This window comes from Mangrovicoccus sp. HB161399, from assembly GCF_013184745.1.
Lineage (GTDB): Bacteria > Pseudomonadota > Alphaproteobacteria > Rhodobacterales > Rhodobacteraceae > Mangrovicoccus.
Genome location: NZ_JAATVU010000008.1, coordinates 57,672 through 114,124 on the forward strand (window position 1 = coordinate 57,672; position 56,453 = coordinate 114,124).

Genomic DNA, 56,453 nt, shown 5'->3' on the forward strand with positions numbered 1-56,453 from the left:
TGCTCGACTGGGCGCTTGCGACCCTCTGCAGCGAGCTGGCGCAGGGCCCCCGCCCCTACGAGGCGATGGAGGCGCTGGCCCGCTCCGCGCCCGCCCATGCCGGCGGGCTGGTCTTCGTGCCCTATCTCTCCGCCTCGGGCGTGATCGCGCCGCGGATCGAACCAGGAGCCAGGGCCGGCTTCATGGGGCTGGCGCCGCAGCATGGCCGCCCGGAGATGCTGCGCGCGGTCTACGAGGGGATCGCCCATGCCATCGCCCATTGCTTCGGGGACATCGCCCTGCCGCTGAGCGAGATCCGGCTGTCGGGGGGCGGTGCGCGCTCGGCCTTCTGGTCGCAGATGATCGCAGACGCCACCGGCACGCCGGTTCTGGTGCCTGAGGGCAGCCAGTTCGGCGCCAAGGGCGCGGCGCTGTGCCTGGCCACGGCGATCGGCGATTTCGCGTCCGTGCGCGAGGCATCTGCCGCGACCTCGCGGGTGCTGCGCACCCATCTGCCAGATCCCGCGGCCGCAGCACTGTTCCGCGAGGCCGCCGGCACCTACCGGATCGCGGCCGATGCGGCGCTCGGCCCGCTGGCCGGGATGCAGCCGCCCGGGGCTCACCCGGCATAGAGCGCCGCCGCAACCGCCGCCATCCGCGCGATCACCGGAGCGAGGATCGCCGCGCCCTTCTCCGCGGTGGCGGCGCGCGCGTCGCCCATCACCGGCGAGGCGGAGAACTCCGTCCAGCGATAGGGCAGTTCGCCGAAATCCGCCGGGAAATCCGGATAGTTGCGGATCGCCAGTTCCATCCGCACGGCCCCCGGCGCGAGATGCAGCATGTAGGAGGTCTCGATCTCGCAGGCATGCATGTAGGCACGGTGCGCCTCGGGCGTCTCGCGCAGCCGCGCCACCTCTGCCGCCGCGCCGGGATAGAAGAGATGCGCCATCGCGAAGCCCTCTTCCTTGAGCGCGCGCTGCGCCTCGCGGACGAAGGGCGCGTTGCCGAGATGCGCATTGACCACGGCCAGCCCCGGAAGCCCCTTCGCCGCGCAGCCGCGGCCGATCTCGCAGAGCAGCCGCACCAGCGTCTCCCCGCCGATGCCCAGCGAGGCGGGCGCATGCTCCAGCGACCAGACCTGGCCATAGGGCAGCAGCGGCAGCCGGTAGAGCGGCACCTCCGCGGCACCCTCCAGCAGATCGCAGAGCCGCTCCGCAAGGATGTTGTCGGTGCCCGCCGGCAGGTGATCGCCATGCGCCTCCAGCGCGCCGAGCGGCAGAACCGCCACCGGGCGCCGCGCCAGCAGCGCGGCCGTCTCCGCATCGTTCAGGGCGGCGGCGCGCATCACTCGCTCCAGGAGAAGGCGCGCGCCGGGTTGGCGACGAAGAACTTCTCGACCAGCGCGGCGCCGTCGAACCCGGCCTCGCCCGCCTCCTCGGCGAAGCGCGGCACCCAGGAGCGCAGGATGTAGCCCAGGCCCAGCCCGCCCTTGCCGTAATGGGCGAACATGGTCCGCCGGGCGATGTCGCCGCCGACGACGATCTGGTCCTCGTGCCCGGCCTCCACCAGCTTCAGGATGCAGTCGATCAGCACGCTCTCGGGATGGTACTTCACCCGCGAGATCCCGTCGAAGCACATGAAGACCCCGGTCTCCGCCGCCTTGCGGTGCACCCAGGGATCGGGGTTGCGGTCCATGTGTGCGATGGTCAGCCGGGACGGATCAACGCCCTCGGCCCTGACGATGTCGAGCTGCTCCAGGATCAGCGTCCCCAGCTCGGTATGCGAATGCAGCGGACAGCCGGTCTGCTTGTGCGCGTCGAGCGCCGCCAGCATGCATTTCCGCTCCGCCTCCGAGATCGTGTTGTAGCCGGTGCCGAACTTGGCAACCCCGCCCTTCAGATCGGTGCCGTCCATGCCCTCGGTCAGCTCGGCCACCACATGCGCAGCCACTTCCGCGCGGCCGCGCGCGTCGATCCACTGCTGGATGGTGCAGTCCGCGCCGGGCATCTGGCCGGGGAACATCACCCCCTTGTTGAACCCGGCCGTGGCGATGATGCGGATCCCGCCCCGGACCGAGATCTCGTGCAGCTTCGCCGCGTCGCGGCCGTAATCGATCGCGGTGGCGTCATAGACCGCCTCGCCGCCCGCCGCGGCGAATTCGGCGACATCGGCCAGCGTGCTGTCCACGCTGTCGATCATGAAATCCTCGATGCCCTCTTCCTGCCAGCGCTGCGGGATGCAGTAGAGGTGATCGTGCGAATACGTGCGCCCCAGCTCTGCGGGGGCGATATCCCCGGTCAGCGTGCGGATGAAGGCCATGACTCGGCTCCCTGGCTGGCAAACGAACACAAACCGGGCGAACGCTCGCACAAAAAGAAAAACTTCTTGATCAGTTTCGAACAATTATTGACACCGGTCAACCGCCTTCCCACGGATGGGGAAACACCATCGCGGAGACATGACATGGGCACGGGCGAGGCCATCGGGGCGGATGTGGTGATCGTGGGCGGCGGATCGGCGGGCTGCGTGCTGGCCTCCCGGATCAGCGAGGACAGCCGCTGCCGGGTGCTGCTGATCGAGGCGGGCGGCGACGCGCGGCGCGAGGACCATCCGGCGCTGGCCGCCGCCTATCCGGGCAAGGCCTATTCCAACCCCGCCTATACCTGGCGCGGGCTGCGCGCGACCTATCCCTGGTCCGGCTCCAACCGCCCCGAGGCCCGCGCCGCAAATTACGAGCAGGCCCGCGTTCTGGGCGGCGGCTCGGCGATCAACGGCGTCGGCGCCAACCGCGGCGCGCCCTCGGATTACGACGAATGGGCAGCGATGGGGCTGGAGGGCTGGAGCTTCGGCGACTGCCTGCCCTATTTCCGCAAGCTAGAGCGCGATCTCGACATCGGCGGCGAGCTGCACGGCAAGGACGGTCCCTTTCCGATCCGCCGCCGCGGGCGCGAGATCTGGACGCCCTTCATCGACACCATGCTGGAGATGACCGCCGACCGCGGCATCCCCTTCCTGCCCGACCAGAACGGCGCCTGGCAGGACGGCGCCTTCGAGATGGCGGTGAACATGGACGAGAACAAGGAGCGCGTGACCACCGCCTGGGCCTGGCTCGGCGACAGCGTCCGCGCCAGGCCGAACCTGTCCATCCGCACCGGCGCAACCGTCGCCGGGCTGACCTTCGACGGCTGCCGCGTCACCGGGCTGACGCTCGGCACCGGCGAGACCGTGGCGGCGGGCCGGGTGATCCTCTCGGCCGGGGCGCTGGCGAGCCCGGCCATCCTGATGCGCGCGGGCATCGGACCTGCGGCGCATCTGGCCGATTGCGGGATTGCGCCGCTGGTGGATCTGCCGGGCGTCGGCCAGAACCTGATGGAACACCCCTCGGCCGGGCTCGTCGCCCATCTGAGGCCGCATGCAAGGCAGAAGCGGCTCGACTACCACATCCCGATCGGCGTGCGCTTCTCATCGGGCATCCCGGGCGCGCCGGAGGGCGACATGCACATGAACTACGTCACCCGCGCCGCCTGGCACGCGGTCGGGCATCAGCTGGCCTCGATCTTCTTCTGGGTGAACAAGAGCTATTCCCGCGGCCAGCTGATGCTGGACCCCGCCGATCCGGGCGGCTTCCCGCGGATCGATTTCCGCATGCTCTCGGACCGGCGCGACCTGACGCGGCTGGCAGATGCATTCGAGCGCGCGGTGCTGCTGGCCTCGGATCCCAAGCTGGCCCGCGTGGTGACCGGCATCTATGCCGGCGGCATGTCCGAGCAGGGCCGCAAGTATGCCGCCCCCACCGCGCGCAACGGGCTGGCGACCCGCGCCGCGGCGCTCGGCCTCGACCTGCTGGGACCGCTGCGCGACAGGGCCTTTCCCTACCTGCTGGCGAACCATGCCGATCCGGCCGAGCTGGCCGCGGACCGCGCGGCGCTCGAGGCCTATATCGGCGAAACCGTCGGCGGCGTCTGGCATCCCTCGGGCACCTGCCGGATGGGACCGGCGGGCGACGCGATGGCGGTGACCGACGGGATGGGCAAGGTGCGCGGCACCGAGGGGCTCTATGTCTGCGACGCCTCGCTGATGCCGACCATCCCCTGCGCCAACACCAATGTGCCGACGATCATGATGGCCGAGAAGATCGCCGATGCCCACAGGGCCCTTGCCTGAGGCCGCCCGGATGGAACCGTCCGCACCCCTCGACATGGACATTCTCGGCCGGGACATTGCCGGGCTCGCCGCGATGATGGCCGACGGCCGGCTGACCGCGGTGGAGCTGGCCGCGCTCTGCCTCAACCGCATCGCCGCTTTCGACCGCGCGGGTCCCGGGCTGAACGCGGTGCCGGTGCTGAACCCGCAGGCGCTGGAGGACGCGGCGAAACTGGATGCCGAGCGCCGCGCCGACCGGGTCCGCGGACCGCTCCACGGCATTCCCGTGGTGGTCAAGGACAGCTTCAAGGTCAAGGGTCTGACCGTCGCCGCGGGCTCGCCCGCATTCGCCGGGCTGATCGCCTCGGACGATGCCGCCTCGGTCGCGCGGCTGCGCGAGGCGGGCGCGGTGATCCTCGGCAAGACCAACATGCCGCCCATGGCGATCGGCGGCGGGCAGCGCGGGCTCTACGGGCGCACGCTGAGCCCCTGGAACCCGGACTGGCTGGCGGCCGCCTGGCATTCGGGCTCCTCGATCGGCTCTGGCGTGGCGGTGGCCGCGGGCTTCGCCCCGCTCGCGCTGGCCGAGGAAACCGTGTCCTCGGGGCGCTCGCCCGCCTCGAACAACGGGCTGGCCGCCTACACGCCGTCGCGCGGAGTGGTGCCGATCCGCGGGAACTGGCCGCTCTTCGCGCTGCGCGACGTGGTCGTGCCCTATGCCCGCGGCACCGCCGACCTGGCGCTGGCCATCCGCGAGCTGATCCGCCCCGACCCGGAGACGGAAGGCGACCTGTGGCGGGCACAGTCCCATGTCGCCCTGCCCGGGCCGGCGGCCGCCTGGCCCGTTGATCCGGCGGCGCCCTGCAGCGGCCGCCCGCTGGAGGGCAAGCGCATCGGCATCCCGCGCATGTATGCCGGCCGCGATGCCGGGCTGCGCCGCCCGACCCCGCTGCGCCCCTCCATCGCCCGGCTCTGGGAGGAGACCGAGGCGCGGCTGCGCGCGCTCGGCGCCGAGCTTGCCGATGTCGATTTCCCGGCGGTCTCCGAGTACGAGGGCGACCGAGACGGCGCGGGCACGGCCGTGTCGAACGGCTACCTTCCCGCCGATTGGGACGCGGCCGAGATCGGCGGTCTGGTCGCCAGCGGGTGGACCGAATTCCTGCGGCTGAACGGCGATCCGGACGGCGCGCGCCTGGCCGGGACACCGCCCGCGATGATCCATCCGGACCCGCCCGAAGCCGTGGACACCCGCCGCCGCAGCGCCGCCCATGAGGGACGCGACGCCTTCGACTATGCCGCAATCTGCGCCTTCGCCGCGGCCAGTCCCGGCCGTCCGCTGGAGGAGTTTCCGCAGCTTGCCGGGATCATGCAGGGGCTGGAACGGGCCCGGCGCGAGCTTTTCGAGGACTGGATGGCGCGGGAGGGGCTCGACCTCGTCGCCTTCCCGGCGAATTGCGATGTCTCGCGGGCGGATGCGGAGGCCGATCCGGCCTCGTCGGACCAGGCCTGGACCAACGGCACCGTCTTCTCGAACATGAACCACGTCATGCGGCATCTCGGGATCCCGTCGGTCTCGGTGCCGATGGGGGTGATGGAAGATACCGGGCTGCCGGCCAACCTGACCGTATGCGGCCCCGGCTGGTCGGACCATGCGCTGCTGGCCGCCGCGGCGGCCGTCGAGGCGGCCGCCCCGCCGCTGCCGCGCCCGCCGATGGCGCCGCCCCTGACCTGGATCCGTCCGGCCGCCCCGCCCGCCGCTGCGGCTGGGCCCGTCATCCTCCGCCTCGACGCCCATGCGCTGCTGCGATCCGATGGCAGCGTGCTGGTCGAGGGCCGCGCGACGGCCCGGCAGGGAGACGCAGCGCTCCGCCCGGTGCTGCGCCTCGACGGGCACGAGATTGCCGTCGAGGCGGACGGGACGTTCCGGACGGTGCTGTCCCGCGGCGACCGCTCCGGCCGATTCCGCGCGCTCCTTCTGGTCCTCGCCCGCGGCGCCGGCGGCGCGGCCGCGGCGGAGCTGGCCGACCTGCGCTTCGGGGATGCCGCGGGTCCGGGCGGTGCCTGAGCCCCGGCAGGCCGGGAACGCGTCCCGCCTGGCAGGCCCCGCCTCCACTGCCTCCGCGCAGGAGGAGTCCGCGGCGCATGCGGGCCGCCGGACCGCCTGGGACCCGGCAAGGCCGGGCGGGGGCAGATCCCCCCTCCCGGACCCTCCCCCGCCGCCAGGATCAAAGGACAGGAACATTTGAGCTGCCGGTCGCAGGGACCTGCAAGCGGCAAGCTCCGACGGGCAAGGCATCGTCATGTCAGGGCCCTCGCAAATGATATCCGGCAAGACGAAGCTGATCGTGCCTCCGGGCCACCCGGCGGAAAACGTCCGAGACCGGTGATCTGCGCCCGCTCTTTCGGGACATCAGGAATTGTTGGACCGGACTGCCGGACTGCGCGACTTTGGTCCAGACCGCGATCAGCCGCGCGCCGGGCGCCATCCCGGATAGGTTCGCCATGCTGAAGATCGCCGATGCCGTCTCCACCGTGGCCAGGTCGCAGGATCCTGCGATGCGCGGCTTCCCCGCCGACCGTCGGCCGGTTCGACGGCAAGGCCTGCGCGAGCGGGTCCATGAGCAAGGGTCCCGCCCTCCGGTGCGCGCACGTGTCAGCGGCAGCGGCAGGGCTGGATTGGCCGGCGCCTTCCTGGCCAAGGCACGCATGGCGTGGATCGTGCCCGGCAACCCGTCCCGACCGGCCATGGACGCACTCGCGGACCCGCTGCCATGGGCCATCACAACCTGCCGGAGGGCTGCGGCCGCGGCCTTCCTGCAGGCATCGGCTAGGCAGTGGCCCCACCGACGCCCCGCGCAAAGGAGGGCGACCCGCTGCCACCCGGCATCGGCCGGATTGGCCAGGGGGCCTTCGGCGGCAAGGTTGCGATGAGGCCAGAGAAGACGCCGCTGCTCGGAGCGACAGCTGCAACGGCCTGCCTCTGCCGGTCCTGCTGCGACATGCTGCCGGAGGAGGTCCGGCCCGTCCGGAATTCTCCCATTTCCGCTGCGCACCGCGCAGAGAGGTTCGCGCCGTCATCCGCACCCGCCATTAGGGCGCGCGCCGGATATCCATGACATTCCCAAGATTGGCTGCCGTTTGCATGCTGTCCGCCAGGCGGGCTTTCCCTGTTGCCCGGCACCGCCGCGCGGATGCCTCAAGCCTTCGCAGGGCACAGGCCCGAGCAGGCGTCGCGTGTGCAGTCCAATACCGGCTACGGGACCGGAAATGACCCTATGCCCGATGCGATCGGGAAGGGGCAGGCGCTGGAAAGCCAGTGCCGTCCTGCCGCCCGATGCCGCTGCCAGTTCCGCATGGCCGACCTCGCGGTCAACCTGCCCTGCTGCGGCGCCAAACATTGCCCGGGACCGGCCGGGGAGCCACGCGCTTCTCGATCTCGGCCGCACCGGCCGGGCGGCGGTCAAGCGCGCGGGCGATCGCATGCGCTCCGCCGAGGCCCATCCCTTCGCCGAAGCCCGGCTCTCCGCAGAGGCACGGACCGGCGCCTTCTGCCCCCGCGCCCGCATCCTAGGGTCAGGACTCATAGCCCGGACAGGGCCGCGGCGCGCATCCGGACGGGCCCGGCATCGGCGGGCGGAGCTGCGCCTTCCCCGGCGGCGCGGGCCGAACGTGCTACGGCGCGGAGAGTGGCGTTCACGCTGGCCCCGCCGCCCGGCGGGCCACCAAACCGTAACATCTCCGTCAGACGGACTTTACGTTCCGGTTCCATGACGGGCGCGCACATATCCCGATCTTGCACGCCCTGGGGGGACGTCATGCAGCCGAGACCTCAGAGACCCTGTCCTTCGGGACGGAAGCCGCCTTCACGCTCCGGCTCTTCCACGTCTCCGACCCGGAGGCCAACGCCAATTCCGTCGGCACGATCCCGAGCTTCTCCGCCGTCCCGAACTAACTGATGGCCGGGGATGCCGACGGCGACGGGGCGGACGGCGACGGCGAGACGCTGTTCCTCAGCTCCGGCGATGCCTGGATCCCGGGCCTGTTCTACGATGCCTCCGAGACGGTCTACGGACAGGGCGGCGCGGCGGAACTGCTGATCCAGAACCTGCTGGGCGTGCAGGCCATCGCCTTCGGCAACCACGAATTCGACAAGGGCAACACGGCCATCGCGAACATCCTGCGGGGCCTGGCCGACGACGGCACGGCCGCCTTCGATGCCGCCGCCTTACCGTATCTTTCGGGCAATATCGAGCTTTCCGCCGACCCCTCGCTCTCGGGCCTCGTCGCCGCGGACGGGCAGGCCGTCGTGGATATTGCGGGCCAGATCGCGGGCAGCACCGTGGTCTCGACCGAAAACGGCACCCGGATCGGCGTCGTCGCGGCGACCACGCCGACGCTGCCGGTGATCTCCAGCCCCCCGGACGATACTGTCGTCACTCCGGCGGATTTCGACGGCTCGCCGACCGCAGAAGCCTCGACGCGCTGCTGGCCGCGAACCCGGATCCCGGCAAGGTCGTCCTGCTGGCACAGATGCAGGACATCCGCATCCAAGAGGCGCTGGCGGCGCGCCTGTCCGGCGTCGACATCATTGTCGCGGGCGGCTCGCGCACGCGGCTTTTCGACGGGGATGACACCGGCGACCAGGGCGGCGCGGCCCAGGGCGAATATCCCTGTTTCGCCACCGATGCGGACGGGCTGCCGGTCGCGGTGGCGAACGCCGACTGCCAGTACAAGCATGCCGGCCGCCTCGTCATCGATTTCGACGCGAACGGCAACATCATCCCCGGCAGCTACGACGCGGCAATCTCGGGCGCCTATGCCGCCGATGACGCCAATGTCGCCGCGCTCGGCGCCACCGGCATGGAAGACCCGGAGATCGTCGCCATCGCGCAAGCCATCCGCGACGTGATCGTCCAGGGCGAAAGCGAACGGTTCGCCGCCGCGACCGTGTTCCTGGACGGCAACCGCACCGGCGGCGGCACCGACGGCGTGCGCACGCAGGAAACCAACCTGGGCAACCTCACGGCGGACGTGAACCTGGCCTATGCGCAGGGCTACGACGACACCGTGCCGGTCTCGATCAGGAATGGGGGCGGCATCGGCGCCTTGATCGGCCGGACGGTCGTGCTGGGCGGCTCCGCTGGCGGAGTCTCGCGCCTGCCGAACGAGGAAGTCCCCGGCCCCAAGCCCGGGGGCGCCATCAGCGCGAACGACATCGGCAACGTGCCGGCCTTCGACAACGGACTGACGCTGGTCAGCCTGACCACCGCGGAACTCGCCGCAGTGATCGAGCATGCCGGGTCGAACGACCCCTTCACGCAGGAGGCTGGTGCCGGCAGCTTCGGCCAGTTCGGCGGGCGGCGCTTCAGCTTCGATCGCGATGCCGCGCCGGGCAGCCGCGTGCAGAACGCGGTGATCGTCGGAGACGGCGGCGAGGTGCTGCATGAGATCGTCCGCGACGGCGAAATCGTCGACAATGGCGACATGAGCTTCCGCGCGGTGACGCTGGACTATCTCGCAGGCGGCGGCGACGGCTATCCATTCGGCAACCTGTCGAACCCCGACATGGTCAATCGCTACGACCTCGATCCCGCGGCCGCCCATGACGCGGTGGACAGCTTCGGCGCGGGCCGCGAACAGGACGCCCTGGCCGACCACCTCCTTGCCGGATGAGGCACGGACGAGGACAGCTATACTTTCGACGCGGCCGACACCGTGCCGGAGCTCGAGACCCGCATCCAGAACCTCGGCTACCGCGCGATCGACACGTCCTTCCACGACACCTCGGGCAAGAACGGCCAGACGAACCTCTTGACCAACGATGACGGCTACGCGGCCGAGGGCATCAACGTCATGTACGAGGCGCTGACCGGGGCGGGCCACACGGTCTATCTGGTGGCGCTGAAGGGGCAGAATTCCGGCGGCGGCTCGACGCTGGGCGGCACCGATGCGCTGCTGTCGGAAATCGGCATCCTGGAATGCGGGGACGGCAAGTGGCGGGTCGACGGCACGCCGACCACCGCCGTCATGGCTGCGCTCGTCGGAATCTTCGCGGGCGAGCAGATCGACCTGGTGATCTCGGGCACCAACGAGGGCGAGAATGTCGGCGCCTTCGCCAACATCTCCGGCACGCTGGGCGCCGCGGTCGAGGCGATTTCGCGCGGGATCCCCACCATTGCCTTCTCGGCCGGAAGCAGCGTCGACGGCAGCTACGGCGGCGCGTACGAGCGCGCGGGCAGCCATGCCACCGGGCTGATCGCCGACCTGATGGAAGCACGGGAGGGCGAGACCCTGCTGCCCGCGGGCACCGGCCTGACGGTCAACGTGCCCTCTGCCGATCCGGCAGGCGCGGCCTATGCCGAGGTCACCGCGGAAGCGCCCTTTGTGCTGGGCGTGCAGGAATACGTGCCCGGCAACCCGGCGACCTAAGGGCTGGCCGCCACGGCAGGCACCGCAACTGGGGACGCCACCTCCGAAGTGTCCATTTTCCTGCAGAACTACCTCACGGTTTCGGCGCTCGACGGCAACTGGACCGCGGACGAAGACACGCGCGACGCGCTGGAGACCGCCTGCCACGCGTCGAACCAGCTTCAGGAATTGCGCGGCATGGCGAACGTCCCGCCGCTGAAGATCGTCCCGACCAATGACGACGGCGTCAGATCGGCCGGGACCGCAGCGCTCTACGAGGCGCTGGTCGCTGCCAGGCACGAGGTCGCCGTCGTCGCGCCGATGATCAGCCAGGAGGGCGCGGGCACCGGGCTGACCCTGTCGAGCTTCATGATCACCGGATACTCGGAAGGCTGGTTCGCCGATGCGACACCGTCTTCGGTGATCGGCACTGCGCTCGGCGCGCTGATGACAGGCGGGGACGCGCCGGATCTGGTGGTCTCGGGCATCAATGACGGGCTGCTCACGGGGTCCGACCTGCGCCATTCCGGCACGGCCGGGGCGATCCAGTCGGTGCTGACGGGCTCGGCACCGGCATCATCTCGGTCGCGGCCGAAAGCAGCGACGGCGCCGGCTTCGCCTCGGAGTTCGCGCTCGACCTGATCAACGACCTCGCGCTGGCCCATGGCGGGGACGGCCTCCTGCCCGACGGGATCGGCCTGTCGGTCAACATCCCCGACGGCGCCTCCTTCGCATCGGACGTGGTCTTAACCGAGAACGACCAGGCTTCGGAGTCGCGGCTGGTCGTGGACGAGCTCTGCGACGGCGGCTACGGATTCACCCGCGAGGCCGGGCTGTCGTCGTCGGATGCGGCGTTCGAGGGCGAGGCGCCGGCGGGCGGCGCGGTCGCCATCACCGGTCTCGACGCGAATTACGGTGCGGATGGCAGGACCAAGGACGAGATCGGCGGCCTCCTGGGCATGGAGCCGGGCGAGTTCGACGAGGGCACGGCCCGCGTGGCGACCTGCAACGTCTCGACGAACCGCTCGGCCGAAGGCGGGCTGATCGAGGACCTGGCCACCGGCAACGACCCGCAGGCGCAGAATGTCGCCCAGATCATCCAGACCGAGCGTCCCGTGATCGTCCTGCTCAACGAGTTCGACCACGATGCCGAAGGCCAGGGCGTCGACCTGCTCCTGCAGAACTACCTGAATGGCGGCCAGAACGGCGCGGCGCCGATCGGCTACCCCTATGTCTATGCCGCGCCTTCCAATGTCGGCATCGACAGCGGCTTCGACCTCAACCATGACGGCAGCTTCGGCACGGCGGATGACGCCTATGGCTACGACGCCTTCGAGGGGTAGTACTGCTTCGACATCCTCAGCCGGCACCCGATCATCGAGGAAGGCATCCGCAGCTTCCGGGACTTCCTTTGGTCCGGCATGCCCGGCAGCATGCTGACCGAGCGCTTCGCGGACGGACAGACGCTGTGGGATCCGGTCGATCCGGAAGGGTCCTACCATTCGTAGGAAGAGGCCGCCGTCCTGCGCCTCAGTTCCAAGACCCACGTCGACGTTCCGGTGGAGATCGACGGCCAGATCGTCCACATTCTCGCCGCCCATCCGACCCCGCCGGCCTTCGACGGCGACGAGGACCGAAACGGCAAGCGCAACCATGACGAAATCCGCTTCTGGGCGGATTGCATCGAGGGCACGGACTACATCTGCGACGACGCGGGCAGCTATGGCGGGTTCGGCGCAGAGGCGCGCCATGTCATCCTCGGCGACTGCAATGCCGATCCGCTGGACGGCGACAGCCGCGGCGGCGCGATCGGCCAGCTTCTGGAAAGCCCGCTGCTGACCGCCTCGGCCACCGATGCGGAGATCACCCCGGACGGCGAGGACAGCCCCGGCAACCTGGGCGGCGCCAATGCCGACCACGAGGGCAACCCGGGTTTCGACACCGCCGATTTTGGCTGCAACCCGTCCGATCCGTCGGCGGGTGCGGAGCCGGGCAACCTGCGGGCCGACTAAGTCCTGCCGTCGGCAAACGGCATCGACCATGTCGGCGGCAAGGTGGCCTGGCCTTCCGACGGGGCGGACTATGCGGCCGTCACCAGCTATCCGACCTCGGACCACCGCATGGTCAGGGCCGACCTGAAGCTGGTCCCGGGCGAAGGCGCGGCGGTGGAGCACACGCCGATCCTCGCGGAAGCGGAAGACGGAAAGAAGTACTTCGCCGACAGCGGGACCGGCGAGATCGCCGCGGGCTTCGGCCGGGCGGATTTCTCGATCCTCGCCATTTCCGGCCTGGACGGCGACGGGGCGAAGGACCTGCTGGCGCGGAACGGTGCCGATGGCTGGCTGAACGCGTTCTCCGTCGGCGGAAACTGGACCATCCTCGGCCACAGGGCGAACGGGTTCGTCTCCACGCTCGACAGCAACGGCGACGGGGTGCCGAAGCAGCTGATGCGGACGGCGAACGGCAACTGCTTCCTCGCCGACGGCACGACCGGCGCGAAAATCGGCGGACTCCTGCGCGCGGGCCACCGCATGTTCGCCACCGCCGACATGAACGGCGGCGGGATGGATGACATCCTGGCGATCCGCCCGGACGGCACGCTGGTCCGGCTCGACCTTGCCGGCGGCAAGGGCCACGGTTTCGGCGCGGCACGGGCGCCGCGGCGCTCGGGCTCGCGGATGCCGATGGCGGCGGCAAGACGGACCTGATCGTGGAAACCGGCATCGGCCGCACCGTCGCGCTGGATGCCGGGGGCATGAAGGTGGCCGATTGCGGCGGACAGGGCATGAAGGTGGCCGCAGGCAATCTGGTCTTGGGCGGCGGCGGCGAGCTGGTCTTCGAAACGGAAACCGGCATCGCCACCCATGACGGCGCGACCGGCGCGCTGCTGGCCGCGGCCGGGGCGCGTTCGCCGGGCTCTGCCGCGGCGACGAGGGGGTCGTCGACGAGCTGGTCTTCGCCCCCGGAACGGGCCATGCCAAGGCCAACATCCAGACCGGCGAGACGGTCGATCTGGGGCTCGGGGACATCGCCCTGATCCTGGAAAACCCGCTGGGCTTCGGCGGCGTGTCCCAGTTCGACGGGATCGCCTGACCTGTCCCCGCCCGCGCCCGGCCGGGCGCGGGTCCCCGGAAACGCAAGGCCCGCTGCGGCGGGGCGGGACGGCAGCCGGTTCAGCGGCGCGGATACCAGGGCTGCTGCGGCGTTCCGATGCCGGTGGGCTGGTCCTGGTCCACCTTCCGCCAGACCGTGGCGTCGAGCGGCGCCAGCGTCGCGTCGCGGCCCAGATCGAAGCTCTGCTCCCGCACGATCATCCGGTAGGCGGCGTTGAGCGCGCGGGCGCGTTCCGCATCCGGGCGGATCAGCGGCGCGACATCCTCCCGGAGCGCATCGGCCCGCCCGTCCGGCAAATCGCCATCCTCCAGCCAGCTGCGGATCAGCGCCTCGTTGGCGCGGAATTCGTCGCCCGCGCCGTTGGTGCGCAGGTAATGCGCGTAGTCGCCCTCGCCATCGGCGCGCACCAGATCCGGCAGCCCGCCGAGCCCCTTCTGGTCCCAATGGTACCAGCCGCCCCGGAAGGCATCGGCCGGAAGCTTGCGCGGGAAGGCGAAGGTGGAGTCGTCCGTCGCCCCGATCGAGCCGTGGCAGCCCATGCAGAAGGCGGTCTCCTCGAAGCTCTGCGGCCTCAGGCGGCCCTGCGCGTCCTCGATGAAGCCCTGCAGCCGCCAGCCGGTGCCGTTCGGGATGCCGGTCTCGGCATTGCCCAGGAACTGCTTGGTGCGGTCGGGGAAGTCGGCGTCCTCCTTCTTCTCGGCCAGCGCGGATTCCTCCAGATCGGCATATGTCTGCCAGCGGGTCTTGCGCATGTAGCGCAGCTCCTTCATCCGCGGCGCCAGCGTCACGCCGCCGGGCTGCGGATCGAGATAGCGCACCGAATGCAGGAACTCGGTGCCGAGCGGATAGAGCCCGGCCGCCAGCGGCGCGTCCTCTGCCCCTGCCCGCCCCGCCCAGTGCATCGTCACGCCGTTCCTCGGATCGAAGGCGTAGGCGACATGGTCCGCCGTGCCCAGCACGCCGTCGCGGTCGAGATCGGCGCCCATCGCCGCCTCGTCCGCGGGCGCGATGGCCACGCCCGCACGGCGGATCAGCGCCTCGGCGATGGCGAGGTTGACCTTGTAGACCTCCCTGTCAGGCGTGCCGTCTGCGCGCTGGCGATAGGCTTCGGGCAGGCGGATCAGCACGTCGTCGCCCGAGCCGTTCACCGGCCAGAACGTGCCCGGCAGCGGCTGGTAGGCGAAGGCGCGCCAGCCGGTCGGCCGGCCGTCCGGCATGCGGTCGAACCCGTCCGCGTCGAAATCGAAGCCCGCATCCGGGACATAGCCCGACCATCTGCCGTCGCCGTCCACGTCCCATGCGGCGGGAAGCTCTGCCAGCTTTCCGGCCAGCGCCGGGCGGCCGTCCGGGCCGCGGTAGTTGTCCTGCCGCACCCATGCATCGATCTCGGCCGGGTCGGTTGCCGCCACCGCGGCGCGGCGGTCCACGAAGAGGTTGGTCCAGGGATTGGCCAGCGCCGGGCCGGGCATCGCATAGCTTTGCTGCAGGTCGGCATCGACCACGTAATTCGGGCGGCGCGGATAGGTGTGGCAGGTCTGGCAGGGGTTATGCGCCCCGTCCGCATCGTCGATCGTCCTGGTGTAGCATTGCGGCGGGATATAGGCGGTCTGGTTCCGCGGGATCGCCGCCCTCAGGTCCGCGGCAAGCGCGGGAGCGAGCGACGCGCCGAGGGCCAGGAGCGACAGGACAGTCGGACGGAACATGGCATCTCCGGAAGGCAGGGGAAAAGGACACGGAGGCCCGGGACGGGCCCGGACCTCCGCAGCATCGCGTCGCCGATCCGCTTGCGTGGGATCAGTTGCCCGCCTGGGCCAGCGGCGGGAACGGGCCGATATAGCCGACATAGGCGCGGGCATCCGCGGCATCGGCCAGCTTGTCCTCGTCGGACTCGCCGTAGGGATGCTGAACGACGGCCATCAGGTAGCCGTGGCCGTTGATGTCCGGATACCAGTAGGGCGAGGTCGTCTCGGACCCGTAGGGGGTCGAGAAGATGCGGGTCAGCTCGCCGGTGCCGACATTCATCGCCCAGATGGCGTCGTTCTGGTGGCCCGAACCGGTATCCTCGCCGATCACCAGCGTGCCGTAGCCCGGCAGGTAGGTGATGTTGTCGGGATTGGCGATGCCGTCGATATCGCAGGTGTTCACCTCGGCCGCGGCACCGCACATGTTGTGTGTGGGATCGCAGGACGGGTCGGCGGCGGCAGCTGTCTGTTCGTCGGTCAGCGGCTTGCCCGCGACCAGGCCCTTCATCGTGGTCGCGGCGAAGCTGTCGTCGAGACCCAGCTCGTAGACCGCGCCGCAGCTGTTCTTGGACAGCTGGATGTCGTTTCGGCCGCCCCGATCGTACTTGTTGTCCTTCGCGCCGCTCTCCATGCCGTTGGAGACTTCGGACATCGACAGGTAGAGCACGTGCTTGTCGGGGTTGTAGGTCGAGCCCTCCATCTTGCGGAACTCGGTGGTCGCGCCCATCATCGAGGCGAAGCGGCGGGTTTCGAGGCGCGAGGCCACGGCTTCCATGCCCGGCTTGACCTTCAGGCACTCGGCGGCGCCTTCGGCGTTGGAGCTCAGGAAGCCCTCGGGGCAGGTGCCGCCGGCATTGAACTCGGCAGTCTCGAAGATGTCGGAGAACTTGGTGCCCTTCTCGATCGCCGCCTGGATGGAGGCGTCGTCGGCATGGCCCAGATCGACCCAGTCCAGATCGGCGGCGCCGGCGCCTTCGGCCGAGGTCTGCACCCATTTGGCGGCATAGAGCGTTCCGGCCGAGAGGTCGCCCGCGGTGTCGGCGACGAAGCGGAAGAGGCCGACATTGGTGCCGTCATCGGAAATGTAGGCGGTCTTGCCGTCGGGCATGACATTGGCCAGCTCGACCGCGACGCGGCCCATCGAGAAATGCTTCGACGCGGTGGCATCGCCCTCGTCCGAGATCGCGATCTCGGTCGGGTAGCCGTAGCGGTAGGGATTGTAGGCGGCGCGGAACTCGTCGAGCGTCATGGCCGACGGATCGAGCCCCTCGTAGCGCGCCATCGGGAAATCGTAGTCGTCGATGTCGTCAAGCGAGGCCGCGGCCTCGAGCGCGCGGGCGTCGGCCGGGTACTCCTCGCCGCCCAGATGCGTCTCCCAAGGGGTCACAGACCCGGCGCAGGGCACCCAGAGGCCGCCGAAGGCCGAAAAGTCGACCGGCTTGGTCGAGACCGCCGTGAGGTGGCCGTCGGCATCCTGCGCGAGCTCGCTGACATACATCGCGCCGGGCCGGGATTCGAAATGGGTGACCGAGTAGAGCTTGCCGCCCTTCGGGATCAGCGAGGTAAAGTCGGCGTCGGCCGAGATGTGCTCGGAGCCGTCAGCTGAGGTCACGACCTTGCCGTCCCGGCCGGTGAGCGCGGCGAAGGTGCCGGTGCCGATCCTGTCGCCCGAGCGGGCCAGCACGTGATAGGCGATCGGGTAGTCGGTGCCGTCGATGGTGACCGACTCGGCGGCGATGACCTGGCGCTTGGCGGCATCGTCGGAAGCGTAGGGAATTCCCTTGAACTGGATGTCGCCGGCATGGGCGGCAAAGGGGATCAGGGCGAGCGCGGTCATGCGCAGGAGCTGGCTACGAAGGGTCATGGCTGGTTCCTCAGGTTGAGACCGGAACTTCGCTACGCCCGCGACAAGACGCTTTTGTGACGCTCAGCATTTCGTGAACTGCATTTTCCGTCCGCTCCCCCCGCGCCGCCCCCTCCCCGGCCGCCCGCGGCCTGGTCCGGCGCAGCCCTGGCGCGGGAGGAAGACGGGCCGTTCATTTTGTGTGCAGAAGTTCTGCAAACCTTTTGACGACAGCTCTTTCAGACCACTTCAAATTCGAATGATTCATTTCAGGAGGCTGCTTCGATCAGAACCCTTCCCCGCTTGTCGACCGTCCCGGTCGCTGTCCTTTCCCTGGCTGCCTGCGAAGACAGGCCCCGGCCGGGTCTTCCGGAAGCAAGACGGAAGAGGATCTGGCGCTCGGGCTCCAGACCCGCTCGCTCCGGGCCCAGAACAACCGCATCGTCGCCGGCAATGCCGTCCAGGACGCCGCGGCCGGGGCTTTCATCGCGGGCGGGCTTACCGTGCTGCTCTGCGGCAGCCCCGGGGACGCGCTGCGCAAAGCCGCGATCGGCAATGCCGCCGCGAATTCCGCTTCCGTCCGGGCCAGGCAGAACGAGCGGAATGCCCAGACAAAGGAGACCGGCGGCAAGCTGCGCGGCCTGCAGGCCAACCTGAACTCTTCGACTGCCAAGCAGAATGCCGAGCTGAAGCAGATCCGCGGCCAGCAGGCCTCCTCCGCCATGTCCGAGCGGGACTGCCAGGCCCGGGCCGCCGCGTTCGGCTCGAACCGCAGCGCGGTGAACAGCAACTTGGAACGGATGGACAGCAAGCTGTCCGGATCGAAGCCCGGCCTGCAGAAGGTCCCGCAGGACTCGGGCGTCAGCACCGCGGCCGCTCAGGATTCGCCCGTCTCGATGCAGACCCGCATCGCCGGCATGCAGTCCAAGACCGTGACTGTCCGCGGCAGCAGCTAGACCGGAACCCGCCATGATCCGCAGCCCCTCCATCCGGGCAGGCGCCGCGATGTGCGCGCTCGGCCATGACCGGGGATCCCGCCGCGCTCGTCGACCGCGGCCGCTGCAGCATGGTGGCGGGCGACTGCTGGTCTTCGCCTCGGACGGGCTCGACACCCTGCCGCCCCCCGAGCTGCAGCAGGGGCAGCGGCTGAAACCCGCGGCCGCGGTGGAACATGTGCTCGAGGCGGTCGAGGCCAGGGGCGATCCGCGCCTAGACAACGTCACCGTCATCCTCTTCCGGCCCGACCCGGCCGCCCCGGGGCAGGCCAGCAGCTGGACGCGCGCCGGCCGCCGCGGGTTCCCCGGACCGCTGCTGGGCTGGACGCCCTCGGCGCGGCAGCCGGCCGGGCTGGGGCTGCTGGCGCTGGTGGCGTACTTCGGCGCGATGCTGGCCCTGCGCCCGGCCGCGCCGCCGCCTCCCGCGGAGGCCCCTGCCGGGCAGGCCCCGGTCGCCGAAAGCGTCCGCGGCGACATCCGCAGCGAACCGGTGCCCGAAGCCCCCCGCACCGGGACCTGCGCCGGCACCGCCATCCGGCCAGCCGGATGCCGCCGTCCCGCCTTCTCGTGCCCCCGATCCATCCGGCGCGCCCGGCGGCGCGGCGCAGTAGCCCGGTGCGCGCGATGCAGGGACAGCCCTTGCCGGGAGCCGAACTTGGCAGGCTGAGGGTCGAGAAGAACCTCGGCGCAGGCGGATTCGGCAGGAGCGACCTGGCGGAGCGCCGCGCCGACGGCGGGCTGAGCTGCCTCGGCGGCCAGAAGAAGATGTTTGCCCGGGCACTGGAGGAATTCGGCAAGAAGGCCAACCTGCTCCAGAGGCTGCCCACCCATCCCAACCAGCTGCACGTGCCGGAGCTGTTCCGCCGCAACGACACCTCCTGCAACGTCACGGAATTCATCGGCCGCGAGGCGCTGCCTGCCTGGATCGGCCAGCACCGCCGCGACGGGCGCGCCCCGCCCGATCCCATGGCCAGCGAGATCGCCGCCGACGTGGCCGCGGGGCTGGCCGTGGTCAATGGCAGGGGCCTTGTTGTGCAAATGCGGCTGGGGATTCACGACGCGAATCCAGCATGATAGTTGGCGGCCACGAGCAGACCGGCGAAGACCACGCACAAGACCACCGACGGCGCCTATGACACCCGCGCCTGCCAATGACGCCATCGCTGCCCGAGGTGCGGCGGCGGTCATTCCGCCGAGGCGGACTGCGAGGTCCTGGAAGCCGGACACGGCCGGAGCCGGGGCACGCAACGAGATCCTGCGGGCATCGAAGCACCTGGGTCGGGCGCTCTGGCGGAACTGGTGCGGGTACCACCGGCGCAGCAGGGTCGAAACGAAAATGAACTGCGCGAAGCTGCGCGGCCAGCAGCTGATGTCCCGGGATTTCGGCCGCAAGGGGGCGGAGGTCCAGATCCGTGCGGCGGTCATGAACCGCGTCACGGCCCTTGGCATCCCGGTCACCGTGGCCCTGGGACAAGTGTGTCCGGGGAAAGGGGAACTGCGGTCACCAGCTCATTTGCGCAGCAGCGCCCTTATGACATGCTGTTCGTCGTGCTGGTCACCGATGCCGGACCGCGCGGCGCCGACGGTCCGCCGGGCGGCACCGGGCCGGAACCGGCCGGAATCGCGGCGATCGCAATGGAACGGGCCGAAGCGGCCTGCGCTGTGCTGCACCTGAAGACGGCGGCCGGGGCGGCCGGCCATGCCGGGGCCTAACCGGGAGCTGGCGCGGCGCCCGAACGAGGGGTCGCTCTGCTTCCCGGTGGGGACGGCACGCCCGGCGCCCATGCCGCTGCCGCCGGGGCGCTGTCGGACGCGATCATCGCCCAGGTCTCCGGTTTCGACAGTGCCGCGCCCGCCGGGGCGGGGCGCAAGATGCAGCTGGCCTATCTCGGCCGGCTGCGCGGCGCGGACGCCCCGGATGCTGTCGAGTGCCATGTGGCCGACCGGGACTTCGCCCGCCCCGACCTGAAGCCGGTATCGATCCGGCTGCTGGTCGACAAGGCGCGGCCGAGCGGCCTGGAGACCGCGCTGGCCCGGATCGCCGAACGGGCCCGATCCCCCCGGACAGCATATTCCCGCAGCAGGCCGCGGCCTCCGACGCAATGAGCCGGACCCCCGACGCGGCGGCCGCCCTGCTGGGGGAAGCGCTGGCCGTTGCGGTGCTGCTGGCGGAATGCCCGGAGGACCTGCCCTGCCGCTCGCGCATCATCGCGGTCACCCGGAGCGGCTGGATCAGCATGTCCTTCTCCGAGCAGCAGCTGATCGCCAACGCGCAGCACGACAAGCTGGAGCGCTGCCGCCGCCGCAACTCCGCCACCGACCAGCGGGCCGACATCGACGGATCGGGCAACGGCAATGCGATGGTCTGTCCGATGCGGCTCGGCGACCTGCCCTGACGGCGGCTAGGCGGATCCCGGCCCGGCCGCCAGCGCGGCCAGCCCGGCAAGGAAGACCTTCAGATGGCGGCGCAGCGCGGCCTCGCGCCCGGGCTCCGGCCCCGAGGTGATCAGCGCCGGATGCAGGAAGGCCGCCATCGAGTCTTCCAGCATCTCCGCCTCGTCGCGCCCGCCGAGGCCGGCCTCGGCCAGAAGCTCCGCCAGCGCGGCAGTCATCAGCTCCAGATGCGCCCGGACCACCGGCCGGTCGCCGGTCGTGGCTGCCATGAAGCCGTAGAACACCTCCGGATCGGATTTCGCCCGCGCGCTCTTGAGGCGGTAGCGCTCCAGGAACCAGGCTTCGATCCGCGCCTCCGCCGGTCCCGGTCCCGCGCCGGCCGCCGCCATGCGCAGGCGCGCCTCGGCCAGCCAGTTTCCCGTGACGGCGTCCAGGAGCGCCGCCTTGTTGCTGAAATGCGCGTAGAGCGCGGCATGGCTGACCCCCATGTCCCGCGCGACATCCGCCAGCCGCAGCTTGGCGAAGCCATGCGTCCGGATGCGCTCGACTGCGATGTCGAGCGCGCGCTGGCGGGCCGCTTCCGGCGTCAGTCCTGTCCTCGGCACCTCGCTCCTCCTTGACGCTCCGGTCGCGACGGGTTACAGAATCGTGAAAATGTAATCAAGTGCCCGCAGGCTCCGGTTCCGACAGATTGGACCGGCTGCGGGCTTTCCAATGCCGACATCCCCGCAAGGCCCCGCACCGGCGCATGACGCCCGGCGCCGCAGGCGGCATCGCGGGGGCGCCGTCCAACCAAGAGACCGTACCATGCTGACCCTGATCAAGGATCCCCGGGCCATCGCGCTGCTGCTGGCCGCTTCGCTGACGATCCTGTCCAACAGCCTGATCAGCCCCGCCCTGCCGGGCATCGAGGCGCGCTTCGCCGGCGAGGAGGATGCCGCGCTGCTGACCCGGCTGCTGGTGACCGCGCCGTCGCTGATGGTGGCGATCCTTGCGCCCTTCGCGGGCGCCATGGCCGACCGCTTCGGCCGCCGCCCGCAGCTGCTGATCGGCGTGGCGCTCTTCGCCATCGCCGGCACCGCCGGGCTCTACCTGCCCTCTCTGCACTACGTCCTGGCAAGCCGGCTGTTGCTCGGCGTCTCGGTCGCGATGATCATGACGGCCCAGACCGCGCTGATCGGCGACTATTTCTCCGGCCAGGCGCGCGGCGCCTTCATGGGGCTGCAGATCGCCGCGACCAATTTCGGCGGGCTGATCTTCCTCGTGCTGGCCGGATGGCTGGCGGCGCTGTCTCCGCTCGGGCCGTTCGTGATCTACGGGATCGCGCTGGTCTACCTGCCCGTCATGCTGCTGGCGCTGAAGCGTCCCGGCGAGGCCGCGGCCGGACCGCACCATGCCGTCGCCGACGGCGAGGCGGGCTGGATCGCCACGCTTGCGCTGGTCGTGCTGCTGGCGGGCATGTGCTTCGTCTGCTTCTACCTGCTGCCGACCCAGGCACCCTATTTCCTCGCCACGCTGGGCCATCCCGAGCCGCAGGCGGCAGGTGTGCTGATGGGCTCGATGACCCTTGCGGGCGGCATCGTCTCGCTGTTCTTCGCCCGGATCCGCATGCGGCTGGGCCGTGCGGGAACGCCGGCGCTGGGATTCCTGTTCTTCGCCAGCGGGTTCCTGCTCTTCTCGCAGGCTTCCGGGCTGGGCCTGGCGCTGGTCGGCAGCGCCTTCATCGGCGCGGGCGGCGGCATGCTGATGCCGACCTTCCTGGGCCTCGCGGTCGAGGTGGCGCCGGCTCACCGGCGCGGCCTGGCCGCGGGTGCCATCACCACCAGCGTCTTCACCGGCCAGTTCCTGTCGCCCTTCGCCTCGACGCCGCTGATCACCTCCCTGGGCTATCCGGCGACATTCGCCCTGACCGGCGGGCTGCTGATCCTGTTGGCCCTGGTCGCACTGGCCGGGCTCCGCCCGCGCCGGGGCGCGGCGGCAGAGCCGATCCAACTGGCAGCCTGACCGTCCGGGCCGGCCCAAGCGCAAGTCCGGTCCCTGCATCCATCCGGCACACGCGGTTCCGGACGGGTGCAGGGACCGCGAATTCGTCCCGGACGGCACCTTGGCACGGTCCGCCAGTGAGGTCGCCGCGCGAAAGAACGCGGCGGCAGCGCCGGCCCGGGCATCCCGCCGATCCGCGAGCTCATTTCGACGCGGTGCCTGCCTGTGCCAGCCGCCATCTCCGACCCTGCCCGATGCCTGGGCGGGACTGGCCGCGGCCGGGAATTCGCATTGGCACAGTCCCGGCCGCGGAGCACCGGTCCAGCATGGACATGCGCGCCGCAGGACACCGGCAGAGACCGATCCGCCCTGCCCCCCGTGCAGCCGCACCGCTGACAGCTCCGGCCTACCCAAGAACATCCTGGCCGCCGCCAATGGCTTCGTGCCCCAGCGCGCCGGAGGGCGTTGTTCCATTCCATATGGACCGGCTGGCCGCGACCCTAGCCCGGGCATTGACCTGCACGAGACGTTTGACGCGGTCCTTCTTCTGCGTGCCCAGCTCCGCAAGCCAATCAAGACACGGGCTGAGGACGGACGGGCGCTGGGGGGACGGCCTCCCAGCGCCTTTTCCGCGCCGCCGCTCCATGGCGGCAAGCGACACCGCCCGGCGCCTGCCCGCGCAGCCTCGACCGCAGCCCCCGGCGCAGGTCGTCACCAGCTTCGGCGGCAACCATGGAGTCGTCCGGATTTTCCGCCGCTTCCCCGTCCGGGCGGACCGTATCGGCGGCGGAACCCCGCAATGGCCCGCCTCCCGCCGCAGTTAAGCCTGAGGATCCGGCGCTCCGCGAATGGAAGTTCCTGACGCGCTGCCGCAAGGAGCGGAACGCCATGGACCGCGGCGGTCCCTTGCCCTGTCCGTGGTGCATAACCCCGTCAGCTGCTCGATGACCTTGCCACCGCCCGTAGCTCCCTGCGCATCTCCGGCGGCCGCGACATGCTGGTGATCGGCCGCGCCCCCTTCGCCAGCCTGCCCGGCAGGGTCGGAACGCGGCTGGCTCCGCTTGGCCACGTCCAGCGGACAAACCAGACTGGCACGTTCCGGACTCTGCCCAGACCGGCCCTGCGCGGCGGCTAGCTGATCGCCGCGCCCGGAACCAGCCAGCCGCTGGCCGACCTGAAATGGTCCCCCACGGTCTCCAACTCCTCTCCAGCGGAGCGGCTGGCGGCCTCCCCGGCGCCCGGGTCCGGCATCGAGCCGCTCGGCGCGCCAGGAATCCAGCCGGGAGCGCCGAGACGGTCCAGGGCGCAAGAACCTGGAGGCGTCGCGCGCGGCCGCCCGGCAGCTCATTCTCGTCGTCCCCGGCGGCCCATGCGGTCCCGCCCCGGACAGGGGCGGACAAGCCGCAGCCTAATCAACGGCACCCGCTTCCTGCGCGGCCAGCACCGGACCGGCCGCGCAGGACACGGATCAGACCGGCAGCACCAGCGCGTTCGGCACCAGCAGCGTGTCATAGACCGCGATCCGCGACGACAGGAGCAGCCCGCCGCCCGGCTGCGGCACGAAGCGGTCGATCATCCGGCCTGCCTGATGCAGCCGTCCCTCGGGCAGCTCGGCCAGCGTCTCGATCAGGATGTAGTTGACCGTGGCGCAGATCGTGCCATCGGCCTCGATGCCGGTCACGCGGGTATTGGTCAGATAGTGGCGCAGGTAGCGCGGCCCGAACATCGAGGTCTTGGCAATCGCCAGCGCCCGGTCCTTCAGCATGCCGCGACCCTCGCAATAGACCAGCCCGACCGGCCGTCCATGGTCGAAATTCTCGCGGCTGGTGATGTTGTAGAAGGCGTCCTCGGTGAAGAAATCCGGCCAGTCCATCAGGTCGCCGTCGTCAAGCACCGCGCAGTAATCGGCGTTGAACTCCTCCACCGCCACGCAGGCCTCGCGCCGTGCCGCGCGGCTGTCGCCGTCGAAGACGGGCGCGTCCTTGGTCATCGTGCTCACAGCCCCATCTCCTGCCGCCAGTGCCTGTACATCGCCCGGATCGCCGCCTCGGAGATCAGGGTGTTCGAGGTGCCCGCAGGCACTTTCGGATCGAGCGCCACCAGATGCTCGCCGCCCGTCGAGTTCAGCATGCCGTCCTGCACGAACTTGATCGCCTCGTTATCCTCGAGCCCGAGGAAGCCCGCGGGCCCCATCAGGTTGCCCTGGCGCAACCGGTGGCGGGTCATCTCCTCGTCATCGTCCTCATAGCCGAACATCGTCCAGACCATGGTGAACTCGTTCGGGCCGTTCGGCACGATCTGGCGCACGCCCAGCGTGTTCATCTCGCGCTGCACGATCAGCCCCGGCCAGACCACCTGCATCGTCACCGACCAGGGGCTGTCGAATTCCTCGTAGAATTCCATCAGCCGCGGGTCTTCCAGCACCATGCCGTCGCGATAGGCGCGCATCTCTGCCTTGTTCTCGGCCGAGACCGTGGCGCCGTCGCTCTTCGCCGAGGCCATGGTGGAATGCCGTCCGCGCGGATCGACGATCATCGCCGACTTGTTGCCCGCGACCAGCAGCCCGAAGGTGACGAGGAAGGTATGCAGCAGCGTCGCGTGATAGGGATCCTTGAGGTTCTCGGGATAGAGCTTCCAGTTGCCCATCAGCGTATGGCGGTAATGGCCGAGCACCCTGAGCTTGCGCCCCGAGAACACCGTGTCGAAATCGGTCAGCATCTCCTCGCCCATGTAGTCCTCGAAGCTCTCCACCTCTTCCGAGAAGGAAGCGAAGACCGCGCCGTTGCGCTGGGTCACCGTCAGCTTGCGCACGCCATGGTTCTCGGGATTGAAATCCGGACCCATGCCGCCCTCGCCATTGACGCCGCGGCGGAACGGAACCCCGGCGAGGTTGCCTTTCAGGTCATAGCTCCACTGGTGATAGGGGCAGACGAATTCCTCGGCATTGCCGCGCAGTTCGCGGCAGAACTCGGCGGCGCGGTGCGAGCAGCGGTTCTCGAAGACGTTGATGCCGCCATCGTGGTCGCGCACCATCACCACCGGGGTCGGGCCGACATTGGTGCGGATATAATCGCCCGCCTCCGGCACTTCGGCGGCGAGACCCACATAGTTCCAGGTCGGACCGTGGAAGATCCGCTCGATCTCGCGGTCGTAGATTTCCCGGCTGGTATAGACCCAGTCCGGCACGCGGTCGAGACCGGAGGCCGGCCAGGTGAACCGCTTCTCGATGGGCAGCATTTTCATGTCGTCGTCCTCGATCAGGGAAAGCTCGATATCGGGATCGCCGAGCCGCGCCGGGTCGACCGGCTGTCCGGAGGCGATCAGGCGGCGGCCGAGGCGCAGAAGCTCGGGATCGCCGAACTCGATGACGGCAGCCACCCGGCCGGCGGCATCGAGGCAGAAGAAGGCGGGCGCCTCGCCGTCGCGGCGCACCGTGGCCAGATCCGGCCCAGGGGTTCCGGCAATCTGCAGCGTGCCGCCGAAGAGGTCGGACCAGAACCAGGGCGTCTCGGCTGCCTCCAGCGGCAGGCCCAGCATCGAGCGCGCGGCGCGCAGGGCGGAGAGACGGGCATTCTGCCAGCTCTCGGTGCGCGCCTCGGCGCCGGTGATCTCGTCGCAGGAGGCCGCCACGTCGCCGACCGCATAGATCGCCGGATCGGCGGTGCGGTTCTGCGCATTCACGCGGATGCCGCCCGCCCGGCCGAGCGGCAGGCCGGCCTCGCGGGCCAGCGCGTCATTCGGGCTGGCGCCGATCCCGGCAAGGATCAGATCGGCCGCAACAAGCGTGCCATCGCCCAGCGTGACGCCTTCGGACGAGACCGCAGCGACACCGGTGCCCTGATGCAGGGCGACATCGTTCTGCGCCGCCACCCAGGCGAGGAACTCGCCGGCCTCCGCGGGCAGGAGCCGCGTCAGCAGCCGGTCCTGCGCCTCGATCACCGTGACCCTTTTGCCGAGCGCGCGGGCGGCGGAGGCGATCTCCAGCCCGATGAAGCCGCCGCCGATCACCGCCACCTGCCGGGCCGCCCGGAGCGCCGGGCCGAGCCGTTCGGCATCGTCGGCATCGCGCAGATAATGGACCGGCGTGTCTTCCGTGCCGGGCAGCTTCAGCCGCCGCGCGCCCGCCCCGGTGGCCAGCACCAGCAGATCGTAGTCCAGCTCGCTGCCATCGCCGAGCGTGACGCGCTGCGCCTCCCGGTCGATGGCGGTGACGGCGGTGCCGAGCCTCAGCGCAATGCCCAGACGCTCCGCCTCGCCCGGCTCGAAGACATGCGCCTCGGCCAGCGTGGTGCGCCCGAGCAGCAGGTCCTTCGACAGCGGCGGCCGTTCATAGGGCGGATGGCGCTCCGCCCCGATCAGCACGATCTCGCCGCCGAAGCCCTCGGCGCGGGCCGCCCGCGCGGTCTCGGCCCCGGCCTGCCCGGCACCCGCAATCACCAGACGGCGGCTGTCGCTGCGCTGAGCGATCACCGCGGCGGCGGCAGGAGCCTCGGCGGCCATGGCCCGAGCTTCGGTGTCGACCCAGACGATGCCGTCCTCGACCTTCGCCGGATAGGTGGCGAGGTCCTTGGTGACCGGCGCGCCCTGCGCCTTGCCGGTGCGGATGTCGAAGAGGCCCTGATGCAGCGGGCACTCGACGCAGCCGCCCTCGACATGGCCCTCGCTCAGGAGCGCAAAGGCATGGGTGCAGATATTGGCGGTGGCAAAGACCTCGCCCTCGAGCGCATAGAGCGCGATCCGCAGCCCGTCGATCTCGACCCCGGCCACGCCCTTCGCCAGAAGCTCGGCCTCGGTTATGGAGGAATGCCAGCTCATGGCCGCCTCACGCCGCTTCGGCCAGGAGCGGCAGCCCGAGGAGCCGCGCCGCATTGTCATGGCAGACCATCGCGCGGGTCGCGGCATCCATCGGCGCGCTCTCGATGAACTCCGCCGCGGTGGCTGTGTCCTCATAGGGATAGTCGATCGAGAACATCACGCCCTCGGGCCCCATCTCGCCGAGCGCGCCGATCAGCGCGGCATGCGAGCAGACCCCGGTCGTGGTGATCAGGATGTTGCGGGTGAAGTACTGCGACGGCTTCAGCTTCAGCTCCACCCCCATCGGATAGGCCCCGAACCGCGAGTCGAAGCGCCAGCGCAGATAGGGCAGCGCCTCGCCCATATGGCCGAGCACCAGCTTGACCCCCGGAAAGCGGTCGAAGACCCCGGAGAAGAGCAGGCGCAGCGCATGGCTGCCGGTATCGACACCCCAGCCCCAAGTCGCGCCCTGCAGCACCGGCATGTCGGCAAAGACCGGCGGCGCAGCGCGGGCATTCGAGGGATGCAGGTAGAAGGGCACGCCGAGCGCCTCCACCTCGGCCCAGAACGCGTCATATTCCGGCGCATCGAAATAGCGGCCATGGACCGGGCTGTTGGCCAGGCAGCCGAGAAAGCCCAGTTCCGTCACGGCGCGGCGCAGCTCGGCGGCGGCCAGCTCGGGGTCGTGCATCGGCAGCGCCGCAAGCCCCGAGAGCCGCGAGGACAGCGGCGCGATCTTCTCCGCGAGGAAGTCGTTCGCGCCCTTTGCGGCCTCGGCGGCCAGTTCCGGCAGCTCGCCCTGCGGCCCCGGCCCGGTCAGCGACAGCACCGAACGGGTGATGCCGTAGCGGTCCATCAGCTCGATCCGCTCGCCGCCGAAATCATCGAGGCGCCGGGTCAGCTCGCGGGCATGTGCCTCGGGGATGAGCTTGAGGAAGGCGGCCGAGTGCTTCTCGAAGCCGGGCGCCATGAAATGTTCCTCGAAGGTGATCTTGGGTATCATTGAACCCTCCTGTCGTCTGCCGGCCGTGCTGGCCGGATTGTCTTGTGTCTTGGTCAGGCGCCCTGCCCGCTCAGAGCAGCAGCGAGGGCGCCAGCGTTGCGATCCCGGGGACGTAGGTGACGAGCATCAGCACCACGAGGTTGACCAGGATGAAGGGCCAGATCCCCGCGATGATCTCGGTCACCGGCGTCTGCAGCGTCGAGGAGGCCACGAAGAGGTCGAGCCCGAAGGGCGGCGTCACCATGCCGAGCGTCACGTTGACCGCGACGATCATGCCGAAATGCACCGGGTCGATGCCGAGGCTCGTGGCCACCGGAAAGAGCGCGGGCACCAGGATCAGCTGGATCGAGTTCGGATCGACGAACATGCCCGCGATGATGAAGGCGATATTGGCGGCCATCAGGAACAGCACCGGCCCGGCATGGAGGCTGTCGAGCCCGGCGATCAGCAGGTTCGGGATCTGCGCCAGCGTGATGAAATAGGACAGCACCGTGCCGAGCGCGAGCAAGAGGAAGATGACCGCGTTCTGCACCGCGGATTTCTCGGCGATGGCGATCAGCCCCTTCAGGTCGAGGCTGCGATAGACGCACATCTCGATGGCGATGGCATAGACGACGCTGACAACGGCGGCTTCGGTCGCGGTGAAGAGCCCGCTATAGATGCCGCCCATGATCACCACCGGCAGCCCCAGCGCCCAGCCCGCGCGGCGGAAGGCAAGGCCGATCTCGGCCAGGCTGGCGCGCGGATCGCCCATGACGCCGGTGCGGCGCGCCTCGACGGCGGTCAGGATGGCGAAGGCCAGCCCCATGACGATGCCGACGGACAGCCCGGCGGCGAAAAGCGCGGTGATCGAGGTGCCGGTGATCCAGCCATAGACGATCAGCGTGATCGAGGGCGGGATCAGGAGCGCGGTCTCCGCCGAGGACACGATCAGCCCCAGCGAAAAGCGGTCGCGGAACTTCGCACGGCGGAGCTCCGGATAGAGGATATGGCCCATGGCGGCGACCGTGGCCGGGGCCGAGCCCGAGACCGCGCCGAAGCCCATGGCGCCGCCGATCGTGGTATAGCCGATGCCGCCGCGGGCATGGCCGACCAGCGCGCGCACCAGCCCGGTCAGCCGCCCGGCGATCTGGCCATGGCCCATGAGTTCCGCGGCGAAAAGGAAGAACGGGATCGCCAGCAGGAGCGACTGGTTGATGCCGCCGGTCAGCTTCTGGGCGATGACCATGTCGGGCATGCGCTCGAAGAAGCCGGCCTTGATGGCGAGCGTGGGGATGCCGAGCACCATCAGCATCTCGAAGCCCGAGACCAGCAGCAGGACGGCCAGCAGGCCGATGGCAAGCGCGAGGATCATTCGCCCGCCTCCCCGGCCGCGGCAAAGCGGTCGATGCTGCCCATGAGGCTCGCGCCATAGCGCAGCGCCAGCAGAAGGAAGCCCGCGCAGGGCGCCACGTAGATCCAGCCGATGGCCAGGCCCAGCGTCGCGCTTTTCTGCCCGGTGCCGAAGACGAACTGCGCCATGCCATGCGCCAGCCAGGCCATCCAGAGCGAGAAGCAGAGCCCGGCGAGGTCGATGATCCGCGTCAGCGGCAGATGCAGCCGCGCCGCGATCTGGTCGCGCCAGCTATCCACCGCGACCTGCTTGCCGCGCTCCAGCGCGAGGCCCGCGGCAAGGAAGACAAGGTAGATGTTCATTAGCCGGACCACTTCGTCGATCCAGCCGAAGGACGAGGCCAGCGACCCGCCGAAGAGGCGGATCGCGACGTTGAAGGCGAAGAGCACCGTCATGCCGAGAAGCAGCGCCACGAGGCAGCCGCGCTCGATCAGGCGGATGATGCGGAGAAAGGCGGACATGACGGTCTCTCGCGGGCTCCGGCTCAGTTCATGACCGAGGCATAGGCGGCCTGATAGGCGTCGAAGAGCGCCTGGCCCTCATCGCCCGAGCGCGCCAGGAAGGCATCCCGCGCCGCCGGGAACATGATCTCGCGCAGCGCGGCGATCTCTTCGGCGGAAGGTTCGGTCACGGTCACCCCGGCGTCGCGAATCGCCGCCAGCGAGCGCTCGCCGGCCGCGGCCTTGTGGGCGATCATCTCGGGGATGATCTCGTGCAGCGAGGAGGTGATCGCCTCGCGCCATTCCGGCTTCAGCCCTTCCCAGACGGCCGGGTTGAACAGCACGACATTCTCGATGGCGCCGTGGCTGGTCAGCGTCAGGTTCTTCTGAACCTCGTAGAACTTCATGTTGAAGATGGTGTCGAGCGGGTTTTCCTCGCCATCGACGACGCCAGTCTGCAGCGCGGTGTAGAGCTCGCCAAAGGGGATCGGCACGGCGGTGACGTCGATGGATTTCAGCGAGTCGACCAGCACGGCGGAGTCCATCACGCGGAAGGTCTGGCCGGAGAAATCGCCGATCTCGGCGATCGGCTTGTTCGAGGTGAACTGCTTGGTACCGTTGGGATAGAGCGACACGCAGGTGACGCCGCGGCTGTTGAAGCTGTCGCAGAACGCGTCGCCGAAGCCGCCGTCGCGGATCGCCTGCGCCTTGTCCGGATCGGCCGGGTAGAGGAACGGGATGTCCATGATCGAGGCCAGCGGGTTGAAACCGCCCATGAAGGCGACCGGCCCGGCCGTGGCATCGAGCGCGCCGAACTGCACGGCCTCGGTCATCTCGCGCTGGCCGCCGAGCTGGCTCTGCGGGAAGATCTGGATCTCGACGGCGCCGCCGGTCTTCTCCGAGACCATCTCGGCGACCTTTTCCAGCATGACATGGGTGGTGGAGGCCGCGGCCTCGACATGGCCGAGGCGCAGCGAGACCTCCTGGGCGGCGCCGAGCTGCGGCAGCAGGGCGAGAAGCAGGGCAGCGCCCAGCGGGCGGAACATGGCGGACATGGGAAAACCTTCCTGTCGGCTGTAGCTTGCGGGAACTCGTGACGCAGGCCGCCCGCCCCGGGACGGGCGGCCCGGCGGGATCACTCGAAGGCGGAGGCGGGCAGGAACTTCTCGTCCGCCCAGGCGCCGTCCTCGGCCTTCTTGATCATGTAGGCCCCGGCGGGCGTGCCGCTTTCGTCCAGCGTCAGCGGGCCCGAGGCGCCCTCGTAGTCGATGTCCTTGCCCTCGGCGAGCGCCGCCTTGGCCCCGGCGAAGGTGGTGACCTTCTCGCCGCCCTCGGTGACATCGCGCAGCACGGCATTGATCGCCTCGCCGGTGCAGGCCTCGGCCGCCTCGAGCGAGATCGCCGAAAGCATCGCCATGTCGTAGGAATTCGCCGCGAAGGGACCGGGGGCCGCGCCGGTTTTCTCCTGGGCCAACTCGGCGAAGGCCTTGAACTCGGGCAGCGAGCTGTCGGCCTCGGCCAGTTCGACATAGGCGCGGCCGTTGAGGATGCGCGGATCGACGGCATCGAAGATCTCGGGCACGGCGAGGTCGGCGGTCAGCAGCCATTCGCCTTCGTAGCCGCCGGCCGCGGCTTCCTTCAGCACGGTGACGCCGGACTCCTGCCCGCCGGCAAGGTAGATGGCGTCCGGATTGTGCGACAGGACCGAGATCAGCTCGGCCTGGTAGGACGGCTGGCCGGGATTGTAGATGATCATGTCGGTCAGCTCGATCCCCGCTGCGGTCACCGCCTCGCGAGCAACCTGGGCCGGGGAAATGGTAGATTCCTCGTTCTGGATCAGGAAGGCCACCGACTTGTAGCCCTTCTCGGACAGCCACATGCCCGAGGCCGCGCCGTCGCCGAGATCCGAGGATACGGTGCGGTAGACGTAGTCGCCGCCGATCTCGTTGAGGGTGATCGTGCCGGCATAGGGCGACATCATCACTGTCTTCTTGCGCTTGGCGAGGTCGACCAGCGCCACCATTTCGCCGGATGCAGGGCCGAGGATCGCCACCGCGCCCTCGCTGTCGATCATCTTGTTGGCCTCGCGGATCGCCTGTTCGGCCGAGCCGCCGGTATCGGCCACGACGGTGCGCAGCGGGCCGCATTTGGTGCCCCCGGCCGCGTTGACCTCGTCGACGCCCAGCTGCACGGCATCGGCGACGATCTTGCCGAATTCTCCGAGCTCGCCGGTCAGCGGCACGAGCACGCCCAGCGTCACCCCGTCGGCTTGCGCGAAGGCAGGCTGGACGGCGGTCAGGGCAGTGGTCAGGGCGGCAAGCGCCGCCCCGGATCTTGCAAATGTCATCGTCTGTCTTCCTGTTGGCTTGCGTTTCTTTTGTCTTGGCGCGCCGCCCCCGTCCGCGGATGGCGCAGGGGCGGAGATCAGTGCTCCTGCAGGAGCATCTCCTCCAGCCGGCCGGGCTCCAGCAGGTCGCGGCTCGGCAGGGTCTCGCGGTTGCGCCCGGCATCGAGCATCCAGGTGGTCCGCGAAATCTTCAGGATCTTCTCGGGGTTCTGCTCGACGACCCAGACCACGCTCATGCCCTTCTGCGAGAGCTCGGTGATCCAGGCGATGATCTGGTCGACGAAGATCGGCGCCAGCCCGGCGGTCGGCTCGTCGAGGATCAGAAGCCGCGGCGAGGCCAGCAGCGCATTGGCGATGGCCAGCGTCTGGCGCTCGCCGCCTGAGAGCGTGGAGGCCAGCTGGTACGAGCGCTCCTTGAGGATCGGAAAGCGCCGGTAGGTCTCGGCGATCAGCGCATCGGTGCCCTCGAAGGCCAGCGCCGAGGCCAGGAGGTTGTCGCGCACCGACATCTTGGCGAAGGTGTTCTGCTCCTGCGCGACATAGCCGATCCCGGCCCGCACCGTGTCCAGCGGCCCCAGCGCCGCGACCGACCGGCCATCGAGCAGGACATCGCCGCCCGAGACCGGCAGATGGCCGGCGATGGTCTTCATCAGCGTCGATTTCCCGGCGCCGTTCGGCCCCAGCACGCAGGTGATCTCGCCCGGTTCCGCGACCAGATCGACCCCGTGCAGGATCGTGACCTTGCCGTAGCCCGATTGCAGCCCCTTGACCTCAAGCTTCATGGTCCGCCCCCAGATAGGCCGCGATCACGGCAGGATCGCGGCGGATGTCGTCGGGCGTGCCCTCGGCCAGCAGCGCCCCGTTCTGCAGGACCACCACGCTGTCGGCCAGCGACATCAGGAAGCCCAGGTTGTGCTCCACCACGACCAGCGTGGTGCCCGCGGCATGCAGCCCGGCGAGGATCTCCGACAGCTTGCCCTGCAGCGCCGGATCCACCCCGGCGGTCGGCTCGTCGAGCAGCAGGATCCGCGGCTCGCGCACCAGCTGGCGGGCGACTTCCAGCATCCGCAGCTCGCCCCCCGACAGGTTCGAGACGCTGTCATGGCGCCGCTGGATCAGCCCGACCCGCTCCAGCGCCGCCTCGGCGCGGCCGATCAGCTGCTTCTCGGCGGATTTCCAGCGGCCCAGCAGCGCCGCCAGCGGGCTTTCCTCGGGATGCGCGAGGCCCACCATGACGTTGTCGATCACGCTGAGGCTGCCGAAGGCCCGCGGCGTCTGGAAGGTGCGTCCCAGCCCCAGCGCCGCAATCCCGGCCGTTGGCAGCGCGGAAATGTCTGTGCCGTCCAGCGTCACGCGGCCCATCGTCGGGGGCATCACGCCCGAGATCAGGTTGAAGGTGGTGGACTTGCCCGCGCCGTTCGGCCCGATCAGCCCGAGAAAGCCGCCGCGACGCACGCCGAAGCTCAGCCCGCCGGGGCCGCCCACCGCGCGGAACCCGGCGAATTCCTTCACCACGCCGTCGAGTTTCAGGATCGTGTCGGTCATGAGCCTGCCTTCCGCGACAGCCGGTCCCAGGGCTGCCAGCGCAGCACGAGGATGAAGAGAATGCCGGTGATCACCTCCTCGGCCGAGGCCGCGATCTGGGCGCCGCGCACGGTCTCGAAGGGGATCGCCCGCACGAGTTCCTGGAAGAAGACCAGCGCCAAGGTTCCGAGGATCGCGCCCGGGATGGTGCGCTCGCCGCCGAGCGCCAGGGCGATCCAGACGAAGAAGGTGACCTCGGCGGTGAAGAGCGCGGGCGCGACCAGCGTGGTGATCATCGCGTAGAGCGCCCCGGCGAAGCCGATCGGGATGGCCGAGATGACGAAGATCTGCAGCCGCACCCGGGCGGTGTCCTTGCCGACGGATTCCGCGGCGATCTCGTCGTCGCGGGTGGCATCGACCAGGCGGCCATAGGGCGAGGCCAGCAGCCGGTGGAACAGCCAGGCGGTCAGCAGCATCAGCGCGCAGGCCGCCAGCGTGTAGCCCAGCGTGTCGTCCAGTCCGATGGAGGCCGGGTCGGGGCGTTCGACATTGGCCATGCCGACGCTGCCATTGCCGATGCGGCGCTCGTTCAGCAGGATCGAGTGGAACACCTCGGCGAAGGCGAAGGTGGTCAGCGCCAGGTACTCGCCGCGCAGCCGCAGCGTCGGCCAGCCGGTGACGAGCGCGAAGAGCATCGCGGCGAGGCCCGCCGCCAGGAAGCCGACCCACCAGGGCAGATCGAAGCCGAAAGCATACTGGTCGAGCCCCGAAGGCGGCTCCTGGGTGAAGATCGCATAGGCATAGGCGCCAGCCGCGAAATAGGCGACGGTGCCGAAATTGATCATGCCGCCGCGGGCATATTGCAGGTTCAGCGACACGGTCAGGACCGAGAACATCGCGCCGAACATCAGCGTTGAGAGGATCAGGGACTGGATCATTTTCCGGAGGCGCTCCCTGCGATGCCCTGCGGGCGGAAGAGGAGGACGAGGATGACCACGGCGAAGGCGACGAGGGGCCGGTAGCCTGCCGGGATCCAGAAGACGGAGACGTCCATGGCGACGCCGACGATCAGCCCCGAGACGATCACCGCGTAGAGCGAGCCCAGCCCGGCCAGGATCGCCACGGCGAGGATCTGCAGGATCTGGTGGAAGGCAATGTCGGTGGAGAGCGTGGCGATCACGCCCAGCATCACCCCCGCCACCCCGGCCAGGCCCGAGGAGATCAGCCAGGTCGCGCGGCTGGTCTTCTTCACGTCGATCCCGCGCGAGGCTGCGAGTTCGGGATTGGCGGACATGGCGCGGATCGCCAGGCCGGTCTTCGTGCGGTTGAGAAAGAGCGCCAGCGAGGCGCTGCACAGGATGGCGAGCACGACGACGATCAGCTGGTAGTCGGTGATCCGCAGGCCCCAGAAGCGGATGCTCGTGGCCAGCGGGATGTCGAGCGTGCGGATGCCGGTCCCGATCAGCGCATCGATGGTGCCGCCGATCGCATAGGCGACGCCGACCGAGGTGATCAGCATGACCGAGGGGCCGAGCCTGCGGATCGGGTCGTAGACGATCCGGCCGATCGCCAGCCCGGCGAAGGCGGTCACCACGATGCCGACCGCGGCGGAGGGCAGGATGTGCCAGCCGAGCAGCTTGTTGCAGCCCCAGGTCGCGAAGGCGGAAACGCCCAGCAGCTCGGCATGGGCAATGTTCAGGAACCCCTCCACCCGGCGGGTGAAGGAGAAGCCGATCGTCGCGAGGATCAGGAAGCAGCCGGTCACCAGCCCGGTCAGGACGAATTGCAGGAACAGGGTCATGTCCGCGGCTCCGGGCTCGCAGCAAGTCCCTGCCGGCAAAGAGATTCCGGTCGGCCGCAGAAACTGCGGCCGTCGATGCCTGGGTAGGTCATTGTCACTCCGTGTCTTATTTTATGGAGTATGCTTCCCTTTTTTTCGCGACTCAAAGGGATATCTGCGATTCAGCTTCCGCGACTTCCGATTCCCGGGCCGCTGCCGAAAAAATATGCAGTAGGCTCCCTAATTTTGGCGGCCCTGCTGCGGACCGCCCGGCCGGACGGCCGACGCTATTTCATCGGCGCGCGGGAATGCTCGTTATTGGCTTCGATCAGCTTGCGCAGCAGCTGGAGAAAGATGTCATGCTCCTCCTCGTCCAGCGGCGAGACCAGCCGGTCTTGCGCCTCTTCCATCATCGGCCGCACCCTCCGGACGAACCGGCGGCCTTCGTCGGTGATGCGCACGACGCGGGCGCGGCGGTCCTCCACCGAGGGTTCGCGGGTCGCCAGTCCGCGGCGCACCAGACGCTTGATGACGTCCGCGCCGCTGGTGCGGTCGATCCCCACGGCCTTGGACAGGGACAGCTGGTCGAACCCCCCGCCGGAATAGAGCACGGAGAGCACCGCATACTGCACCGCCGTCAGATCCAGCCCGTCGCAGGCCTCGGCGAACAGTCCCATGTGGATCTGGTGCAGCCGGCGCACCAGATAGCCCGGACGCCCCCACAGATCGTCGTATTTCGCCTGGCCGAAGGGGCTGTCGTCATCGTCAGCCTGCGTCGTCTGGTCGGGCGTGTCCTGCACCATGGAAATCTCCGTCAATGGAAGCTCAATGTCTGGCCTTTCGCAAGGCAAAGGCAATGCCCATGCACCGCGACCCTTGCTCCGCCAAAGTTAAGACGTATACTTCCCATTAAAGCGGGAATGCGCGGGAACACGCAATGGCAAAACCCGCGCCTCCAGAACAGCAACAGGGAACAGGCGACATGACGTCCGGAATAGGCGCGCGCGTTCCGCGCAAGGAAGACGCCCGGCATCTGAACGGGAAGGCCCAGTTCGTCGGGGACATCAAGATTGCGGGCTGCTGGGAGGCTGCCTTCGTGCGCAGCCCCCTCGCCCATGCGCGGCTGCGCGGGATCGCCAAGCCCGCAGGGTTCGAGGACCGGGTCTTCACCGCCGAGGACATGGCGGATCTGCGGCCGATCCGCTGCGAGTCGACGCTGCCGAGCTACAAGGTGTCCGACTATCCGGCGCTGGCCAGCGGCAAGGTCCGCCATGTCGGCGAATGCATCGCCATCTGCATCGCTCCCACCCGCGCCGAGGCCGAGGACCTCGCCGAAGCCGTCGCCGTCGACCTGGAGCCGCTGGTGCCGATCGCGGGCATCGACACGGCGCTCGGCCCGGACGCGCCGCGGGTCCACGAGGACTGGGACGACAACCTGTTCCTGACCACCCGCCATGACGGCGACCTCTCCGGGGCGAAGGCCCGCGCCGCGGTGGTGATCGAGCGCAGCTACGAAACTGCGCGCCAGGCAATGAACCCGATGGAGGGCAAGGGCGTGCTCGCCCATTGGGACCACCGCGCGGACCAGCTGGTCGTGCATACCTCGACGCAGGTACCGCACCTTATCCGCACCGGCCTGTCGGACTGCCTCGGGCTCGACCAGGCGCAGGTGCGGGTGATCGCCCCCGATGTCGGCGGCGGCTTCGGCTACAAATGCGTGCTGCAGCCCGAAGAGCTCTCGGTGTCCTGGGTCGCGCGCAGGACCGGACGGGCGATCCGCTGGACCGAGGACCGGCGCGAGCACCTGACCGCAGGCGCAAACACCCGGCAGCACCGCTACAAGCTGACCGCCTATGCCGATGGCGAAGGCCGCCTGCTGGGGCTCGATGCGGACATCTGGGTCGATGTTGGCGCCTATTCGGTCTGGCCCTTCACCGCCTGCCTCGAAGCCGCGCAGGCCGGGGGCAACCTGCCCGGCCCCTACGATCTGGGCGCCTATGCCTGCCGCACCTATTCGGTGGCCACCAACAAGCCCGGTTTCACGCCCTATCGCGGCGTGGCACGGCCCGGCGTCTGCTTCGCGATGGAGCTGACCTTGGACGCCATCGCCCGCGCCGTCGGCAAGGACCCGCTGGAGGTGCGCTGCCTCAACCTCGTGCAGGGCGCCGCCATGCCCTACACCAATGTCACCGGCAAGTACTACGACTCCGGCGACTACCCCGCTGCCGCCCGCGCCGCGGGGGAGATGATCGGCGCGGACACCTTTCGCGCCCGCAAGGAAGCCGCCGCCGCCGAGGGCCGCCTGATCGGCCTGGGCTATGCCTGCTTCACCGAGCAGTCGGCCCACGGCACCAAGGTCTTCGCCGCCTGGGGCCTGCCGATGGTGCCGGGCTACGAGCAGGCGATGGTCAAGCTCGCCCCCTCCGGCGCGGTGGAGATCCGCTCCGGCAACCATTCCTTCGGCCAGGGGCTGGAGACCACCATCGCCCAGGTCGCCTGCGACTGGCTGAAGCTCGACATCTCGCGGGTCAAGGTGACGATGGGCGATACCGGCCTGACCCCCTATTCCACCGGAGCCTATGCCTCGCGCGGCATGGTGATGGCCGGGGGCGCGGTGTCGAAGGCCTCCGAGGAGCTGGCCCGCAGGCTGCGCCTCCACGGCGCGCACCTGCTGCAATGCGAGCCCGAGGAAACCGAGATCCGCGACGGCGCCGTCTGGAAGGGCCAAGCCTCCGCCAGCTTCGCCGAGATCGCCGATGCCTGGTACCTGCATCCCGACCGGCTGCCCGAGGATGTCGACACCGCCGGGCTGGAGGTGACCGAAGGCTACAAGCCCGACATCGACACCGGGCTCTTCACCTATGCCACCCATGCCGCGATCGTCGAAGTCGATCCGGAAAGCGGCCGCACGCAGATCCTCGACTACGTCATCTTCGAGGATTGCGGCCGCCGGGTGAACCCGATGATCCTCGAGGGCCAGTCCTATGGCGGCGCCGCCCAGGGCATCGGTTCCGCGCTGTTCGAGGAGACGCTCTATGACGGCGCGGCCCAGCCGCTGACCTCGACGCTGGCCGACTACATCCTGCCCGGCCCGGCCGAGCTGCCGCATTTCCGGCTCGGCCATTCCGAGACGCCCTCGCCCCATTCACGCCACGGCATAAAGGGGGTCGGCGAAGGCGCCGCCATCGCGCCCGCGGGCGCCATCGTCAACGCGATCAACGACGCGCTCGCCCCCCTCGGCGCGGAGCTGACCCGCATCCCCGCCACGCCGCACCGCGTCCTCGGCGCGATCCTCGACGCCAGCGCCGCAAGGGAGGCCGCCGAATGAAACCCGCCGCTTTCGAGCATCTGCGCCCCGACACTGCCGACGCCGTGGCGGGCCTGCTCTCGCCCGAGGCCAAGGTCATCGCCGGCGGCCAGTCGCTGGGTCCGATGCTGAACCTGCGCCTCGCCCGCCCGGCCAGGCTGGTCGGGCTCGGCGCCGTCGCGTCGCTCCGGGACATCCGCGAGGAAAACGGGATGATCGTGCTCGGTGCCGCCGTCAGCCATGCCCGGATCGAGGATGGCGACAGCCCGGTGGCCCTGCCGCCGATGCTGCGCCATGTCGCCCGCGGCATCGCCTACCGCGCCGTCCGCAACCGCGGCACCATCGGCGGCTCGCTCGCCCATGCCGATCCCGCTGCCGACTGGATCGCCGCTCTGACCGCGCTCGGCGCGCAGATCGTGCTTCGTTCCGCCGCGGGCACGGACCGCCGGGTCGCCATGCCGGGATTCGTCCAGGGGGCCTACCGCACCGCGCTCGGCCCGGACGAGATCATCGCCGCGGTCGAGGTTCCGGCAGCCATGCGGGACGCGCTCTGGGGCTATGACAAGCTCTGCCGCAAGGTCGGCGAATTCGCCGACGCGATCGGCGCCGTCGCGCTGCATCCCGCATCCGGCCATGTCCGTCTGGTCTCGGGCGCGACCGGCGCCGGGCCGTTGGTGCTGGCGGAGGCCGGGGCGGACCTGGCCCGTAGCGCCCGCCATCCCGGCAGTCCGGCCCTCCGCGACGCGCTGGCCGCCGCCCTGCCCGGCACCGATCCGGTCAAGCTCCGACTTCTCGCCACCGCGCTTTCGCGCGCCATCGCAAAGGTCCTTCCCGCATGAACGCCCTGAGCCCTGCCGCCGATGCCGGCACCCCCACGCCGCCGCGCGCCATCCCGGTCCGCCTGACCGTCAACGGCGCCCCGGCCGAGGTCCTAGTGCCCCCGCGCACCCAGCTGGCCGAGATCCTGCGCGACCGGCTCGACCTGACCGCGACCCATCTGGCCTGCGAACAGGGCGTCTGCGGCGCCTGCACCGTGATGGTCGACGGCCGGCCGGTGCGGTCCTGCCTGACCTTCGCCGCCGATTGCGACGGCGCCGAGGTCGAAACGCTGGAGGGCTGGCAGGGCGATGCGCTGATGGAGAAGCTGCGCGCCGCCTTCGCCCGCAACCACGCGCTGCAATGCGGCTTCTGCACGCCCGGGATGCTGGCCACCGCGCGCGATCTGGTGGCCCGGCTCGACAGCGATGACGAGACCCGCATCCGCAACGAGCTCTCGGGCAATCTCTGCCGCTGCACCGGCTATGTCGGCATCGTCGCGGCGATCCGCGAGGTGATCTCCGAGCGCGATGCCGCCGGGATCGCGCCTTCGGGCCGCGCCCTGCCTGCCCTGCACGCCGCCGCGGGCTTCGCCCCTTTCGAACCCGCCGCCGCGCCCGCCATGGCCGAGGCTGCCGCCGCGCCTGCGGGCGAGACCACCGTCGAGGACGGCTGGTCCGTGGTCCGCCGCCACGTGGCGGTCGCCCATCCCCCGTCCGCGGTCTGGGCGCATTTCGCCGACCTGCCCTCCGTCGTCCGCTGCCTGCCCGGCGCCGAGCTGGCCGAAACCGACGGGACGCGCTTTGCCGGCCATGTCGCGGTCCGATTCGGGCCGATCACCGCGCGGTTCGAGGGCGAAGGCCGGTTCGAGACCGATGCCGCCGCGCGCAGCGGCAGCGTCCGCGGCACGGGCAAGGACCGCGGCGGCCAGTCGAACGTCACCGGCGGGCTGGATTTCGCCGTCGCGCAGGGCGCCTCGCCCGAGGCGTCCGACGTCGATGTCGCGCTGCGCTTCCGCATCGAGGGGCGGCTCGGCCAGTTCAACCGCCCCGAACTGGTCAGCGGTCTCGTCGACCACCTGCTGGGCGAGTTCGTGCAGAACTGCAATGCCGTTCTGGACGGCGGCACGGTGCGCGACAGCGGCGGCCTCAGCGTCTGGAGCCTGCTCCGCGCGCTGGCCGGCGGGCTCTTCCGGCGGCGCTGACCGCCGCCCGCCCGCAGGCCCGGGGCCTGCGGGTCCCTGCATCCGCCGCCCCGCCGCGCCGGGAACGGCAACAGCCACCTGTGCGCCTGCGCACGCCCGACAGGCACTTCGGGCCCTTGCGCGCCCTCCCCGTCCCTGAAATGTACCGCAACGTACAATAGAGTCGGATGCAGATCCGGCCGTACTGCCTCCATTTCAAAGTCACGGGACAGAAGATGACCGGACCCTCCTCCCCCCTTCCACGGCCATTGACATGGCTGATGATCCTGCTCGGTGCGCTGCTGGCGCTCGCCGGGATCGGACTCGCCGCCGGCGGCATCGTGCTGATCGCGCGCGGCGGCAGCTGGTACTACCTCCTCATGGGCGCCGCCCTCGCCCTGTCCGGCGTGCAGATCGCCCGCGGCAGGCCCTCGGGCACCGCGCTGTATGCCGCGGCCTTCGCCGCGACCGTCGCCTGGGCCTTCTTCGAGGCCGGACTGGATTTCTGGGCTCTGCATGCCCGCATCTTCGCCTGGCTCGTTGCCCTCGCGGCCGTCCTCGCGCTGCATCCGCTGACGCTGATCCGCGCCGGGCGCCAGCCGCGCGCCAAGACGTTCCTCGGCCTCGCCGCCGTGGCGGCGGCGGCGATCCTCGGCATGGGCTGGGGCATGTTCCAGCCGCATGGCCAGCACAATTTCCGCATCGCCTCCGCCGCGCCAGCCGCCGCCCCGCAGGACTGGCAAAGCTACGGCGCGACGCCCGCGGCCACCCGTTTCGCCGCCGCCGCGCAGATCACCCCCGCGACCGTCAAGGATCTGGAGGTCGCCTGGACCTTCCGCACCGGCGACATCCCCGAAAGCCCCAATGGCGGCGGCGCCGAGGACCAGGCCACGCCCCTGATGGCGCGCGGCGACATCTTCACCTGCACGCCGCACAACACGGTCATCTCGATCGACGCGGCCACCGGCGAAGAGAACTGGCGCCATGACTTCCCGACCGACACGCGGACCTGGGTGCGTTGCCGCGGCCTCGCCTATTTCGACGCCGACCAGCCCCTTCCCGCGCCGACCGCCGCGGGCGCAACGCCGGTCGCCCCGGTCTCCATTCCTGCGGACGCGGCCTGCCGACAGCGCATCTTCATGAACACGATCGACGCCGTGCTGGTGGCGCTCGACGCGGAAACCGGCGAGCTGTGCGAAGATTTCGGCACCGGCGGCAAGGTCGATCTCAAGCAGGGGCTGGGCGATGCGCAGGCGCCGCTCTATTCGCTGACCTCGCCGCCGCTTCTGGCAGGCACCACCGTGGTCGTCGGCGGCCGCGTGGCCGACAACGTCGCGCTCGACATGCCGGGCGGCGTGATGCGCGGCTTCGATGTCGTCACCGGCGGGATGAAATGGGCCTTCGACCCGGGCAACCCGCAGGACCGCAGCGCCCCCGCGCCGGGCAGCGCCTTCACCCGCTCGACCCCGAATGTCTGGGCGCCGATGACCTATGATGCGGCGTCGAACACCGTGTTCATGCCGGTCGGCAACGCCGCCATCGACCTCTGGGGCGTGGAGCGCACGCCGGAGGACGAGAAATACGGCGCCTCGATGCTGGCCCTGGACGCCACCACCGGCAACGAGAAATGGGTTTACCAGACCGTGCATCACGACCTGTGGGACTTCGACGTGCCGATGCAGCCGACGCTGATCGACTTCGAGGGCACGCCCGCGCTGGTCTTCGGCACCAAGGCGGGGCAGATCTTCGTGCTCGACCGCGCCACCGGCCGGCCGCTGACCGAGGTGACGGATGTCGATGTCAGGCCCGCCACGATCCCGGACGAGCGCTATGCGCTGAAGCAGCCGAAATCGGTGGGCATGCCGCAGATCGGCGCGCAGACCCTGACCGAAGCCGACATGTGGGGCATGACCCCCTTCGACCAGCTTATGTGCCGCATCATCTTCAAGGGCTACCGCTACGAAGGGCTCTTCACCGCGCCCGACACGGATTACTCGCTCAGCTTCCCCGGCTCGCTCGGCGGCATGAACTGGGGCGGGCTCAGCTACGATCCGGGCACGGACACGCTCTTCGTCAACGACATGCGGCTGGGCCTCTATGTCCACATGGTGCCGCAGGACCGCAGCGCCGCCGCCTCGAACGGCTCCGAGGCGGTGAATGCCGGCATGGGTGCCGTGCCGCTGAAGGGCACGCCCTATTCGGTGGTCAAGGACCGCTTCCTGTCGCCGCTCGGCGTGCCCTGCCAGGAGCCGCCCTTCGGCACGCTGACCGCGATCGACATGAAGACCCAGTCGGTCGCCTGGGAGGCGCCGCTGGGCACCGTGCAGGATACCGTGCTGTTCGGCCAGAAGATGCACCTGCCGATGCCCGTCGGCATGCCGACCATCGGCGGCTCGCTGTCGACCGGCGGCGGCCTGGTGTTCTTCGCCGCGACCCAGGACAACTACCTGCGCGCCTTCGACCGCGCCACCGGCAAGGAGGTCTGGAAGGCCCGCCTGCCCGTGGGCAGCCAGGGGACGCCGATCTCCTATGTCTCGCCGGAAGACGGGCGGCAGTATGTCGTCATCTCCGCGGGCGGCGCACGCCAGTCGCCTGACCGCGGCGACTACCTGATCGCCTACGCCCTGCCGGAAGGCTGAGCCGCGGCCGACCGAGGCGGACCACGGTCCGCCGGGCGGCCCTCCGGGCATCCGGGGGGCCGTTTGCCTTTGCGGGAGATCGCCTGCTAGCTGCCGAAATCGAACGCCCCCGCATCGCGGATGAAGGCCTCGAAGAACTCGGTGAAGGTCGCGACCAAGGGCGGCAGCGCCTCGTAGGGCGGGTAGTAGAGCATCAGGTGCAGCGGCGCGACCTCCCAGTCCGGCAGCACCTCCACGACCTCGCCGCGCGACAGCGCCTCCTGCACCAGGAAGCGCGGCAGGCAGACCATCCCGTCGCCCGCCGCCGCCAGCGCCAGCAGCAGCTCGCCGTTGTTCGTGACCACCTCCGTGCCCGCCCGCACGCTGCGGCTGGCGCCCGCGCGGCTCAGCGCCCAGGTCTCCGGCGCGGCGCCGGTGCCGTAGGACAGGCAATGCGCCGGGTCGAGCCCGTCCGGCCCCTGCGGCGCCGGGATCCGCTCGAACAGCGCCGGGGCGGCCACCACCGCGCGCGGCACCAGGCAGATCCGCCGCCAGATCGTCGACTTGTCTGCGGGCGGTCCGGAAATCCGGATCGCCAGGTCGCAGCTGCCCGCCACGATGTCCACCAGCGCATCGGTCAGCTGCAGCTCGAGCTGGATGCGCGGATAGGCCAGGCGGAACCGGTGCAGCAGCCCCGGCAGCAGCCGCATGCCCAGCGACAGCGGCGCGTTGACCGAAAGCCGCCCCTGGTCGGGACGGGCCGCGCGGCTGATCTCCTCGGTGATGCGGTCGAAATCCTCCACCACCGGACGGTATCGCGCCGCCACCACCGCCCCCGCCCCGGTCAGCGAGACCTGCCGCGTGGTGCGCAGGAGCAGCTGCTGGCCCAGATCCTCTTCCAGCTGGGCGACGATGCGGGTGATCGAGGCGGGCGTCATCCGCAGGCTCCGCGCCGCCCCGGCGAAGCTGCCCCGCTCCACCACCTCGAGAAAGACGCGGACGGGCTTCAGGCTCTGCATGGCGCCTCATTATGTCGATCTATATTAACAGTAAATGCCATAATCTTTCTATTTTTTGCAAGTCTTGTTGCCACTATCTTGGGTCCAAGACAGCCACCATGGCGATGGAGAACAAGATGATCAACCAAATCAAGGGCCTGCACCACGTCACCTCGATGGCGGCGGATGCCGGGCAGAACAACGCCTTCTTCACCGGAACGCTCGGCCTGCGCCGCGTGAAGAAAACCGTCAACTTCGACGCGCCCGAGGTCTACCACCTCTATTACGGCGACGAGACCGGCACCCCGGGCTCGGTGATGACCTATTTCCCCTTCGGCCGGATGCCCCGCGGCCGCCGCGGCACCGGCGAGGTCGGCGTGACCGAATTCGCCGTGCCCGAGGGCGCGCTGCCCTGGTGGAAGGAGCGGCTCGCCGCGCAGGGCGTCTCCGGGCTGGCCGAAGGCCGCAGCTTCGGCGAGGCACGGCTTGACTTCGCGGGTCCCGACGGCGACAGCTTCGCGCTCGTCGAATCCGCGGCGCGCGGACGCACGCCCTGGACCGGGGCCGGCGTGCCGGAAGATGCCGGAGTCCTCGGCTTCCGCGGCGCCCGCATGCGGCTGCGCGATGCCGGAGCCACGGCCGAGCTGCTGGGCTTCATGGGCTACAGCCGGGACGACAGCGACGGTGCGGTCACCCGCTACCGGATCGAGGGCGGCAACGCGGCCGACACGATCGACATCGAGGAACTGCCCGGGGCAGGCGCCGCCGCGCAGGGCGCGGGCTCGGTGCACCACATCGCCTTCGCGGTGGAGAACCGCGCGGCCCAGCTCGAGGTGCGCAAGGCGCTGATGGATACCGGCTACCAGGTGACCCCGGTGATCGACCGCGACTATTTCTGGGCGATCTACTTCCGCACCCCCGGCGGCGTGCTGTTCGAGATCGCCACCAACGAGCCCGGCTTCGACCGCGACGAGGACACCGCGCATCTCGGCGAGGCGCTGAAGCTGCCCACCCGCTACGAGCCCCTGCGCGGGAAGATCGAGGCGCTGCTGCCCGAGATCGCCGCCTGAGGAGAGCTGCCATGACCGCAACAGGCTATCACGCAAGAACCAGCGCCCCCGCGGAGGGGGCGCCGCTGATCTTCGCCTTCCACGGCACCGGCGGCGACGAGTCCCAGCTCTTCGGGCTCGCGCAGCAGCTGGTTCCCGGAGCGGGCGTGGTCTCGCCGCGCGGCGACGTCTCCGAACACGGCGCCGCGCGGTTCTTCCGCCGCACCGGCGAGGGCGTCTACGACATGGAGGACCTCGCGCTGCGCACCGGGCGGATGGCGGCCTTCATCGCCGCCCGCAAGGCGGAGCATCCCGGCGCACCCGCCTATGGCTTCGGCTATTCCAACGGCGCCAACATCCTCGCCTCGGTGATGATGGCCCATCCCGGGCTGTTCGAGCGGGTCGGACTGCTGCACCCGCTGATCCCCTGGAGCCCGGCGCCCGCGGCGCTGGACGGCCGCCGGGTCCTGATCACTGCCGGGCGGCGCGACCCGATCGGCCCCTGGCCACTCACCGAAGCGCTGATCGGATGGGCGCAGGGCCAGGGCGCGCATGTCGAGACCGAGATCCATGACGGCGGGCACGAACTGCGCCCCTCCGAGATCGCGGCGCTGTCGCGGCTGATGGCCGACTGAACGGCGCGCCGGGCGCCCCTGCCCGGCGCGCGGATCTTGCCGGCCCGCGATGGCTTCGCGGCCGGCCTGTGCCCCGCGGACCCGTCAATGGGCTCCGCCGGCACAGGCATCCTGCCCGGAGCCAAGGCCGGCCTGCACCCGGCGCCGCCCGCAGGTCACGCCGCCGCAGCACAGCATGAGGCCTCCCGGCAATGCCCAGAGTTCTTCGCGCCGAGACGGCGGCGGGCACGGCCTTGCCCAGGAAAGCAGGGCGCAGGAGGGCGGCCCCGGCATGGCGCCGCAACCCGCCGTTCCGCCCTGCGCCCCAGGTGCCGCGCGGCAGAGCGGTGCCCAGCTTGCGCCGAGGCGTCCCTGCGGCCGCCGGACCGGCCCGGGCGGCCCTGCTAGTCGAGATGGAACACCTCTTCCATCGCGGCCCACCATTCGCCCTCGGCACGGCTTTCCAGCGGGCGCTGCATCGGACCGCAGAGCTTCCACCAGTCGCGGGTCACAGGGTCGGCGGCAATCGCGGCATTGTCCGCCCCGAAATCCGAGCCGCGGTATTCCCAGTAGCCGAACAGCAGCATCTCGGGCTCGCGCAGGAAGATCGTGTAATTCGCGATGTGCGAGGCACGCAGCCGCTCCAGCACGCCCGGCCAGGCCTCGGCATGGAGCCGCCGGTATTCCTCCACATGCTCCGGCGCGAGGCCGATCACCATCCCCATCCTCTGCATCTCAGTCCTCCCCGATGCCGTAGAACCGTGCCGCCGTGCCGCCGAACAGCGCAGCGCGCTCGTCCGGGCCGAGCCCGGATGCCAGATCTGCCGCTGCGGCATGCCAATCCGCGTAGCCGCCGGCCAGTTCCAGCACCGGCCAGTCGCTGCCCCACATCACCCGCTCGGCGCCGAAACAGCCGAGCACATGGGAGAAGACCTCGCGGAAGCTCCCGGCCGACCAGCCAGGCCCCCATTCCGTCGCCAGACCCGAGAGCTTGCAGAAGACCTGGGGATGCGCGGCCAGCGCCGCCATGCCCGCGCGCCAGTCCGCACCCGGGTCGCTGCCGTCGAAGACCGGCTTGGCGCAGTGGTCGATCACCAGCGGCAGCTCCGGCAGGCGCTGCGCCAGCTCGCCGATCGCGCCGAGATGGCGCGGCGTGACCAGCGCATCCATCCGCAGCCCCGCCGCCACGGCATGGGCCAGACCGGCCAGAACCTCCGGGCGCAGGATCCACTCCGTCTCGGCAATGTCCTGCAGCATCGGCCGGATGCCCCTGAGCCGCGGATGCGCCAGCCGGGCCAGCTGCGCCGGCACGTCGCCCCCGAGATCGATCCAGCCGACCACGGCGCGGATCGACGGGCAGCCATCGGCCAGCGACAGCAGGAATTCCGTCTCCGCCAGCGTCGGCGCCGCCTGCACCGCCACGGTCCCGGTCACGCCAGCGGCGCGGGCCAGCGGCGCCAGGTCCTCGGGCAGGAAGTCCCGCCGGATCGCGGCGACGCTGTCATCCATCCAGGAATAATCCCCGCGGCCGATCCGCCAGAAATGCTGATGTGCGTCGATCACCGCGGAATCCCCTCTTGCCAGCGATTTGTACTAAATAATAACGTACACCGCAGAGACGCCGTCAACCGGCAATTCCGCCGGGAGGGCGCAGGGAGGCCGACATGAAGACCCGCCGCATCGGACGGACCGGGCTGGAGGTGACCGAGATCGCCTTCGGCTGCGCCAGCATCGGAAATCTCTACCGCGAGACCACGGAGGCGGAGGCCGCCGCCGTGCTCGACGCCGCCTGGGGGGCCGGCATCCGCTATTTCGACACTGCGCCGCATTACGGCCGCGGCCTCTCGGAACTGCGGCTGGGCCGGTTCCTCGCCGGCAGGCCCGGCACCGTGGTCTCCACCAAGGCCGGACGGCTGCTGTCGCCCGCAAGGGCGCCGATCGACGAGGCCGACGGCTATGTCCGTCCGGCGCAGAACGACATGCGCTACGACTATTCCGGCGACGGGATCGAGGAGAGCCTGGAGCAGAGCTGCGAACGGCTCGGGCGGAGCGGCATCGACATCCTCTATGTCCACGACATCGGCGAGTACACCCATGGCCCGGCCAATGCCGCGCATATGGAGGCCTTCCTCGGCTCGGGCTATGCGCGGCTGCGGCGGCTGAAGGAGCAGGGGCGGATCCATGCCTTCGGGCTGGGCGTGAACGAGAACGAGATCTGCCTCGCGGTGATGCGCGAAGCCGGGCCGCTCGACGTCATCCTGCTGGCCGGGCGGCTGACCCTGCTCGACCGCTCCGCGGAGGCCGGACTAGTCCCGGCCTGCCGCGAGGCCGGCACCAGCCTGGTGCTGGGCGGCGTGTTCAATTCGGGCATCCTCGCCACAGGCCCGGTGCCGGGGGCCACCTACGACTACGGGCCTGCGCCGCAGGAGGTGCTGGACCGCGTGGCGGCGCTGCAGGCGCGGGCCGAAGCGGAGGGGCTGCCGCTGGCCACCGCCGCGCTGCATTTCGCGCTGCGCCATCCGGCGGCAGCCTCCGTGCTGCTCGGAACGGCGAAACCGTCGAGCCTGCAGCGCAATCTCGACGCGCTGGCGGCGGCCTTTCCGGCGGATGCGGAGGCGCTGCTGGCCTGAGCGTCAGGCCAGCTCGTGATGGCGCAGCGAGGACAGCAGCGTCGTCTTCGAGGTGCGCAGGTGGCGTTTCGCGGCCTCCTGCGCTGCCTCGGCATCGCGCGCCTCCAGCGCGTCGATGATCGCCAGGTGCTCGCCGATGGCGGCGGCGTTGCGGGCCTTCTCCTCGGTCTTGTCCCACATGTAGTGGTAGTGGAAGATCAGCGAGATGACCTTCTGGAACTCCGCGGTGAAGCGGTTCTTCACCACCGAGCTGATCGCCTGGTGGAAGCGTTCGTCGAGCTTCGAGAACTCGTGGAAATCGGTCTCGATCTCGCGCTGCAGCCGCAGATGGGCCTCGCGCAGCGCGGCCAGCGCCGCCCAGACCGGGTGATCCACAGGCGCCTCGGCCACCCGCGCCACGGCGTTCAGCTCCAGCACGCAGCGGAAATCCGACAGCTCGATGGCGAAGTCGCGGGTGAAGCCCAGCAGCATCCACCCCCCCTGCGGCCGCCGCGACACCAGGCCGAAACGGCTGAGCCCGGCGAGGAACTCCTTCAGCTCGTGCTGCGGGACGCCGAAATTGCGCGACAGTTCCGCCACCGAAAGCGGCGTTCCCGCCGGCACGTCGAAGCGCAGCACCCAGTCCAGGAAGCGCTGCTCCAGGTCGCCCGTGCCGCCCGCCTGCTTCTGCACGTCGATCCGGTCCGAGGCCCGCGGCGCGCGCAGCAGCAGCTTCTCCCGGCCCGACCAGGCCAGCAGCTCCTCTTCCTCCATCCGCGCCAGGCAGCGGCGGATGATCGTGCGGCTGACCCCGGCAAGCTCCGCCAGGCGGGTTTCGGACGGCATGGCGGCAGAGGGCGGCAGCGTCCCGCAATAATCGAGGATTTGGTTGTAGGCCTCGCGGAACCGCGTGTCGCTGCGTGCCATGGTCGTCTCCTTCTGCTGTCCCGCGGAGCCCCGCGGAACGGTATTTGTACGAAATCATAAAAAACCATTGACGGGAATCAAAGAGCCTTTTTATGTTTCAAATAATAAAAAACAGCATGCGAAAGGGAGGCGCATGACCTTGGCATTCAGACCCGCCGCAATGACCGGCGCGCGCGGCCCCGCGGCCGTCGCCCGCGTGCTGCCCGATGCGGCGAAGCTCCACCGCCTGTCCGCACTCGCGACGCTGTTCCTGCTGGTCATCGGCTTCGCGCTGGCCAGCCCGGCCTTCTTCTCGGTGAACAACGGGCTGACGATCCTCTTGCAGACCTCGGTGATCGGGCTTCTGGGCATCGGCATGACCATGGTGATCATCACCGGCGGCATCGACCTGTCGGTGGGCTCGGTCCTGGCGCTGTCCGGGGTGGCCTCAGGCATGGCGATCAAGGCGGGCGTCCCGGTTGCGCCCGGCATGGCCTTCGGGGTGCTCGTCGGCGCGGCCTGCGGCGCGGTCAACGGGCTGATCGTCACGAAGATGCGCATCCCGCCCTTCGTCGCCACGCTCGGCATGATGCTGATGGCGCGCGGGCTGGCGCTTCAGCTGACCGGCGCGGCGCCGATCTCGCAGCTGGGCGAGGCCTTCGGACGGCTCGGCAACGGCGCGCTCTTCCGCATCGTCGAGATGCGCCCGAACGGCTTTCCCAAGGTGGTCTTCCCCGGCATCCCCTACCCGGCGATCGTCCTGCTGGTCGTCGCCATCGCGGCCGCCTACATCCTGCGCCGCCGCCAGATCGGCCGCCACATCTATGCCACCGGCTCCAACGAGGAGGCCGCCCGGCTGTCCGGCGTGCGGGTCGACCGGGCCAAGCTCTATGCCTATGCCATGTCGGGCGCGCTCGCCGGGCTTGCAGGCATCGTGCTGATGTCGCGGCTCGTCACCGCGCAGCCCAGCGAGGGCGTGATGTACGAGCTCGACGCCATCGCGGCGGCGGTGATCGGCGGCGCGTCGCTCTCGGGCGGGGTCGGCACCGTTCCCGGCACGATGATCGGCGCCTTCATCATCGGCATCCTGCGCAACGGCCTGAACATGGCCGGCGTCTCGGCCTTCATCCAGCAGATCGTCATCGGCGCCGTCGTGATCGCCGCGGTCTGGATCGACCATATCCGCAACCGGCCCTGAGGCTGCGGAAGAACCGCGCCGGGACGCAGAAGCCCGGGCGCGGCGGAACAGGGAACCGTTTCCAAGGAGGAGAAACACATGCATCCGGTCAAGCTTGGACTTCTTGCATCATCGCTGGCCCTCTCGGCGGGACTGGCCCAGGCGGGCGAGATCGCGGTGATCGTCAAGACCACCAGCTCGAACTTCTGGCAGAACGTCAACCGCGGCGCCGAAGCGGCCATCGCGGCCCAGTCCGAGCACACGTTCACCTTCGACGGCCCCGCCACCGAAAGCGCGGTCGCCGACCAGGTGAACCTGGTGGAGAACGCGATCAACCGCGGCGTCTCGGGCATCGTGCTGGCGCCGTCGGATCCCGAGGCCCTGGCCCCGGCCGTCAAGCGCGCCTACGAGGCCGCGATCCCGGTCGTGATCATCGACAGCAAGCTGGCCGACAGCGCCGAGGGCACCTACCAGTCCTTCCTGTCGACCGACAACTGCGCCGCCGGCGAGCAGGTCGCGCAGCGGATGATCGAGAAGGCCGGGACCGAGGGCAAGATCGCCATCATGTCCTATGTCGCGGGCGTCGGGTCCGAGATCGGCCGAGTCGGCTGCTTCTCCGACTACATCAAGGCCAATTCCAGCCTCGAGATCGTCGGCCCGCTCTATTCGCAGAGCCAGATGGCCAACGCGCTGAACCAGACCACCGACCTGCTGGCCGCGAACCCTGATCTGGTCGGCATCTTCGGCGCCAACGAGCCGACCGCGGTCGGCATGGGCCGCGCCATCGTCCAGGCCGGGAAGGCCGGCCAGCTCGTCGCGCTCGGCTTCGACGGCAACGAGGACCTGCAGCAATTCGTCCGCGACGGCGTGCTCGATGCGACCGCGGTGCAGGGCTCCTTCGCGATGGGCGAGAAGGGGATCGAGACCGTGATCAGCATCCTCAACGACGATCCGGTCGAGTCCTTCGTCAATACCGGCGTGGTGCTGGTCGACAAGTCGAACATCGACACCGACACCGCGCAGAACGTCCTCTACTGAGCTCTCCCCCGGAGCAGGCAGGGGGCACCGCGTCCCCTGCCCTTGTCCCCTTGCGGCAGAAAGGCAGACCATGGCCCGCCCTCCCCTCGTGGAACTGATCGACATCGAGAAGCATTTCGGCGGCGTGCGCGCGGTGGACCGCGTGTCGCTCGACCTCTGGCCGGGCGAAGTGGTCGGCGTGCTCGGCCACAACGGCGCGGGCAAGTCCTGCCTGATGCGCATCCTCTCCGGCGCGATGATGCCCTCGGCGGGCGAGATCCGGGTGAACGGCACGTCCACCGTCTTCGACAGCCCCAATGACGCCCGGGATGCCGGGATCGAGACGATCTACCAGACGCTGGCGCTGGCCGACCACCTGGACGCCGCTGCGAACCTCTTCCTCGGGCGCGAGCTGAAGACCCGGTTCGGCAATCTCGACGACGCGCGGATGCTGGCGGAGGCCAGGACCGTGCTGGCCCGGCTCAACCCGAACTTCAAGAACCTGCGCGACCCGGTCTCGTCCCTGTCGGGCGGCCAGCGGCAGGTCATCGCCATCGCCCGCGCAATCTATTTCGACACCAAGATCCTGATCATGGACGAACCCACCGCCGCGCTCGGCCCCTCCGAGACCGCGATGGTCGCCGACCTGATCCGGCAGCTGCGCGACGAGGGCATCGGCATCTTCCTCGTCAGCCACGACATGCATGACGTGTTCGAGCTCTGCGACCGCGTGGTGGTGATGAACAAGGGCCGGCTTGTCGGCGCGCATGCCATCCACGAGGTCTCGAAGGACGACGTGCTGAGCCTGATCGTCAAGGGCGAGCTGCCCGCCGACTGGTCGGCGCGCAACCTGGCGGAGGCGGCGCAATGAAGGATCTTGCAAGCGGCCTGATGGACTGCGGCCTCTGCGCGGCGCCGGGCCGGTTCGAGCTGGCCGCCCGCCCGCTTCCCGAGACCGCGCCGCCCGGATGGCGTCTGGTCGACATCGCCGCGATCGGCATATGCGGCACGGACTACCACATCTTCGAGGGCAAGCACCCGTTCCTCGACTATCCGCGGGTGATCGGCCACGAGCTGTCGGGCCATCTGGCCGACGGGCCGGATGCCGGGACGCTGGTCGTGGTGAACCCCTATCTCTCCTGCGGCAGCTGCCGGGCCTGCCGGAAGGGCAAGCCGAATTGCTGCGCGGCGATCGAAGTGCTGGGCGTGCACCGCGACGGCGGCATGTGCGCCCGCATCGCGGTGCCCGAGGGCAATCTCTACCCGGCCGGAGGCCTGACTGCGGTACAGGCGGCGATGGTCGAGTTCCTCGCCATCGGCGCCCATGCCGTGGCGCGGTCGGGCATCGGCGAGGGCGACCGGGTGCTGGTCACCGGCGCCGGCCCGATCGGACTCGGCACGGCGCTCTTCGCCCGCATCGCCGGGGCGGAGGTGCACCTGATGGACCTTTCGGAGCAGCGCCTTGCCACGGCGGAGCGGCTCTTCGGCTTCGGCCGGCTCCACCGCGCGGGCACGGACATCCTGAAAGGCGAGCTGGCCGAGGGCTTCGACACGGTCTTCGATGCCACCGGCAGCGCGAAGGCGATCGAGGCGGGCTTCCCGCTGGTCGCGCATGGCGGCTCCACCGTGCTGGTCAGCGTGGTGAAGGACGACATCGCCTTCTCCGACGCCGAGTTCCACAAGCGCGAGTCCCGCATCATCGGCAGCCGCAACGCGCTGCGCGCCGATTTCGACCGGGTGATGGCGGCGATCCGCGGCGGGCAGATCCCGACGGAGGCCATCGCCTCGGAAATCCTGCCGCTTGCCGACCTGCCCTCCCGCTTCGCCGCGCTGGCCGCCGACCGCGGGGAGATCGTCAAGGTGCTGGTGACGCCATGAAGGACCTGTCCGAACGCCCCTATGCACTGCATCTCCACTCCGGGGACAACGTGCTCGTCGCGCTGCGCGCCGTCCCCGCGGGAATGGCCCTGCCGGGAGGGCTGTCCGCGGCAGAGCCCATTCCCGCGGGGCACAAGATCGCCCGCACGGCAATCGCCCCCGGCGAGGCCGTGCGCAAGTACGGCCAGATCATCGGCGCCGCGACGCAGCCGATCGCGCCGGGCGCCCATGTGCATGTCCAGAACCTCGGCATGGGCGCGCACAAGCAGGATTACGGCTTCGGCTCCGCCGCCCGCGCGCTGCCCCCGGCCGAGTCCGCGGCGGGCTTCTTCGGCTACCGCCGCCCCTCCGGCCGGATCGGCACGCGCAACTACATCGGCATCCTGACGACGGTGAACTGCGCGGGTTCGGTCGCCCGCTTCATCGCCGAGGCGGCGGCGCGCGCGGGGCTGCTCGACGCCTTCCCGAATGTCGACGGCATCGTGCCCGTCGTGCACGGCTCGGGCTGCGGCATGTCCGGCAAGGGCGAGGGCTACGACACGCTGTTCCGCACGCTGGCGGGCTACGGGCGCAACCCGAATTTCGGCGCGATCCTGATGGTCGGGCTCGGCTGCGAGGTGATGCAGATCCCCGATCTCGTCGACCGCGAGGCGATGAAGGACAGCGACCGCTTCCGGTTCATGACGATCCAGCACGAGGGCGGCACCCGTGCCACGGTGGAGCGCGGCCTCGCCATCCTGCGGGAGCTTGCCGCCGCGGCGGACCAGGCCCGCCGCGCGCCCGCCCCAGCCTCGGCGCTGGTGCTGGGCATGCAATGCGGCGGCTCGGACGGCTATTCCGGCATCACAGCCAACCCGGCGCTCGGCCATGCCTCGGACCTGCTGGTGCGCCAGGGCGGCATCTCGATCCTGTCGGAAACCTCGGAAATCTACGGCGCCGAGCACCTGCTGACCCGCCGCGCCGCCGACGAGGCCACCGGGCGCAAGCTGGTCGATCTCATCGACTGGTGGGAGGACTACACCGCGCGGAATTTCGGAGAGATGGACAACAACCCCTCGCCCGGCAACAAGCGCGGCGGGCTGACCACGATCCTGGAAAAGTCGCTCGGCGCCGTCGCCAAGGGCGGCACCGCGCCGCTTTCGGGCGTCTACAAATATGCCGAGCCGATCGGCAGCCCCGGCTTCGCCTTCATGGACAGCCCCGGCTACGACCCCTGCTCGGTCACCGGGCAGACGGCCTCGGGCGCCAACCTGATCGCCTTCACCACCGGCCGCGGCAGCGTCTCGGGCTACCAGCCGGTGCCCTGCCTGAAGATCGCCTCGAACACCCTGCTGTGGAAGCGGATGGAACCCGACATGGACGTCAATTGCGGCGACATCCTCGACGGCACCGGCATCGAGGAGAAGGGGCAGGAAATCTTCGCCGCGCTGCTGCGCGTCGCCTCGGGCGAGCGCACCAAGAGCGAGGCGCAGGGCTTCGGCGCGGTGGAATTCGTGCCTTGGCAGATCGGCGCGGTGATGTAGCCCCCCGCCGCGGCGGCTCAGGGCAGGTTCTCGGCGAAATAGATGTCGAGCTTCAGCGGCTTCGGCGCTCCGCCGGGCGCGGCGATGCAGTCGATGGCGCGCGACAGCAGCATGTCCGGGTCCTGGTCGAAGATCGCGTCCATCGTTCCCTCCAGAACGGCGCGGCGCGTGTCGGCCGTCAGCCCGTGGCCGATCAGCACGACATCCTCGCGGCCGCGCTCCTTCAATGCCCGGGTGATCCCGCCGGAAGAACCGCCGACATTGTAGATCCCCGCCAGGTCCGGCGCCTGGCCGAGCAGCGCCAGCGTGTGGCGGTAGTTCTCGCCGGCATCGTCATGGCCCTCGCGCAGCCCCACCAGCCGCAGCTGCGGGAACAGCTCCTCGCGGATGCTGAGGAAGCCCGCCTCGCGCTCGGAATGCGCGCGGTAGTGGCGCGAGCCCGCCACCAGCGCCACCGCCCCCTCGCGCCGCTGCGCCAGCCGCCCGATCAGCAGCCCCGCCGTGCGCCCGGCGGCGCGGTTGTCCATGCCGACATGCGGGATCCCCGGCAGGCTGCCCAGATCCGACACGATGGTCACCAGCCGCGTCCCCGCCGCCGCCAGCTCCGCGGCCGCCTCGCGCACCACCGGATGCTCGATCGCGAAGAAGGCGATCCCGTCCGCCCAGCCCGCATTGCGCCGCAGCGCCGCCGCCAGCGCCCGCGCGTCGAAGCTCTCGATGAAGAAGCAGCGCAGCACCGGGTCGTTGCTGCCGCGCCGCTCCGCCAGGGCGCGCAGCCGCCCGCCCAGCAGGCGCAGGTAGGGGTTGGTGCCCGCAGGCAGCAGGACCACGATGTTGGGCGGCCGCGCGCCCTCCAGCTCGGCTTCCTCGCCCGCC

At 70.0% G+C, this 56,453-nt stretch carries 52 protein-coding genes and 1 pseudogene (2 of these 53 cut by a window edge); 30 read left to right on the plus strand and 23 right to left on the minus strand.

Features of this window, described 5'->3' with window-relative positions; all coding sequences use genetic code 11:
* A protein-coding gene (locus HCC78_RS06335; RefSeq protein WP_172327902.1) for an FGGY-family carbohydrate kinase crosses the window boundary here: on the plus strand, window positions 1-611 show its final stretch. The gene continues 901 nt to the left of window position 1, outside the view; only the last 611 of its 1,512 coding nucleotides appear in the window; its start codon lies beyond the left edge, outside the window; it ends in the stop codon at window positions 609-611.
* Here the strand turns inward: HCC78_RS06335 and HCC78_RS06340 are convergent.
* Entirely contained in the window at window positions 599-1,324 is a 726-nt protein-coding gene (locus HCC78_RS06340) for a creatininase family protein (RefSeq protein ID WP_172327903.1), read from the minus strand. The genes HCC78_RS06335 and HCC78_RS06340 overlap by 13 nt on opposite strands.
* Window positions 1,324-2,298 (minus strand): phosphotriesterase, encoded by a 975-nt coding sequence (locus HCC78_RS06345; RefSeq protein ID WP_172327904.1) that lies wholly within the window; start codon window positions 2,296-2,298, stop codon window positions 1,324-1,326. The genes HCC78_RS06340 and HCC78_RS06345 overlap by 1 nt, the downstream gene beginning before the upstream one ends.
* A 144-nt stretch (window positions 2,299-2,442) precedes the next feature.
* Here HCC78_RS06345 and HCC78_RS06350 point away from each other — a divergent pair, with 144 nt between their 5' ends.
* The gene (locus HCC78_RS06350) at window positions 2,443-4,143 is read left to right on the plus strand and encodes a GMC family oxidoreductase (RefSeq protein WP_172327905.1); all 1,701 of its coding nucleotides are present in this window, start codon (window positions 2,443-2,445) and stop codon (window positions 4,141-4,143) included.
* A 10-nt stretch (window positions 4,144-4,153) separates the two neighbouring features.
* On the plus strand, window positions 4,154-6,187 hold the full coding sequence (locus tag HCC78_RS06355; protein ID WP_172327906.1) for an amidase family protein: 2,034 nt from the start codon (window positions 4,154-4,156) through the stop codon (window positions 6,185-6,187).
* A gap of 2,000 nt (window positions 6,188-8,187) precedes the next feature.
* Here HCC78_RS06355 and HCC78_RS06360 read toward each other — a convergent pair.
* The gene (locus tag HCC78_RS06360) at window positions 8,188-8,673 is read right to left on the minus strand and encodes a hypothetical protein (protein ID WP_216671050.1); all 486 of its coding nucleotides are present in this window, start codon (window positions 8,671-8,673) and stop codon (window positions 8,188-8,190) included.
* Between HCC78_RS06360 and HCC78_RS06365 the strand changes: the two genes are divergently transcribed.
* From HCC78_RS06365 to HCC78_RS06395, 7 genes are all read left to right on the plus strand, one after another.
* Complete coding sequence (locus HCC78_RS06365) at window positions 8,653-9,795, plus strand: 5'-nucleotidase C-terminal domain-containing protein (RefSeq protein WP_216671051.1); 1,143 nt, start codon at window positions 8,653-8,655, stop codon at window positions 9,793-9,795. The two genes, HCC78_RS06360 and HCC78_RS06365, sit on opposite strands and share 21 nt — an antisense overlap.
* Before the next feature lie 42 nt (window positions 9,796-9,837).
* Window positions 9,838-10,551 carry a 5'/3'-nucleotidase SurE gene (locus HCC78_RS06370; protein WP_172327909.1) on the plus strand — a complete coding sequence of 238 codons (714 nt, stop codon included), beginning with the start codon at window positions 9,838-9,840 and terminating at the stop codon, window positions 10,549-10,551.
* Window positions 10,552-10,599: 48 nt separating this feature from the next.
* On the plus strand, window positions 10,600-11,172 hold the full coding sequence (locus tag HCC78_RS06375; protein ID WP_172327910.1) for a 5'/3'-nucleotidase SurE: 573 nt from the start codon (window positions 10,600-10,602) through the stop codon (window positions 11,170-11,172).
* A gap of 98 nt (window positions 11,173-11,270) precedes the next feature.
* Entirely contained in the window at window positions 11,271-11,873 is a 603-nt protein-coding gene (locus HCC78_RS06380; RefSeq protein ID WP_172327911.1) for an endonuclease/exonuclease/phosphatase family protein, read from the plus strand.
* Between the two features lie 216 nt (window positions 11,874-12,089).
* On the plus strand, window positions 12,090-12,542 hold the full coding sequence (locus HCC78_RS06385) for a hypothetical protein (RefSeq protein ID WP_172327912.1): 453 nt from the start codon (window positions 12,090-12,092) through the stop codon (window positions 12,540-12,542).
* Window positions 12,543-12,584: 42 nt separating this feature from the next.
* Window positions 12,585-13,238: a hypothetical protein gene (locus HCC78_RS06390; RefSeq protein ID WP_172327913.1), complete on the plus strand. Its 654-nt coding sequence runs from the start codon at window positions 12,585-12,587 to the stop codon at window positions 13,236-13,238.
* 2 nt (window positions 13,239-13,240) lie between these two features.
* Complete coding sequence (locus tag HCC78_RS06395; protein ID WP_172327914.1) at window positions 13,241-13,567, plus strand: hypothetical protein; 327 nt, start codon at window positions 13,241-13,243, stop codon at window positions 13,565-13,567.
* A 136-nt stretch (window positions 13,568-13,703) separates the two neighbouring features.
* Here the strand turns inward: HCC78_RS06395 and HCC78_RS06400 are convergent, their stop codons facing one another.
* The gene (locus HCC78_RS06400; protein WP_172327915.1) at window positions 13,704-15,347 is read right to left on the minus strand and encodes a hypothetical protein; all 1,644 of its coding nucleotides are present in this window, start codon (window positions 15,345-15,347) and stop codon (window positions 13,704-13,706) included.
* 91 nt (window positions 15,348-15,438) lie between these two features.
* Window positions 15,439-17,250, minus strand: coding sequence for a PhoX family phosphatase (locus tag HCC78_RS06405; RefSeq protein ID WP_172327916.1), 1,812 nt, complete (start codon window positions 17,248-17,250; stop codon window positions 15,439-15,441).
* A gap of 482 nt (window positions 17,251-17,732) precedes the next feature.
* Between HCC78_RS06405 and HCC78_RS06410 the strand changes: the two genes are divergently transcribed.
* From HCC78_RS06410 to HCC78_RS06440, 7 genes and pseudogenes are all read left to right on the plus strand, one after another.
* On the plus strand, window positions 17,733-18,185 hold the full coding sequence (locus HCC78_RS06410; RefSeq protein ID WP_172327917.1) for a hypothetical protein: 453 nt from the start codon (window positions 17,733-17,735) through the stop codon (window positions 18,183-18,185).
* 13 nt (window positions 18,186-18,198) lie between these two features.
* Complete coding sequence (locus HCC78_RS06415; RefSeq protein ID WP_172327918.1) at window positions 18,199-18,891, plus strand: hypothetical protein; 693 nt, start codon at window positions 18,199-18,201, stop codon at window positions 18,889-18,891.
* Entirely contained in the window at window positions 18,864-19,298 is a 435-nt protein-coding gene (locus HCC78_RS06420) for a serine/threonine protein kinase (RefSeq protein WP_172327919.1), read from the plus strand. Before HCC78_RS06415 ends, HCC78_RS06420 begins: the two co-directional genes overlap by 28 nt.
* Before the next feature lie 42 nt (window positions 19,299-19,340).
* Window positions 19,341-19,695 (plus strand): annotated as a pseudogene (locus HCC78_RS06425) (transposase); the annotation flags it as partial.
* Window positions 19,696-19,760: 65 nt separating this feature from the next.
* Window positions 19,761-19,937, plus strand: coding sequence for a hypothetical protein (locus HCC78_RS06430; protein ID WP_172327859.1), 177 nt, complete (start codon window positions 19,761-19,763; stop codon window positions 19,935-19,937).
* A 159-nt stretch (window positions 19,938-20,096) separates the two neighbouring features.
* On the plus strand, window positions 20,097-20,330 hold the full coding sequence (locus HCC78_RS06435; protein ID WP_172327920.1) for a hypothetical protein: 234 nt from the start codon (window positions 20,097-20,099) through the stop codon (window positions 20,328-20,330).
* Window positions 20,327-20,620, plus strand: a complete 294-nt coding sequence (locus tag HCC78_RS06440) for a hypothetical protein (RefSeq protein WP_172327921.1) — start codon at window positions 20,327-20,329, stop codon at window positions 20,618-20,620. The genes HCC78_RS06435 and HCC78_RS06440 overlap by 4 nt, the downstream gene beginning before the upstream one ends.
* 6 nt (window positions 20,621-20,626) lie before the next feature.
* Here HCC78_RS06440 and HCC78_RS06445 read toward each other — a convergent pair whose 3' ends face one another.
* Window positions 20,627-21,223 (minus strand): TetR/AcrR family transcriptional regulator, encoded by a 597-nt coding sequence (locus HCC78_RS06445; protein WP_172327922.1) that lies wholly within the window; start codon window positions 21,221-21,223, stop codon window positions 20,627-20,629.
* Window positions 21,224-21,425: 202 nt separating this feature from the next.
* Here HCC78_RS06445 and HCC78_RS06450 point away from each other — a divergent pair, with 202 nt between their 5' ends.
* Window positions 21,426-22,622, plus strand: a complete 1,197-nt coding sequence (locus tag HCC78_RS06450; protein WP_172327923.1) for an MFS transporter — start codon at window positions 21,426-21,428, stop codon at window positions 22,620-22,622.
* Window positions 22,623-24,069: 1,447 nt separating this feature from the next.
* On the opposite strand, the gene HCC78_RS06455 is transcribed toward HCC78_RS06450, so the two are convergent.
* The 12 genes from HCC78_RS06455 to HCC78_RS06510 all read right to left on the minus strand — a co-directional run bounded on the left by HCC78_RS06455 (window position 24,070) and on the right by HCC78_RS06510 (window position 36,685).
* Window positions 24,070-24,591, minus strand: coding sequence for an aromatic-ring-hydroxylating dioxygenase subunit beta (locus HCC78_RS06455; protein ID WP_172327996.1), 522 nt, complete (start codon window positions 24,589-24,591; stop codon window positions 24,070-24,072).
* A 5-nt stretch (window positions 24,592-24,596) separates the two neighbouring features.
* Complete coding sequence (locus tag HCC78_RS06460) at window positions 24,597-27,416, minus strand: FAD-dependent oxidoreductase (protein WP_172327924.1); 2,820 nt, start codon at window positions 27,414-27,416, stop codon at window positions 24,597-24,599.
* Window positions 27,417-27,423: 7 nt separating this feature from the next.
* Entirely contained in the window at window positions 27,424-28,398 is a 975-nt protein-coding gene (locus tag HCC78_RS06465; protein WP_172327925.1) for an amidohydrolase family protein, read from the minus strand.
* Between the two features lie 70 nt (window positions 28,399-28,468).
* Window positions 28,469-29,752 carry a TRAP transporter large permease gene (locus HCC78_RS06470; RefSeq protein ID WP_172327926.1) on the minus strand — a complete coding sequence of 428 codons (1,284 nt, stop codon included), beginning with the start codon at window positions 29,750-29,752 and terminating at the stop codon, window positions 28,469-28,471.
* On the minus strand, window positions 29,749-30,252 hold the full coding sequence (locus HCC78_RS06475; RefSeq protein ID WP_172327927.1) for a TRAP transporter small permease: 504 nt from the start codon (window positions 30,250-30,252) through the stop codon (window positions 29,749-29,751). The genes HCC78_RS06470 and HCC78_RS06475 overlap by 4 nt, the downstream gene beginning before the upstream one ends.
* Before the next feature lie 23 nt (window positions 30,253-30,275).
* Window positions 30,276-31,286 carry a TRAP transporter substrate-binding protein gene (locus HCC78_RS06480; protein ID WP_172327928.1) on the minus strand — a complete coding sequence of 337 codons (1,011 nt, stop codon included), beginning with the start codon at window positions 31,284-31,286 and terminating at the stop codon, window positions 30,276-30,278.
* 80 nt (window positions 31,287-31,366) lie between these two features.
* Complete coding sequence (locus HCC78_RS06485; protein ID WP_172327929.1) at window positions 31,367-32,578, minus strand: ABC transporter substrate-binding protein; 1,212 nt, start codon at window positions 32,576-32,578, stop codon at window positions 31,367-31,369.
* Between the two features lie 77 nt (window positions 32,579-32,655).
* Entirely contained in the window at window positions 32,656-33,360 is a 705-nt protein-coding gene (locus tag HCC78_RS06490; RefSeq protein WP_172327930.1) for an ABC transporter ATP-binding protein, read from the minus strand.
* Complete coding sequence (locus HCC78_RS06495; RefSeq protein WP_172327931.1) at window positions 33,350-34,123, minus strand: ABC transporter ATP-binding protein; 774 nt, start codon at window positions 34,121-34,123, stop codon at window positions 33,350-33,352. The genes HCC78_RS06490 and HCC78_RS06495 overlap by 11 nt, the downstream gene beginning before the upstream one ends.
* Complete coding sequence (locus HCC78_RS06500) at window positions 34,120-35,040, minus strand: branched-chain amino acid ABC transporter permease (protein ID WP_172327932.1); 921 nt, start codon at window positions 35,038-35,040, stop codon at window positions 34,120-34,122. Before HCC78_RS06500 ends, HCC78_RS06495 begins: the two co-directional genes overlap by 4 nt.
* A complete protein-coding gene (locus tag HCC78_RS06505) occupies window positions 35,037-35,903 on the minus strand; it encodes a branched-chain amino acid ABC transporter permease (protein WP_172327933.1) in 867 nt (288 codons plus the stop codon). The genes HCC78_RS06500 and HCC78_RS06505 overlap by 4 nt, the downstream gene beginning before the upstream one ends.
* 266 nt (window positions 35,904-36,169) lie before the next feature.
* Window positions 36,170-36,685: a MarR family winged helix-turn-helix transcriptional regulator gene (locus HCC78_RS06510; RefSeq protein ID WP_172327934.1), complete on the minus strand. Its 516-nt coding sequence runs from the start codon at window positions 36,683-36,685 to the stop codon at window positions 36,170-36,172.
* Between the two features lie 179 nt (window positions 36,686-36,864).
* Here HCC78_RS06510 and HCC78_RS06515 point away from each other — a divergent pair, with 179 nt between their 5' ends.
* The 4 genes from HCC78_RS06515 (at window position 36,865) to HCC78_RS06530 (ending at window position 43,827) form a co-directional block, all read left to right on the plus strand.
* The gene (locus tag HCC78_RS06515; protein ID WP_172327935.1) at window positions 36,865-39,210 is read left to right on the plus strand and encodes a xanthine dehydrogenase family protein molybdopterin-binding subunit; all 2,346 of its coding nucleotides are present in this window, start codon (window positions 36,865-36,867) and stop codon (window positions 39,208-39,210) included.
* On the plus strand, window positions 39,207-40,028 hold the full coding sequence (locus HCC78_RS06520) for a xanthine dehydrogenase family protein subunit M (RefSeq protein WP_172327936.1): 822 nt from the start codon (window positions 39,207-39,209) through the stop codon (window positions 40,026-40,028). The genes HCC78_RS06515 and HCC78_RS06520 overlap by 4 nt, the downstream gene beginning before the upstream one ends.
* On the plus strand, window positions 40,025-41,209 hold the full coding sequence (locus HCC78_RS34725; RefSeq protein ID WP_172327937.1) for a 2Fe-2S iron-sulfur cluster-binding protein: 1,185 nt from the start codon (window positions 40,025-40,027) through the stop codon (window positions 41,207-41,209). Before HCC78_RS06520 ends, HCC78_RS34725 begins: the two co-directional genes overlap by 4 nt.
* A gap of 260 nt (window positions 41,210-41,469) precedes the next feature.
* Complete coding sequence (locus HCC78_RS06530; RefSeq protein WP_216671052.1) at window positions 41,470-43,827, plus strand: membrane-bound PQQ-dependent dehydrogenase, glucose/quinate/shikimate family; 2,358 nt, start codon at window positions 41,470-41,472, stop codon at window positions 43,825-43,827.
* An 86-nt stretch (window positions 43,828-43,913) separates the two neighbouring features.
* On the opposite strand, the gene HCC78_RS06535 is transcribed toward HCC78_RS06530, so the two are convergent.
* Window positions 43,914-44,825, minus strand: coding sequence for a LysR family transcriptional regulator (locus tag HCC78_RS06535; RefSeq protein ID WP_172327939.1), 912 nt, complete (start codon window positions 44,823-44,825; stop codon window positions 43,914-43,916).
* A 116-nt stretch (window positions 44,826-44,941) separates the two neighbouring features.
* On the opposite strand from HCC78_RS06535, the gene HCC78_RS06540 reads away from it, so the two are divergent.
* Window positions 44,942-45,874 carry a VOC family protein gene (locus HCC78_RS06540; protein ID WP_172327940.1) on the plus strand — a complete coding sequence of 311 codons (933 nt, stop codon included), beginning with the start codon at window positions 44,942-44,944 and terminating at the stop codon, window positions 45,872-45,874.
* An 11-nt stretch (window positions 45,875-45,885) separates the two neighbouring features.
* Window positions 45,886-46,488 carry an alpha/beta hydrolase gene (locus HCC78_RS06545; protein ID WP_172327941.1) on the plus strand — a complete coding sequence of 201 codons (603 nt, stop codon included), beginning with the start codon at window positions 45,886-45,888 and terminating at the stop codon, window positions 46,486-46,488.
* A 383-nt stretch (window positions 46,489-46,871) separates the two neighbouring features.
* Here HCC78_RS06545 and HCC78_RS06550 read toward each other — a convergent pair whose 3' ends face one another.
* A complete protein-coding gene (locus HCC78_RS06550; RefSeq protein WP_172327942.1) occupies window positions 46,872-47,201 on the minus strand; it encodes an L-rhamnose mutarotase in 330 nt (109 codons plus the stop codon).
* 1 nt (window position 47,202) lies between these two features.
* Entirely contained in the window at window positions 47,203-48,030 is an 828-nt protein-coding gene (locus tag HCC78_RS06555; protein ID WP_371743785.1) for an amidohydrolase, read from the minus strand.
* A 101-nt stretch (window positions 48,031-48,131) separates the two neighbouring features.
* On the opposite strand from HCC78_RS06555, the gene HCC78_RS06560 reads away from it, so the two are divergent.
* A complete protein-coding gene (locus HCC78_RS06560) occupies window positions 48,132-49,097 on the plus strand; it encodes an aldo/keto reductase (RefSeq protein WP_172327943.1) in 966 nt (321 codons plus the stop codon).
* 3 nt (window positions 49,098-49,100) lie between these two features.
* Here the strand turns inward: HCC78_RS06560 and HCC78_RS06565 are convergent, their stop codons facing one another.
* On the minus strand, window positions 49,101-50,003 hold the full coding sequence (locus HCC78_RS06565) for a GntR family transcriptional regulator (RefSeq protein WP_172327944.1): 903 nt from the start codon (window positions 50,001-50,003) through the stop codon (window positions 49,101-49,103).
* Between the two features lie 139 nt (window positions 50,004-50,142).
* Here HCC78_RS06565 and HCC78_RS06570 point away from each other — a divergent pair, with 139 nt between their 5' ends.
* The 5 genes from HCC78_RS06570 to HCC78_RS06590 all read left to right on the plus strand — a co-directional run bounded on the left by HCC78_RS06570 (window position 50,143) and on the right by HCC78_RS06590 (window position 55,577).
* Window positions 50,143-51,180 (plus strand): ABC transporter permease, encoded by a 1,038-nt coding sequence (locus HCC78_RS06570; protein ID WP_216671053.1) that lies wholly within the window; start codon window positions 50,143-50,145, stop codon window positions 51,178-51,180.
* A gap of 78 nt (window positions 51,181-51,258) precedes the next feature.
* Window positions 51,259-52,197, plus strand: coding sequence for an ABC transporter substrate-binding protein (locus tag HCC78_RS06575; RefSeq protein WP_172327945.1), 939 nt, complete (start codon window positions 51,259-51,261; stop codon window positions 52,195-52,197).
* A gap of 70 nt (window positions 52,198-52,267) precedes the next feature.
* Window positions 52,268-53,047: an ATP-binding cassette domain-containing protein gene (locus HCC78_RS06580; protein ID WP_172327946.1), complete on the plus strand. Its 780-nt coding sequence runs from the start codon at window positions 52,268-52,270 to the stop codon at window positions 53,045-53,047.
* Window positions 53,044-54,054 carry a zinc-binding alcohol dehydrogenase family protein gene (locus HCC78_RS06585; protein WP_253949072.1) on the plus strand — a complete coding sequence of 337 codons (1,011 nt, stop codon included), beginning with the start codon at window positions 53,044-53,046 and terminating at the stop codon, window positions 54,052-54,054. Before HCC78_RS06580 ends, HCC78_RS06585 begins: the two co-directional genes overlap by 4 nt.
* The gene (locus HCC78_RS06590) at window positions 54,051-55,577 is read left to right on the plus strand and encodes a UxaA family hydrolase (protein WP_172327947.1); all 1,527 of its coding nucleotides are present in this window, start codon (window positions 54,051-54,053) and stop codon (window positions 55,575-55,577) included. The genes HCC78_RS06585 and HCC78_RS06590 overlap by 4 nt, the downstream gene beginning before the upstream one ends.
* 17 nt (window positions 55,578-55,594) lie before the next feature.
* Here the strand turns inward: HCC78_RS06590 and HCC78_RS06595 are convergent, their stop codons facing one another.
* Window positions 55,595-56,453: the 3' portion of a LacI family DNA-binding transcriptional regulator gene (locus tag HCC78_RS06595; RefSeq protein WP_172327948.1), read on the minus strand. The gene runs 173 nt beyond the window's last position; 859 of the gene's 1,032 nt are visible here — the last part of the coding sequence; the start codon falls outside the window, past its right edge — the gene reads right to left on this strand; its stop codon occupies window positions 55,595-55,597.

What these genes read in the sequence shown, in the direction of transcription:
- HCC78_RS06340 (WP_172327903.1), bottom strand. Translation starts at nt 1,324, where the DNA reads ATGCGCGCCGCCGCCCTGAACGATGCGGAGACGGCCGCGCTGCTGGCG.
- HCC78_RS06345 (WP_172327904.1), bottom strand. Translation starts at nt 2,298, where the DNA reads ATGGCCTTCATCCGCACGCTGACCGGGGATATCGCCCCCGCAGAGCTG.
- HCC78_RS06350 (WP_172327905.1), top strand. Translation starts at nt 2,443, where the DNA reads ATGGGCACGGGCGAGGCCATCGGGGCGGATGTGGTGATCGTGGGCGGC.
- HCC78_RS06355 (WP_172327906.1), top strand. Translation starts at nt 4,154, where the DNA reads ATGGAACCGTCCGCACCCCTCGACATGGACATTCTCGGCCGGGACATT.
- HCC78_RS06365 (WP_216671051.1), top strand. Translation starts at nt 8,653, where the DNA reads ATGCAGGACATCCGCATCCAAGAGGCGCTGGCGGCGCGCCTGTCCGGC.
- HCC78_RS06400 (WP_172327915.1), bottom strand. Translation starts at nt 15,347, where the DNA reads ATGTTCCGTCCGACTGTCCTGTCGCTCCTGGCCCTCGGCGCGTCGCTC.
- HCC78_RS06405 (WP_172327916.1), bottom strand. Translation starts at nt 17,250, where the DNA reads ATGACCCTTCGTAGCCAGCTCCTGCGCATGACCGCGCTCGCCCTGATC.
- HCC78_RS06415 (WP_172327918.1), top strand. Translation starts at nt 18,199, where the DNA reads ATGATCCGCAGCCCCTCCATCCGGGCAGGCGCCGCGATGTGCGCGCTC.
- HCC78_RS06430 (WP_172327859.1), top strand. Translation starts at nt 19,761, where the DNA reads ATGCTGTTCGTCGTGCTGGTCACCGATGCCGGACCGCGCGGCGCCGAC.
- HCC78_RS06435 (WP_172327920.1), top strand. Translation starts at nt 20,097, where the DNA reads ATGCAGCTGGCCTATCTCGGCCGGCTGCGCGGCGCGGACGCCCCGGAT.
- HCC78_RS06440 (WP_172327921.1), top strand. Translation starts at nt 20,327, where the DNA reads ATGAGCCGGACCCCCGACGCGGCGGCCGCCCTGCTGGGGGAAGCGCTG.
- HCC78_RS06450 (WP_172327923.1), top strand. Translation starts at nt 21,426, where the DNA reads ATGCTGACCCTGATCAAGGATCCCCGGGCCATCGCGCTGCTGCTGGCC.
- HCC78_RS06455 (WP_172327996.1), bottom strand. Translation starts at nt 24,591, where the DNA reads ATGACCAAGGACGCGCCCGTCTTCGACGGCGACAGCCGCGCGGCACGG.
- HCC78_RS06460 (WP_172327924.1), bottom strand. Translation starts at nt 27,416, where the DNA reads ATGAGCTGGCATTCCTCCATAACCGAGGCCGAGCTTCTGGCGAAGGGC.
- HCC78_RS06465 (WP_172327925.1), bottom strand. Translation starts at nt 28,398, where the DNA reads ATGATACCCAAGATCACCTTCGAGGAACATTTCATGGCGCCCGGCTTC.
- HCC78_RS06470 (WP_172327926.1), bottom strand. Translation starts at nt 29,752, where the DNA reads ATGATCCTCGCGCTTGCCATCGGCCTGCTGGCCGTCCTGCTGCTGGTC.
- HCC78_RS06475 (WP_172327927.1), bottom strand. Translation starts at nt 30,252, where the DNA reads ATGTCCGCCTTTCTCCGCATCATCCGCCTGATCGAGCGCGGCTGCCTC.
- HCC78_RS06480 (WP_172327928.1), bottom strand. Translation starts at nt 31,286, where the DNA reads ATGTCCGCCATGTTCCGCCCGCTGGGCGCTGCCCTGCTTCTCGCCCTG.
- HCC78_RS06485 (WP_172327929.1), bottom strand. Translation starts at nt 32,578, where the DNA reads ATGACATTTGCAAGATCCGGGGCGGCGCTTGCCGCCCTGACCACTGCC.
- HCC78_RS06490 (WP_172327930.1), bottom strand. Translation starts at nt 33,360, where the DNA reads ATGAAGCTTGAGGTCAAGGGGCTGCAATCGGGCTACGGCAAGGTCACG.
- HCC78_RS06495 (WP_172327931.1), bottom strand. Translation starts at nt 34,123, where the DNA reads ATGACCGACACGATCCTGAAACTCGACGGCGTGGTGAAGGAATTCGCC.
- HCC78_RS06500 (WP_172327932.1), bottom strand. Translation starts at nt 35,040, where the DNA reads ATGATCCAGTCCCTGATCCTCTCAACGCTGATGTTCGGCGCGATGTTC.
- HCC78_RS06505 (WP_172327933.1), bottom strand. Translation starts at nt 35,903, where the DNA reads ATGACCCTGTTCCTGCAATTCGTCCTGACCGGGCTGGTGACCGGCTGC.
- HCC78_RS06510 (WP_172327934.1), bottom strand. Translation starts at nt 36,685, where the DNA reads ATGGTGCAGGACACGCCCGACCAGACGACGCAGGCTGACGATGACGAC.
- HCC78_RS06515 (WP_172327935.1), top strand. Translation starts at nt 36,865, where the DNA reads ATGACGTCCGGAATAGGCGCGCGCGTTCCGCGCAAGGAAGACGCCCGG.
- HCC78_RS06520 (WP_172327936.1), top strand. Translation starts at nt 39,207, where the DNA reads ATGAAACCCGCCGCTTTCGAGCATCTGCGCCCCGACACTGCCGACGCC.
- HCC78_RS34725 (WP_172327937.1), top strand. Translation starts at nt 40,025, where the DNA reads ATGAACGCCCTGAGCCCTGCCGCCGATGCCGGCACCCCCACGCCGCCG.
- HCC78_RS06530 (WP_216671052.1), top strand. Translation starts at nt 41,470, where the DNA reads ATGATCCTGCTCGGTGCGCTGCTGGCGCTCGCCGGGATCGGACTCGCC.
- HCC78_RS06535 (WP_172327939.1), bottom strand. Translation starts at nt 44,825, where the DNA reads ATGCAGAGCCTGAAGCCCGTCCGCGTCTTTCTCGAGGTGGTGGAGCGG.
- HCC78_RS06540 (WP_172327940.1), top strand. Translation starts at nt 44,942, where the DNA reads ATGATCAACCAAATCAAGGGCCTGCACCACGTCACCTCGATGGCGGCG.
- HCC78_RS06545 (WP_172327941.1), top strand. Translation starts at nt 45,886, where the DNA reads ATGACCGCAACAGGCTATCACGCAAGAACCAGCGCCCCCGCGGAGGGG.
- HCC78_RS06550 (WP_172327942.1), bottom strand. Translation starts at nt 47,201, where the DNA reads ATGCAGAGGATGGGGATGGTGATCGGCCTCGCGCCGGAGCATGTGGAG.
- HCC78_RS06560 (WP_172327943.1), top strand. Translation starts at nt 48,132, where the DNA reads ATGAAGACCCGCCGCATCGGACGGACCGGGCTGGAGGTGACCGAGATC.
- HCC78_RS06565 (WP_172327944.1), bottom strand. Translation starts at nt 50,003, where the DNA reads ATGGCACGCAGCGACACGCGGTTCCGCGAGGCCTACAACCAAATCCTC.
- HCC78_RS06575 (WP_172327945.1), top strand. Translation starts at nt 51,259, where the DNA reads ATGCATCCGGTCAAGCTTGGACTTCTTGCATCATCGCTGGCCCTCTCG.
- HCC78_RS06580 (WP_172327946.1), top strand. Translation starts at nt 52,268, where the DNA reads ATGGCCCGCCCTCCCCTCGTGGAACTGATCGACATCGAGAAGCATTTC.
- HCC78_RS06585 (WP_253949072.1), top strand. Translation starts at nt 53,044, where the DNA reads ATGAAGGATCTTGCAAGCGGCCTGATGGACTGCGGCCTCTGCGCGGCG.
- HCC78_RS06590 (WP_172327947.1), top strand. Translation starts at nt 54,051, where the DNA reads ATGAAGGACCTGTCCGAACGCCCCTATGCACTGCATCTCCACTCCGGG.